A 57,671-nucleotide genomic window follows, 5' to 3' on the forward strand; every position below is an offset into this window, starting at 1 on the left:
GTCGCCACCCCTCGCCGGCGGTACGCCGGGTCGGTAGCGATGAAGTACAGGGCCGCCGTCTCGGTGGCAACGGACAACGTGCAAGTACCGACCGTACGGCCGTCGATGATCCCGGCGAGCCGAACGACACGGCCGACCCGGTTGGCCAGCTCCCGGTACCCCGATGAGCTGCGTGAGCGTGCGACCTTTTGGCGGTCGAGGCCCGCCGGGAGCCAGCCAGCGCGGTCGGCGCGATCCGGCGGATCGCCGATCAACTCGGAATCCACCCGGAGGCGTTGCGCGGCTGGGTGAAGAAGGCCGAGATCGATGCCGGTGACCGGCCGGGCACGACCAGCAGCGACGCGGAACGCTCGGCCTCCGAACGCCGGCCGAACGGCAAAGGTCCGAGCCACATGATGACTGAATCCTCCTACTTGGGCCGGCCGGCTCATAGTGCCTCCGGCAGATCGTCGACCAGTAGAGTCATCAAGTCATCGGTGCCCGCGTCGGCCATCGCGCCGACCCGCTGGGCCTGCCGCTCAGTCATCTCCTGGAACACCTGGCGGGCTGACCGCCCGTTTCCGAACCGCGGCATCACACGCCGCCGATCGAACTGCTCGGCCAGCGCCTCCTCCGTACCCGGGCCAAGCTGGTACTGGTGATCCACGGCCTGGGCGCGCACGATACCGACCAGTTCTCCGGCGAGATAGTCCTCGAATTGCAGCGTGCGCGTGAACCGCGACGCCAAACCCGGATTCGACTCGGTGAACCGTTGCATGTCAGACGGGTAACCAGCCACGATCACCACCACCTCGTCACGGTGGTCCTCCATCAGCTTGACCAGCGTGACAATCGCCTCCTGGCCGAAATCGCTACCCTGTCCCTCAGGTGCCAGCGCGTACGCCTCGTCGATGAAGAGCACACCGCCGACCGCACGCCGGAACACCGCCTGAGTACGCGGGGCGGTGTGGCCGACGTACTCACCGACCAGCGTGGATCGATCCGCCTCGACCAGATGCCCGGACTCAAGCAGCCCCAACGCGGCCAGGATGCGGCCGTAGAGCCGGGCGACGGTGGTCTTGCCGGTGCCCGGATTGCCGGCGAAGACCAGGTGTCGCCCCAGAGGAGGCGCCGACAGTCCGGCTGCCTGACGCTGCCGGACCATTCTCATGACGTTGACCATCCGGCTCACGTCCTGCTTGACGCTATCGAGGCCGACCAGCTCGTTCAGCTCGCCGAGCAGGTCCTCGAGCGATTCCGCCTCGCTGTCGCCGCGCACGTTCGTGCCCAGCGCCGCCGCCGCGCCACCGGGAGATGGGGTGGCCCTTCGCCGCGCCGCAGATGTTCCGGCCGGCAAGTAATCAGCGGCGACCGCCGCGGAAGTGCAGTCGATCCAGCTCGCGGCGGCGGCCGGGTCGAGCGTGGCCCCGCGGGCGGTGTCATGAACGTGCAGGCGGCGGAAGGCGGGATCGGCCCCAGCCCCGACGTAGATGGCCGGGTAGTCGGCCTCACCGACCGCGCAGTCGGTGAACTCGCCGTGCCCGCCGTCAAGCACGACCAGTCCGTTCTTCTTGGTCCTGAGCACGGTGGTCGACCGGACGCTGGGCGTCGCCCCGGCCGACACCACCAGGCCGATGCCGGGGAGGTCGGAAACCTCGCAGTCAGTCACGTACCCGCTGGACCGGTCGGCGAAGTGCAGCCCGGAATCGACCGCGCCTCGGATCGTGCAGCGCTGCAGGACGGCCGTGGTGTCCGTCTCGACCAGCACACCGATCCGGGCCGCGTCGGTGATCTCGCAGTCGCGCAGCAGCGGGCGGTGGCGGCCGCTGAGCGAGACGCCGATCACGCCGCCGGTGATCCGGCAGCCGGTGGCGGTGACGTCGCCGCGGTCCTCGACGCCGATACCGGCCGCGGCTGCCTTACTGATCTCAGCACCGTCCGCGACGGCGAGAGCCTGGTCGACGACGCGCAGGCCGTACTCGGAGGTGTCGTGCAGGTGTCCCCGCGTCACGGTGATCTCCGCGTGGCCGGCAGCGTGCACGGCGGTGTAGCTGGTGTGCCCGACGTCCGTGTCGGTCAGCTGAACGCTCGCGTTTCCCTCGATCAACACGCCGTTACCGTCGGCGTGGTCGATCGTGAGATGGTCGGCGATCACCGTCGCCGCGTCCCGGGCGACCAGGGCCGTGCGCCCGGTCCTGCGAATCGTGCAGCCCTCCATCCGGGCGCCGGCCTTGTCGGTGATCAGCACTCCGGCAGTCGCACAGTCGGTCATCGTGGTTTTTCGCAGCAGAATCTGGGCCGATCCGGTCACCACGGCGCCGCCGCCGGCGGGGCGGATTACCTCGCACTCCTCGACCACCACGCCGCCGCCGGTCCGAATCGAGTCCTTGTCGCTGCCCTGACCATCCACGCGGATGCCGTCTCCACCCGATTCGCGGACAATCAGACCGCGGATGGCCGGTGCGGCCGTGCCCAGCACAGCGACCCCGGTCTGGGCCGGGCGGCTGACCTCACCGCCGGTCAGCACGCCGCGGGCCGCTTCGGCGTAGACGATTCCGTCGCCACCCGACCCGGTCACCCGCAGCCTGGTGATGCTCGGTGCAGCGTCACCGCGGACGAACAGTGCCACCCGGGACGCGTCGGCCACCACGCAGTCTTCCAGCACGGCCCGGCTGGAGTCCTCAATCATCACCATGCCACCGGTTACCCGGCAGCGGCGCAGGGTCGGGGCCGCGTCGGCGGAGATGCGTACGTCGCCGTGGATCTCACAGTCTTCCAAGACGAGTGTGCCTCGTTCGACCAGTACGGCAGGCTGGCCACTGGTGGCTTCGATGCGCAGACCCTGGATTGTTCCGGCAGCCGCCGAGACGGTCAGAGCCGGACCGTTCACCCCGATAACCCGGACGTCGCCCGGTGCGCCCGCGGCGACCAGTTTGACCGGCCGGTCGACGACGAGCCGCTCGGTGTACGCGCCGGCCTGGACCATGACGCCCGGCACCCCTGTTCCGGCCGGGGCGGCCGCTCGGATGGCCGCGCCGATGCTGCGATGGGCACCCCAAGCCTTGGGCGCGACCCGCTGAACGCTCATCCGTAAACCTCGCCGCACTTGTGAATGGCCGCGACCGAGGCGGGCGGGCTATGCGTCTGCTGGTGCTGGCTGAGTTCGGTGACCTGGTACGTGCCGTCCAGGTGGCCCTCGATGACCCGGATCTGGCCGTCGCGTCCTTGGTGAACGAGATGAGCTACGGCTTGGCCATCGGTGGGCGCGAAGAGTGTCACCCCACCAGGTCCGACGATCCGCACCGCCGTTAAGACGTCATTCCAATCCGCGACCGGCCGCCAGCCTGTCCTCGTCCCGTCGAACAGCCATGTCTTGCCGGTCTCCGAGCCGGGCATCCCGTCGACGGCGCCCTTGAGTGTGACCCCGATGGGATACGAACTCTCGAACACCGCCTGGAGTAGGTCCGACCCGTCGGCCGGCTGGGCCCTGACAGCAGCCAGACCGGTCAGAGTGGCGATCTGCTGTGCGTCCGATGGAACATCCGCGCCCGGCCCGGAGCCTGATCGCGGCACCAGCACCACGCCGTCACCGTCGATGGCTACGACCGAGACCGGAGCTTCATGCGATGCCGAATAGGATTCGAAGTCGAATGTCGAGGTCTTCCCATCCCCATCCACCTCGACGACCTGCAACTCACCGTCACCGCTGAGCTGCACCAATCCCGACACGTCCCCATTCGGAGCGAACACCGCCACTCCGCCCGGGCCAACCCGGTCCGCCAGCCTCTGCACCTCCGACCAAGATTTCCCAGTCGGCCACCAGCCCAAGATCCCATCGTCGGAATACAGCCAATCGGCCCATCCAGGCGCCGCCCGCTCACCCAGAATCGCCCTCACCACGTCTCGCGCCCGCTCCGGCCCGAACGCATGCTCAACCCGCTCCGGCCCAGAAGCCTCGAACTCGCGAAGATCCTCGGCAGATCCGATCGAGCCCGACTCCGGACGGCGCTGTAGCGTAGCCTCGCCTTGACCAAGCCCGTACGGAATGGAGGCCGGGTGTTCGGCCGGCTTGGCGAAAGCCTCGGCCCGCTCGCCCTCTCCCGCCGCAGCCACGTCGGGCACCGATGACGGCTGCGCCTCCGTCGGCTTCGCCTTCGCTGTCGTCGATTCCCAAGTGTCACCGGCCATGTCTCCATCGCCGACGGGCGAACGGCCGTTTTCGTCGCGGACGACTGGCGCCGACTTCGGCGGCTCCGGCAATCTCACCTCGAGTTCGTCGGCAGTGGAATGTGTAGTGCCGCCCGATGGCGCGTCGCCGCCTGAGGACGGCTCATCGCCGCTACGGGGGGGCCGGTCGTCGAAGGCCCGGAGTTCGCCCAGCCGATCTTCGAAGTTGAGATTCTCGGAGGCGTTCTTGTCGCGCAGCTCCTTCGAGAGTCCACCGAGCGATTTGTCGAGGCGCTGAGTAAGCCGCGCCGACCGGTCCGGGGCGAACGAGCTGTTCGCGATCCGTGACTGCACCTCGGCGTCGTACTGTCCGACCCGTTCCTTGTAGTGGCGCATCACCTCACGTTCGCTGGGTGATTCGCGTCCGAACAGCTCGAGAAGGCGTTTTCGCGCACCCTGCTCCTTGTCAAGCCGCCATTGCCACTCCTTCGCCTCGGCCTCCGGCAGCGGGCTGACGCCGTTCCTCAGTTCCTCGACCTCGCCACGATGATCCCTGGCAGCAGCATCCCTCTGGTACCTGTCGACCTTGGCCATAGCGGTGCTCTCTGAGAACTTGTGGAACGCGGAGCGCATCACGGCGTCGACGTCGTCCGCTCGAACCGACAGTTTGCTGCGCGCGGAGTCCGACATCGAGATCTCCTGGACCCGCTCCGATCGCCGCGACTTGAGAACATCGGCGATGTCGCGAATTCCGTCAAACGGCGACGCTGACTCGCCGGTCTTAGGAACCTCCCCGATCTCACTGAGTTTCGCCTGAACCAGGTCAGGGTCTGTATCGACCGGCTTCGCGGTTTCGGCCGGCGGCTTGGTCCCGCGCAGGGCCTCATATCTGGCCTGCAGCGCGTCATCGACCGGGACGGCTTTAATCTCTGTCGGTGCATGCTGGTCCAGCATCTTCGCGATCCGCAGGTGATCGCCGATGGCCCGTTCGAACTCGCCGAGGCTGCGATGCAGATCGCCGTAACGGCCCTCGACGGCCGCCGACTCGATCGCCTCGCCGTGCTTGAGCCAGGTGACCCGGTCCATTCCGAACTCGGCCGCCCGGCGGTGACCGGCGTCCATCTGATCTCGGAAGTGATCCAGCCGGCGGCCGATCTGCGACCAGTCGATCTCGTCGCGCATCGTGCCGAGCTTCTTGGCGGCTTCGTCGAGGTGTCTCCCATCGATCGCGCTCCGAACGTCGGCGGACAGCCTTTGGATGTCATCGGGGGACATACCGGCCGATTTCGCGTCGGTCCGGGCGCGGCTGAGACCCCCTTCAAGATCTTTGATTCCGTACGATGTGATCCGGTGCGACGCCGCGTTGGGTAGCGTCCGCATGTCCTCCGGTCCCTCCGACCGGCGCAACGCTTCCAACCGGTTCTCCAGAACCTCATCGTCGTGCTGCCTCAGCACCGGGAGATCATTGTCGTTCTTGAATTCAGCCTCATCCTTGGCCGCCGCCAATTGCTCGCGAATCGCGGTGAGTCGCGCGTCCGCGTCAACCTTTCCGATCGATTCCACGTGCGGATAATGTTCAGCCCTGAACTCCGCCAGCCGCGCCGTCAACCGGTCAGATGCGGGCTCTCCAAAAGCCGGCGCTTCGAGCCGGTGCAGACGATCGGCGATCGCCTCGTGGTCCGTCTCGGCCCGGTGGCCCGGGTTACCGGCCGCCACTTCCGCATCTACCAGGGTTGACGAGTCCGAGTGAAGGGAGTCGTTCGACAGGCTCGTGCCATCCGCGCTATCCGCGCCCTCGGCTGGACGAGGGCCGCTGGATTCCTCGTCCATTCGGGCGCGCGGAGACCGGGGCCGTTCCGATGCGGAAGCGCTGTCTACGATCCCCTTCTGGGTTTCCGCCGCGTGACCGGCGAGGCGATCGCCGTGGGGCTGCGCATCGGCCGTTCCGGCACGCGCCCCGTTGTCGATCTCGGCGGACTTCGGGGACGCGCCCGGTAGTTTGACGCCCAGCGATGCTTCCGGCCCCCGCACCGCTGAAAGGTCATTGACTGCGGCGTTCGCTCGACCGTTGCCGGTGGCCATCACTTCGTTGTGCCCAGGAGACAGGTCGACCCCCGCACGGGCAAGGCCCGGTGAATCGTCGGCCGCCGCAGGTCCAACCCCGGGGGTTCCCGCTCCCGGCCGTTCGGTCGGCGTTTGGGCGAAAATCCTCTCTCCGCCGGCGGCCCCATTGCCGGCCAAAGGTTCATGCCCTGCGCCCACGCCGTTCCCGGTGCCGCTGCCATTTGGCGGGCGGACGCGCAGGCCGTCCAATCTAGCCTGCAGCATGTCGATATCGTCGGGCCGGTGGGTGCCACCGGCGTCGGCGCCGTCGGCTACGCGGCCAGGCGTGGGAAGGTCGGGCAGTTCGGGCAGCCGCAAAGTGCCGCTGTCCCGCGCCGGATCGACACGGGAACGTGCGCCAAGATCGGGAACCGTGTTGCCGCGGCTCATCCCGTCGACGGTTCCATCGACCGCGTGGGCCTGATGATCGAGCCGGAAGGCGCCCTTGGCCCCGTTGGCGTCGATCATGCCGGCCCGGCCTGGAGCCGGCAGCCTCAAATCGTTCGCGTCGGCCAGCGGGTTTGGCCGACCGATTCCCACAGCGGGTGAGCCACCGACGCCCTCCTTCGCAGGCGCCTGGCCAGGCTGCGCCCGCTGAGAGGTCTTGGGCAGCGCTTCCACCCCGAACTTGGTACCGCCTTGGGCCGAACCGCCTGCTCGCGCCGCGTCGGCGCCCCCCACTGCCTTGCGAAAGGCGCTACCGAACATCACTCCCCCGGCCGCGCCGAACGCCGAGCTGATGATGATTTCCTTCGGGGTCACGGAGAACTTCAGGTGCGCGGCCGCGTCGCCGATCGCGGTGCCGGCGAGCTGCGGTCCGACGCTGAGGGCGGCACCGACGATGGCGTCGCCGAAGCCGCGGCCGAGCGTGGCGGCCCACTCCGCGCCAGAATACAAAACGCGCAAACTAGCAACAATCGCGTCGCCCAGGAAGTTCAACAGCCGTAACATTCCCGCGGCAGTGGCGGGTAGAAATGCCAGGCCACCAAGAATAATCATGAAGAATAGGCCGACCAGGGTTGCGATCAGCTGGGCCAGCTCGTGCTTCTTCTCCTCCGCCCGTTGTTCCTCCAGGTTCTGGGCGAAGTAGTTGACGGTCTCGCCGATGTTCCACAGCAGCCGCGACGCGCTCGGCACGGTCGCATGTTGGTCGCTGTTGGCCAGCAGCGTCGTCAACGGCAGGACCGCCTCCCATGCGGCGAAGGCGGCCGACTCACGGTCACCGGTCCAGGTCACACCCTTGAAGCCCTCGCCCAGAACGTTATGGGCGTACTCATAGATCAGATCTCCGAGATCGATGAACAGCGCAGCATAGGCATAGATCGCGTCAAAGTCCGGACCGTTGCCATCGGTCGGATGATCGGGGTCCCCGACACTGCCGTGATCGACCTGTCCGCTGTTACCACCTGTCTGCGGCGGGTTCCCGGAGGACGATCCGTCACCCACGTTCTTGGGAATGCCGCTCCCGGCATCCGCCCCGGTGTTGGCCATGAAATGGTGCTCCTCGACTTCGCCTGCGGTCAGACCTCGGAGATTGGCGGCGTCAGGTTGCCGCTCGCGTCTCCCCCACTCGCGGGAGTACCACCAGCCAGGATGGTCTTGAATTCTCCGGCGAGCTGATTCCAGGACGTCTGCACGATCGCCTCGCTCTGGTTGTACGAGAACGCGGCGTTCTGCACTCCGCCGGCGATCCGGGCCAGCACGCCCTTTTCCGGATTCTCCTTGGTGCCGAAAATGCCGGAGGACACCTCGGACCAGCGATCCAACAGCTGCTGCGCCTCGTTCTTGGCGTCGCCGGCCCAGCTGATCTCCAGGCACTCCAGCGTCTTGGCGATCGTGTCGAGCGCTTGGACAAGCTCGTCGACCTTGTCCATGACACCGTGCTTCGCCAGCCTGTGCAGCTCACCGATGCTCATGGTCAGGTGGCCCTGCCCATGTCCGACGTAGGTCTGTCCGGTGGGGTTGGTCATGCGGCTGCCCCGCCTGAACCGCCGCCACCTTGGGGTGTGAGGTTCTGCTCAGCTTTCCGCTCAGTCTCCAGGTAGTTGTCGTACGTAATCCGCATGCGGTGCAGGATTCCGGCGAGCACGTCGTCCATGTCGTCGGAGCTGCGCTTGTACTCGCTACGCAGCGGTTCGAAGGTCAACGCGGCCGGTGAGTGCCAGAGGTCGGTGACAGTGCGAAAATCTTGGTCGATCCCAGCCAATGTCTCGTGCACAATCCTGCTCTGCGTGGCGATGACGCTGATCGCATCGTTGAACTCGCCCATCAGAATCTTGAACTTCTCCAGCGTCATGTCCTCGGCCACGTAACACCCCCAGCGAGCAAGGCTAGATTCGCGAGCGACGTCCCCTCCACGTCTCTGTTTTGGCGCCCTCTGATAGGGCTCCAAAAGACGGCCGCTGTTCGAGGATCATGATCCGATGCCAGCAAAGTGGTCCAAGTACGACGATCAGCGGTTGCCGAACCCGAAAGACACCAAGAGCAGCGATGACACCCCCGCCGACGATCACGGCCCGGCCAAGCGCCTGCAGATGAACTGGACGACTCCACACGTCCCGGCGCCGCCGCCGGCCAAGACATCCACCAACGGCGGCACCCGCGGATCCGGCAACGGCGACGCAGGCAGCGGCGAGGCAGGCAGGATCGACCCGGACAAGGTCGACCTCGACACGGCCTACTGGAATCCTGATATGGCCGGACACATCTCGGTCATCACACCACTCACGGAAACGCCGTACAAGGACACGCCGCCAGACTACGACCGTATCGAGGTCGAAACGGACGAGCTGTCGGCCTACGAGCAAAATCTTCTCACCGCCGCCAGCAATCTGGTCAACCAGTTCAACAGCCTGCGCGACCGGTCGCAGACCGTCCTTCAGGAACCGATGTGGGGTCGCGGTGAAGGACATTGGTACACACCTCGGGGCGGCAAGAACAATCTCGACAACATCGACATGACCCCGCGCTTCGTCCCGACCGACTCGGCGATCGCCGCCCGCGACTTCACCAAGTCGATCGGCCCCTCCCAGCAGGGCACACTTCAGGCCACCGCCGACATGATCACGCTCAGTGGCCTGCTCATCGAGGTTCTGGACGCAACGGTGAACAGTTACGCCCAGATGGACATGCTGGCGGTGTTCCCCGACCCGCAACAGTTGAAGACGACCGAAACACCGCCGCCCGCGCCGTCGGCGTAAGGCCCCAAAGTTAAGTCCGTGGGACGTCTCCCTCACTGAAAGAGGTGACCGAACTCCTGGACGGCGTCGGCGACGGGTGATGTCTGTGCACTGAGGAACTGCGCCGCCTGTTCCTCAGCCTCCCGCACCGCGGTCAGCACTTGGGCGGCCATGTAGAAGTTGTCGTGTTCCAGCGCGCTCGGGGCGATACTGAGCGAAATCAGCTTCCCCGCCCGGACCGTAGCCCGGACACTGCCATCGCCGGAGACACCTGTGACCTCTGCCTTGTCGTAGTCCTCGCGGATTCGCTGCGTCTCGGCCGTCAACTGTTGCATGCGCTCGGCTAATTGACGGTAGTCTTGAGAATTCATGCTTCCCATCACTACGCCATTTCCCTCGAAGCTGCCTGTCCCCGTTCTGGGACCGAAATACGGGGGGTGGCCCTCATGATCGCCGTGGCTCGGCATGGACCACAGCGCAGCTTGGCAGAGTCCTCGGCGTCTTGAACCTGGCCGTTGTCCGCTCGCCACAGCCGCAGATCTTCGCAAGTTGGCGACAGCGCCGTTCGAACGGCATTCGCGTTCGGGACAGATCGGTGCAGCTGTGGGGCCGACCGTTCAAGCCGGTCGGCCCCACAGGTTTCTCTCTGACTCGTACAATTTCAAGCCACCATCCCGAGGAGGATGTCGACGGGGCGTTCAGCGCTGACGCTGGCTGCGTGGTGGCCCAAAGAACCGTGGGAATGACAGAAGCGTCCACCACGCGCGGCCCGACCAAACCGTGAACGGCGCGGTCGGGGTCAACGACCGCTCTGGTAGCCTCAGCGTCCGAGGTTCCAGAGCGTGGCGTACAGGCCATAGACACCGAGCAGCAACGCCGGCAGCACGATCTGAGCGATGGTCAGCAGCGGCCCCAGCTTGGACGACCTGTCGTCAGCGGCCACCGGTGCACGGCCGGTGCCCCACAGCAACATCGGCAACCCGACGCCGACAGCGAGCATTCCCACGGCAATGAACAGGGGCATCACTACCGCGCCCGCCACGGTGCCCCGAGCCAGCGCGGTCAGCAGCCCGAAGACACCCGCCACGCCCGCGATCAACGGGGCTATCGCTTCGGAAGCCAGCTCGAACGTGGTGGTTCGCAGAAACAGCACGATCGTCGCGACGACCGCCACGGCCAACGCCAGCGGTCCGGAGGAGCCGGCCAGCACCACCAGCGCGACGCCCGTCGCCACCGAGTTCAGGCTGACCAGCAGGACCAGCACCCGGTGGGCCAGGAGGACCCGCGCGCCCAACTGATCAGGATCGGCGTCCGGCTCGAGCGTCGCGGAGGACATCGACAGCCAGGACACGGCGACCAGCATGCCAGCCGTGCGTGGGGCGACCGCCAGAAACAGCACACCAGCGACCACCACGGTAGCCGCAGTGGCCAGGGCTGGGGCATGCAGCGTTGCAAGAATCGCGATCAGGATGCCACCGATGCCGACCAGCAAGGTGACCGCACCGAGAAGCACGTCCGGCACCGCGACAAGCGCGACCATGAAGCCCAGCAGCAGACCGACCTCGAAATAGACGAGATGGGTCAGATCGAAGGCCGGCTCCCCCGGCGCCAGCACCGCCACCAGCACCATGCACGGGATCGCCGCACAGCCGAACCAGGTCCGCAATGAACCCGGCAGCACCCTTGGGTACTGGCCCAACAACCGGGCCAGGGCAGCCAAGCCAATACCGGCGAACCCGGCGATCACCGCCAGAGAATGGCTACGCTGACCGGCCAGACCCAGGTACCACAGGGAGGCGGCCAGCCAGTAGGCGCCCAGCAGGACGGCCACCCGACTGGCCGACTGGACATCCCAGCGGACCCGGCGAGACTTCTGGGCAAGCTCCGAGACCACCTCCCAAACGCTGCGGACAACTGGTTCGCGGTCCTCACCAGACAGCGTGTCCCTCAAATAAAGGACAGCCCCGTCCTCGATACCCTCACTCGCCAGCGATGACGTGAGCGGAAAGGCCGGGGCCCCGACCGGCGCAAGACTCCAGACCGGAGGCAGAGCGTCATCCTCCTGCTGCCCGCACATCCGGGCCAGCTGATCGTTGTATTCCGCGATCGGCGCCTCAGCCGGAATCGCGATGTCGACGCGGTTTTTTACACCGACCACGGTCACCCGGCAGCGGGTGTCGATCACGGAAGCGGCCTCCATGTGCGCACATTGAATTCCTCGGTCAGGTCGTAGTTTTGGGACACTGTCCGGACAGCTTCAGCGATCTGCTTCAGCGTGCCGCCTTCCGGGTCGAACAGCGCCTTGGCGTCGGCGTCCCACATGTCCTGCACGTCCGTATAACTCTCACCCGACTGACCGATCCAGTCGGCTTTCAAGTTCGCGAGTTTGCGGGCCAGCGACGTCAGTTGCTCCTGCAAGTCCTCAGCGGCCACCATCAGGAACCTCGGGGCATCTCCGAGGTCGGACGGGACGGCGATGCGGCTGGATTCGATATCAGGCATGAAACTTCCTTGGAGTCAGAAACGAGCCGGACTGAGGTTCGCACCTGAACCGGCGAATGGTGTCAGCAACTGCACGTTGGTGTGCTCGGTGTCCGAAACCGTGCGGTGCGTGGTGCCGAGGTCCGCGGAGATCGTCTCCAGCGTCGACTTCAACCCATCCGCATGCCGGTTGAAGTCGCCCATCAGCAGAAGGAAGGTGCCTCCCGCGACCCCCTGCCAGTGTTCGCAGAGCGTCTCGACGTAGCGCTTCAGGAGGTCAATCTGAGCCTCGATCGACTCGGCGGTCCGCTGGCTGTCTCCTTGCGCGATCAACAAGTTTTCCGGGTTGATACCCCATTGAGCTGTCATACGATCCCTCCTCAAGTTTCCTTTCCATCCTGCGTATCTCGGATCGCCCGCGCGACCTCCACGTTCAGATGTCCCTGCTTAGCTCATGAAATCTGCACACTTGTTGAACGGTAGAACCATCAAAGGCGGCTGCTCACCCTCGCTCTTCCAGTCCGGCGGTTCGGTCCACTTCTTAGCAACAGCTTCGCCCGAGTCAATGCTCACCCGCCAGATAGCATCGCCGGACTGGGTAAACAATGTGATATCCCAGGGGCCGGCCCGCGGAACGACGACCACGCCCTCCTTGCCCGCCCATTCGATCATCCTGCGGAGGTCCGACCAGTTCTCTGGCCGATGCACTCCGGTCAACTCTTGGTTGTCAAGACGCTCGCGAACCCACTGAGCCGCGCCCGTGGTCTCCGCACCGATATTCGGAGTAAGCCGCAGATCAAGCGGGAAACGAAGCCCGACCAAGTTCATCGCAACTTGCCGAGCGGACTGAGCGGTCTGAGCGGCCTCACCAAGCAGTCCGACCAGCGACCTTACGCTCTCCGGAATACTCGACGATTTCGGAACGACTTCTGCCGCAGCGAGAAAATCGGTGTAGCCGCCCTCGGCATCGGGTTGTCCGATCCGCTGCGCCAGCCGGCGAAGTTCCTCCGGCGGGAGGACACCACGACCCAGATCCGATTGAACGTCGATCGCTACGCCGTCGGCGTCGAGCACCGGGCCACCCATGATGTGACCTGGTATCGGCGCATCATAAAATCCGTGATTGTGCAGCAATTCATGGACATACGCCTCTGGAGGTGAATCCGGCAGCCAATGGGTCTGATCCATCGGCTGAGGCCACGAGACCACTTCCACTGACAAATGCACATCCGGACCTGGGTTTCGCACCAGTTCCACCCGGAATCGCAACCGGTCTCCGGTGCCCGGCAGCCGATTCTCCGGCGCGCCGTTCAGCCGTTCCAACCCCGCCTTAAGAGCATTGATCATTCCTTCGCCCTGGTCCCCGGTCAACCCACGTTCATCGTCGATGAACACACGCGTCGTCAATTCGGTGATCCACTCCTCGCCGGCCCGACGGTCTCGACCCGTGCGCGCCGTGTCTCGGTGCGACCGGAAACGCCGTACCTCGAAGCTGGACCGGACGAGATCCTCTCCCCGCCCGTTACGCGAGACATCGCCCCGATGCCCTGCAGAGGTCTGTTTCCGGTCCGTGAGAGAACCGGGATCCTCGGGCCGCTCGACATAGAACCAATCGTCGCGTGGCCACCTTTCGAAGTCGACCAGCCGGGGAATCGCCGACGAGACTCTCCGCACCGATGCCCGGCGCACGACAGCTTGGAGCTCGGATAGCCTTCTCAGGTGCTCACCCATCACCCGTTGCCCGGACCTGGGTAGACCTTGGCGGTAGGCCTCGGCGGTAGCCCGCACCCTCAGGATCGCGGTATCGGCTATCCGCGCGTCCGGGCTGCCTTCGATCACCACCGCCATCACTCGACGCAATACATCGCTGGCGTCAGCGACATCCGCAGCCACGGCTTCGCCATCCCGGGCCGGTAGCGAGAGTAGCCCATTCAACGTCTTGGCAGTGAACTCACCCACGGGATCGGAGATGAATTCCTGCAAATGGGCCAGCGGAGTGAGATGGTCCGCGAACTCATACACCTGCTCCGAGAATTCGGCAACCTCTTCGAAAAGGTCAAGCATTTCCGATCTGGAGTGCCTCGCAAAACCGATTCGACGGATTTCCAGCAAGGCGAGCGGGCGATCGAGGGCGCCGCCATTGATGTCCGGCTGACTGAACGCCGGATTCATGGCAAGCGCATCCTTTTGTGTCATGACCCGGTCCGGCCAATCACGAATTGCATTATCAAGATACAAGCCGGGAGACAATCCGTTGGATCGAAGCAGATCGAGCAGTCTCTCAGGCATACGAATGTCCACGCCCAACGCGCGAGCCACCTGCTCGTTTCGCCTGATAAAGAATCTGGCAAAGCGGTCCTTGATGGTGGCCTGATAACGATCGAGAAATTCCTGAACAACAAAAGGAAGTAGCCCCCTCAGGGCGCCAAGATCAGTCCGACTAGCGACCGGCGTGAGGTTCTTTTCTACCTCTTCCGCCGTCAACCCACCGCGGATGAACGCGCTGATCTGCGTATAGACCAGTGCTAGGTAACCCTTGAGCGCCACAGTCTCCGCGTTGACGAAGCGCGAAAGGTCGCGCAGGCCCTGCACCGCGATGGGCTGCGTATTCAGAAAAGTATCGGCCATGTACTCGCCGAAACTCAGCCCATGATCCAGCTGATTGCGATCTGACACGTCGATCGTCCGCTGCCCGTCATTGAGCCAGGTGAGGAACTTCTCCAAGCCGCCAACAGGGACGCCGACCGTAAACTGGGTGTAGAGACGTTCGCTTTCGATCCTCTCGACGGCTGTTGAGGCCGCAATCGACGAGATCCTTGCTTGCCGCCCCAACTCGGTTAGAGAAAGTCCGGAACTCGTCGGCAATAAGCGACTGAGAGGGATTCCAGCGTACAATTCCTCGGCCCATTGTGGTACATCGCGGAGGTGCCGAATCGTGGCGTCGAGCTTTGACGCCATATACGCCAACGGCATCCGGCCTTCATCGCCAGCCAAAGTCTGCACGGGATCTGAAATTATCTCCAAGATTTTGAACGATCTTTCGATCGCCGTACTCGATCCGGAGGATCGTGCGGCCTCCTCATCGAAATACGGTCGCCCATCATCCCCAACCCAGTACCGCGTACTGTCGACGGTGAGCTTCAAGCCTTCGCCGGTCGCTAGCACGTCACCGATCGCTACCGAAACCTGGCTAGGGAACGAGACTATTCGCCGCATTTCAATCTCGGTGCCGACCGCTCCGCCACGGAGGCGGCCGAGGTTCCCGGTCTTGATGAACTCCACAATGCGGGCGGTCAGCTGCACTGTGCCCGCGTTCCACCAGGAAACGAGCTCCTTGTCACGAGCGTCCAGGATTCGTTTGGCTGTGGTCGGCCGGTTGACGAGGCGTAACTGCTGCTGCACCGAGTCAATCAAAGCCCGGTCAGCTTCATTTGTTACGTCGAACACCGGCTGTGTGTCGATGTCAATGATCGCACGATTGGTCGGGGCGCCATCGCGCGACAGGCGCTGCACGTGCACCGCCAGTCGGTCACGGTCAATGCCTCTGTCATTCAACGCGGCAGCCAACGCCGGGACGATACCATCGAGCACTCTTTGCGCGTGTTGTGCTCCGTGTGCGCCACCATCTGTAATCATCAGCAGCTCGATCGGGCTGTCGGCCGCCTGGTCGACCACCTTCTTGACAACATCGTGAGGCAAGGGCAGCTTCACGACGTCATTGCCGAGGACAATCATCGGCATCAGAGATAGGCCGGGATTGCCGCCCTCGGCGCCGGACTCCCCGGCCGACTGGGCCAGCGCCTCAATCTTGGGCCTGGTCGGCGGGTCTACCGGATTCGCCGCTGGCGAAACGCCTTTCGCCAGCTTCTCGCGGCGGGAAACACCCGACGCGTCCTGCTCAGGCGGTCTGGGTAACGGCCGACGCCGAAGTCGAGATGCGAACTCCGCATCCGGTTCAGTGACCGGGTCCGCCGGCTCCCCGACCGCAGGCGCTGGCTCGAGCTTTGTGGCTGTCGTATTCGACAGCAGTCTAGCCCGCACGGCTGACTCGAAAATTTCCGCAATGGTGTCAGGACGCAGCAAAATACTCTCGCCCGTGGCCGGCAGAACTCTCCAGTGGAACCTGCCCTCCGGATCCGCCACGGTGACGTCCCAGCCGGATCGCGACGCCAGCTCCGAAGAGCTGAGCCGCTCCGCGACCGCATCCGCGGTTTCGTCGCCCGCCTCGTGCCCGCCGAGGGCCGCGGGCCGGATCAGTTGCAGCCCGTAGCCCGTAGCAATACTGTAGTAGAGTTCCTTGAGCCGAGTGCTGCTTTGGTCGAGGACTAGGAATCCTTTCAGAAAACCGGTCGCACTACGAGCGTGGAGATTATCCAGCACCTCTTCGACTTGTCGTATGTCGACGTGGGCAATGTTGACGACGACCACGTGAAGCTCTTGCCCAGTTTCGGTTTTTGTGGTGAACGTTGTGATCGCCGGGATCGAATCCGGCGCAGTCGTATCAGTCGGGGGCACCGACTGGACCACCTCTTCCGCCGGGAAAAGTGTCTGCTCCGTCTCTGGTACGGCTTCGAGTGATCTCGCCTCGTATTCGGTCGCCAGCGATACGAGCTCCAGAGCCACAACACCGACGATGTCGTCTGGAAGCGTCTCGGCACCCCACTCCGGTGGGTTCGCGCGGAGGTGCTCATCTAGCAGAAACTTGGTTTTGCCGGCTGGCCACACGAAGTTGGAGCGGGTCAGCTTCGGAGTGACCTGCTTCAACAGCTCGGCCCGGTGGACGCCCTCGTCGACGGGCATGTCTTGATCCTGCCGGACAACATCGTGGGCGAGGGCTTCGATAAGGCCGTCGACCGCGCTGGTCCGGGACAATTTGTGAGCCATCGTCACGCTAATCCGCCGGCTGACCCGGGCGGCAAGGTCGGACGGTACGTCACGACCCTGCTGCATCAAATGGCTCCGCACGCGTTCTACGACGGGGGGAGCGGCCGCCTCGCCCGTGGTGTCGTTCGGCCGGTAACGGATGCTGGCGAAACGCACGCCAGGTACGCTGAGGTCGACTTGGGCCAGCCCGCCGCTGGAATCGAGCAGCAGAAAAATCTTCGGGCTCTCAAGCAGTCGCGCGGCGAAACGCTCTCCGTCCATGCGGATGAAGGTGGGATTGCCCTGGTTCTCGGTGCCGACGGCTAAAGTCACTGTCGTGCCGAACCAGACCAGCGTCACCGCGCCGACGCCCAGCGAGTCCAATATCTTCAGGTCGCTTTGCTGATACCGGGCGTCCATCCGCGCGGCCCAGGCCATCGCTGGTGGCAGCTCTTCCTGCTCCGATGGCCTATCGAGCTCTGCGCGGCTTTCGGTGAGCAACATCTCGAAAAACATCCCGGCACGCCGCAGTGGTATGCCCTGGGTGGGTACCCCCTTCCAGGTTCGGGTGGATGCCGCTGTCATGAAGTTACGGACAAGGTTGACAGCGCGATCGGCTGCGGCCGGGGTCGGCAGAACCACCGTTCTAACTTCGCGGCCGTGCTCATCGTAAGCTGGATTCAGGTGTGCATCGTTCTCCGCGAGCGCGCTCAGGTCAACGATCCATTGACTTGACTCGGTAGCGTCGAGGCGTCGGACGAAGCGGGCCGGCACGGTGACCTCGATGGCGGCTGTTCCGCTTATCTGAGCGGTGGCCAGCGGGATCAAGCCGACGGGGTGATAATTCAGCAGCTCGGCGAACCGGTCCAAAGTTGTGACGCCGGACGGCAGGGCGATCCAGCCCCGGACGGCATCGCTGCGGTTCGGCGGGGCTGCGGCCAGCGCACGCCGAATCGTCAAGGCGTCATAACTGGCTCGGTCGGTGAGTTCGCCATCAAGCAGCGCGTCGACGGACCGCTTTTCATCGGCGACCCGGCCACCGATAAACCGCCCCAGCACAACCTCTAGCGGGTTTTTGCGGGTGTCAATCTGATACCCGCGGTCACCTGATCTTAATACCCATAACCGTGGCCTTTCCTCACTTAGCACATGAGCCTTGGCTGAGAGCTTAACGACGAAACGGTTGTCAACCTCTCCGCGAATCGGTTCCGTGAAGACCACGATCGGACGGCGCGCGCCGGTGTCCGCGAGCCGCTCCGCATAGGTGGCTGCGGAGACTCTTACACCGTCGATCGTCAGTACACCGTTTTTCACCTGGGTGGGCTCGATGGTCAGAAGTTCGAGCACATCGGGCGGCAGGGTGTCGAGGATGGACCAATCCAAGCGCGGCGTGAGTGGCACGGCGGTCAACATGACCGGTTCTCCCTGCCCTGCCGCGGCCCGATGCCGATTGACCCACACTCGGGTTCTGCCGTCGCCTCGCCAGTTTGGTGCGCGTACCACCGATACTGACAGCTTTGGCGCGTCCTCCGTGGCAGGAAGCCGCACGACAGCGGGTTCCAGGCCCCCACGGAAACGGACTAGAGCGGTCGGACGGTTGTGGTCGCGGGACACCAGTTCTCGGACAGCTTCAGTGTTTAGCCACAGTCGGGCGGCGTCCATGATCTCGACCGGAGTCGCACCAGTCCGGACCGGCACTCGCCGGGTGGTCTCACTGTGAGACTCCACCGCGGTGCCGGTTCCCTCGGCGTAAGCCGGTAGCTCACCAACTAACTGCTGTTCGATGGCTAGGCGAGCTAAGTCGGCCGTGGTCACTTCCGGATGAGCGGTGTGCCCTGCGACCCGCGACCGCAGCTCGGCGAGGAGCGGGTCAAACGCGGCTGTACGGACTTTGCTGAGGGCTTGGTCCAGCCCCCCGGGCATAGGCTGAACCTCTATTGTGCCCGGGATGACCGCCGCCCACTCCTGAGTGCCTGAGTCTTTGGTGATCTCCAGCAATACGCGGTGGGGGCTCATCCCGCCCTGGAGCCGATTGACGAAGAGTAGGCGCGCGATCTCGCGTACATACCGGATTACAAAAGCCCTCGGTCCCCCCAGGCGCAGAACCAGAACTGTTTGATCGCCCCATAAATCGCCTGCGTGGGCGGGGATGTGCTCCATGACAAACCGTCGAGGGCTGACGGGGCTACCGCCGGCGACGATGGCGGCGGGGAATTCCTGCTCCCTAGCCCCAGGCGGGACTCCAATGGCGACGGCGTCGACCAATGCGACAACCACAATGGTATTCGGCCGGACCAGCGACTCATCTGCGGTGCGCATCGGCGCATGGATGCTGGACCGGTAGATGAGTGTGCCGTTGGATGACTTGTAGAGGAAGTCGGCCGGTGCCGAATCCATGCGCGCTGTGAGTACTGCCCGGACGCGGTCAAGGCGCTCTCTGATGAGCTGTGGGCCCTCATCGGTCCGGGCCCTGGAGTACATGGCCGTCGCGTCGGGCGAGTCTGGCCCGTACGAGTCGGCGATTTCGAATGCTAGAGATGACTCTTGCACGTCCAGCGGTGTGTACCTGGGCTGGCCCGTGAGGAGCTCAAGCTCGATGGCGGCCGGCTTCGCCGGATCGATCGTGCTTCCTGCGCTCAAGTCTGCCGGGACTGGGCTGTCCAGCCGCAGGTCCTCGACGGTCCGATCGAGGAATCTGGTGAGTCCCTCTGCGAGGTCAGCGCGGATCCGGTCGTTGTTCGCCTGAAGAAACGCCCGAGCGCCCCTGGCGGTGTAGTACTCGGGAGCCCTCCAATCCCGGGTGTCAAAATCATCGGCCGTCGGGTCAAGCCCATCGATAACGCTGGACATGGGAAGCAGCGACCGCAACGGAAGCTGCTGGAGGGTGCCTTCTGCCGTCGCAGCGGCCTGCATGAAAATTAGTTGGACAATGCCGCGGACGATCGCCACCGACTCGATGTCCGTGAGATCGGGCATGTCGCGGGAGGCGACCTGCACACCGGCCAGCCGTCGGGAGAACCTGGCCGCCTCGCGTTGTCCAAACCGCCCGGCGGCCGCGCGCAGTCGCTCGCCCGCATCGTCCACACCCCACTCGGGAACCCACAATGGCCGCTGGTCAAGGAGGATGTAGAGGCGGCTCAGCGCGATCGTCACCGGCGTCGGCTCGATCCCGGTGACCCCGGCCGCAGTCGCAGCTGGGTCGTCCGCAGGGATGGTGGGCAAAGGCTGCGAGCCGGAAGCGGTCGGGTCGGTTGGCCGCCGCGATGGGACTGCTCTCGGGCCGCCTGGATGACGCTCGTGGGACTGCGCTGTGGCACGGCCTGGTCCGGACCCGCCGAGTAGCCGGCCGGTCTTGCCGCCGTTGCGGATGTGGTCGGCAGTGCGGGTGGCGAGCTGGCTCAAGTTGTCGCCGGGCATGGCTGCCACGAGCGTGTCGCGAGCCTGGAGAATCTTCGCCGATGGCTCCGGACGGTCACGGCCGAGCCGATGATTCACTTCGGCGATCAGGCCGGCGTCCTCGCTCGTGAGCGGTTTTGGCACGGTCCTCTCTGGTCGGGGGGCGACCAGATCGGCGGCCGACAGGGCCCCGCGGTGATCGGTCGGCGCAGTGCCGTCCGCACTTTCGATCCGCCAGCCGGTTGGCGAGATCACGTAGTCACCGGTCCGGGTTACCGTGATCGGCTCGTCGAAAAGCGATGGGGCGGGTTCGAGGGTGTGCAGCCCGAAGTCATGGGCCAGCGTCCGGTAGTCGTCCGCTGGTGACGCGACCCGCCCGTGCCACACGAATAGTCCCTGCACCGGGCGGAGGTCCGACAGATACCTCTCGACGGCCTCGACCCCAGGCACCTGATCACCCACGGTAACCACGACGTTGTCGCTGGCGCCGAAATGGCTCAAGCCGCGACCGACGGCGGATGCGGCCGCCACCTCCGGGCCACCGAAGTTGGGGGCGGGAATGCCACCGGGCGGGGCCGCGAGGGTCTCCGCCGGACGCTTGATGACACCGCCTGACCCGGTGTTGGGGTCGAGGGCGATGATCCGGTCGACATTGTCGACCACGACTCGGACTGATCGGCCCAGGGATGCCGTGACGCCCTGCTCCGTGAGTTGGGAGATCTGGGCGCCGGCCGAGGTCAGGGTCTCGACCAGGATCAGGCCGCTATCGTTGCGCTGAACCAGAATCAGGTGCTCGGGGTCCTCGTCGCGCTGGTCCCAGAGCACGGTGACCGTGCCGGGCGCAAGACTCCAGAGAACGTCGGCTGCGCCGTCACGCCACTCGCCGTCGAGCGCTTCGGCCAGGGCCGGGGCTGACCAGTCGAGACGAGGTGCCTCGACCACGCGGGCCATGCTGAGAACCTCGCCGACACGCTGGGCGCTGTCGACGGTGTGACCGTCCCAGGGCGACAGCGCGGCCAGAGCGGGCGCCAGCCATGGGGCCACGTCGCGTCGGTAGATGCCCGCGAGGCTGGCCCTGGCGGAACTGGTCAGCTTGGGGCGCCGGTCGGTGATGCCGTCGAGGAGGTCACGCAACCGGCGGGCCGTTGCCGAGCGGGTCGCCGCGCTGCTCAGGGACTCGACCAGTGCCGGCCCCTCCGACATCATGTCGATCTCGGTGAGTAGTGCGGCGGCGCCCCACCCGGCCGTCTCCGCCTGCGGTAGATCACGTGGCGCGGCGCTGGACAGGCGCAGCGTGATTTGCGGCAGGTGCAACCGGTCATCGACGTCGGCCCGGACGGGGCCGGTGCGGCCGGAAAGCCGTTGGCCGGCCGATGTCGTCTCCGGGTCGAGTTGCTCACGAAGCAATTCGCCGAGCGAGCTGGACTGGACCGCCGTCTCCCAGATCGAGCTGTCGCCCACCTGGGCAAGGGTCCGCTCGAAAATCTTTCGGATGACATTCTCGTGCGTGGCCAGGAAGCTGCGAACCTCCGGACCCGCCATGGCCGCTACCACGGTCATCGGCTCGCGGGCGACTACCGGCGGGGCCTGCTCCGGGTCCATGGCCGCCTGTAGTGCCAGGTAACTCAGCGCGGCGATCTCCACCAGGGTGGCCAGCGGCGACGAGACGGTGACCTCCTGGTCGGGAATGTCCGCGGCGGTCACCGTGACGCCAGGTTTGTCGTTGAGGTAGTGCGCGCCGACCGCGTACGCAGCATCAAGAGCGGCCGGCTGCTCGGCGAGCACCGTTTTGAGTACCGGCAGTACCCCGCCTCCGAGCGGGACGCGAACCTCCGCCGCCGCCTCGCCGGCCTCGCCGGCCTCGCCGGCCTCGCCGGCCTCGCCGGCCTCGTGGACGGCAAGGTCACTGTCCTCGACCACGGTGATCTGGGCGGTCAGTGACTCGTCGCGGGTTCCGTTGACGATCTTGTCGGCGACCTCACGTGCGTCCGCTGGACTATAACCGAGCGCCCTGAGCCGCTCGATCAGGTCGCGATGCAATACTGTGACCTTCTCGCCGACGACGTTCGCGGCGGGCATCACACGGCCGTCCCTTGCCGTCTCGGCCAACCAGACCGCCAGCGCGTCGGAGGTCGCTGGACGCTCAGTGGCGGCATCGAACAGCAACGACCCCGGCTGGTCGAAGGTGACGGCTCGGCGGCCCAGCCCGCCCTCGAGGGTGTGCTGGCTCGTCGCGGTGAACATCTTGCGGACCTCGTACGGGAGGTCGACCATGCTCCACCGGTCGGTGCCAGAGTCGTGGAGCATGTCGGTGACTTCGCGGATTCCGCCGAGCTGATCGCGCAGCAGGCGCATCAACGCGGGCCAGAGCAGGTCCGGCCGCTCGCTTTTCGACAGCGCGCGACCGGCAACGGTGAGGTCGAGGCTGGCGTTGTCTTGCGCGCGGATTCCGGCCAGGGCGACATCGAGCAGCTCGAGCTGGCCCGCCCGGTCGTCGAGCGGGACCGGCAACTCGCCCGTCGAATCGGCATAGCGATGTCCCTCCATCCGCGCGCGGACAAGTTCGTACGTTGTCGCCAGCTCGTGGGTCTTTGTCAGTTCGCCATGGATCAGCCAGTGCCCGCCGTCGGCGACGGCGAACCCGGCGTCGGACTTCAGGTCCAGCCGCGCGGACGGCTCATAGACGCGCAACTGATGGAGTGGACGACCGAGTGTGTCCGAACGTGCGGCCAGCTCCCGTCGCAGACTCGCGCCGATCCCTGTGCTCGAGATCAGCGTGATTGAGCTGAGCACGTCGCCCTCGCGCGCGAACGCGGGGTCGGCCAGGATCCGCATCGCCACGGCCGCCGCGGTTTCACCTTCGGCCGCCTTCACGCCAAGGGTGTGCTTGTCGCCGGCCCAAGGCGCGGTGACATCAATGTGGCCGGTGCGGCCGAACAGCCGGGTGTGCGCCTCGGCGCAATCGCGCAAGCGCTCGGCGAGATCCGGCAGCAGCGGCTCGCCAGCCGTTGCGGTGGCGCCGCCGCCGGTTCGGCCCCCAAAGTTGGCTTCCCTCAGCATGGTCGTCCTCTCAGCGTTCCGCGAGTTCGTCGTCTGGCTCGATCGCCATCTGGACCAGCAAGGGCGGGTGGCCGCGGCGCACCAGGGTGCCGCGGCCGGGCGGCTGCAAAGCCGCCCGCAGTCCGCCGAGGAGCGTTCCCTCGCGGGGATCGCCGGACAGCAGCAGGCCGTCGGCACCGATCTCGATCGCCTTGCCGAGCACGCTGGCCCCGGTCAGTGCCCGGGCCACGCCGGCCGTGCGGTGCGCGGCGACCACATGAAACCCGAGCTCGCGGGCCCGGGCCAGATACGGCAGCACTGGTGCCAGCGGCGAGACGCCGCCGGGCCCCACCATGTCCAGGTCGTCGACGACCAGATACAGCTCGGGTCCGGACCACCAGGAACGTTCGCGTAATTCGCGGGCCGATACGTTCTGCGGCGGCCGGCGCGACTCCAGCGTCTCGGCCAGCGCTTTGGCGTAGACCTCGGCGGCCTGTTCGTCGCCGGCGTAGGCGCCGATGTAGCCCTCCGGCACCACGTCGACAAGGCCGCGCCGGTAGTCAACGATCATGAACCTGGCGTCGTCGTCGGGCACCGAAGCGGCAACGGCTCGCATGAACGTACGCAGGGCATGAGTCTTTCCCGAACCGCTCTCCCCGATCACCGCGAAGTGCGGCTGGTCCTTGGTCAGGTCCACGACTACCGGGGCCAGGTCGGCCTCGTCCAGCGCGACCGCTTTCGGGTCGACCGTGGCCAGATCCCGGGCCAGGATTCGCTCGGGCAGCATTCTGACCTGTGGGGCGCGGGCGCCCCGCCAGGTCATCGCGATCCGGGCCAGCAGTTTGGCCTGGGCCTCGGACAGCCCCCTCACCAGTTCCGTCTCACCGCTCGTGCGCGGCAGCGCTACCTGGAAGAAGGCACCGGGCGCGACCACGCCGCGGCCGGCCGGCGCGGTGCTGAGCTGCCGGGCCAGGGCGCGGCCGACCTCCGACTCGTACGGATCGTTGAGCCGCAGTTCGAGCCGGCCACCGATACTGTCGCGCAGGTTGGCCCGGACCTCGACCCAGCGGTTGGCGGTCACGATCACGTGTACGCCCACGCCCAGCCCGCGCGAGGCCAGCTCGACCACCTGCGCGTCGAACTCCTCCGACTCGCCGCGCAGTGCCGGCCAGCCATCGATGATCACGAAAAGGTCGGCGGCGCGGGTGCCGGGCGGCAACATGCCGGTCTCACGGCGCTGCCGGAACTCGGTGATCGAGCCGATACTTTCGTCCCGGAACAGCTGCTCGCGATCGCGCATGAGCCGGCCTGCCTCGGCCAGCATCCTGCGCGCCCTCGTCGGCTCGAGCCGAGACGCTACACCGGTGACGTGCGGGACGTCGGCGAACGGCAGCAGCGTGCCACCACCGAAGTCGATCACCGCAAGCTGGGCCTCGTCCGGTGTGGCCGTCAGCATGATCGACAGCATCAGGGTGCGCAGGAACATGCTCTTGCCGGACTGCGGCGCGCCGACCAGCGCAACGTTGCCGGCCTTGCCGCCCAGATCCAGGATCATCGGCTCCTGCCGCTGGTTGAGCGGCAGATCCGCCACCGCCACCGGCACCTGCAGCCCACCCAGAACCGGCCACAGCTCGGCGTTGAGCCCGCGCTCGGGCGAGTCGGCGATCGGGCCGAGCAGGTCGTCCAGCGGCACCGCCGGTGGAAGCGGCGGCAGCCACACCTGGTGCACCGGCTGGTCGTGGCCTTGGAGCCGGTCGACGACCACGGCCAATTCCGTACGCGCGTCCAGGTCCACCGGCGCCGCCGGCTTGGCCGGCGACTCGGCCGTCACTGCCTCCGCACGCAGCGTCAACGGCACCAGCGTCACCTCGCTGTGGCTGTCGGCAGCCGCGATCTCGGCCGGCACGTACGGCCCGGACACGTGGGCCACCCGGAACCGGCGGTATTCGGTCTCGCCGACCTTGAGGAACGCCGATCCCGGCACCGGCGGCAGGTGGTAAGCGTCCGGGGTGCCGATCACCGCCCGGCTCTCCGCCGCCGAGAACGTCCGCAGGCACAGCCGGTAGGACAGGTGCGATTGGAGCCCGCGTAGCCGGCTCTCCTCCAAGCGCTGCGTGGCCAGCAACAGGTGCATGCCGAGCGACCGGCCGACCCGGCCGATCTGCACGAACAGGTCGATGAAGTCCGGGCGTCCGGACAACAGCTCACCGAACTCGTCAACGATGATCAGCAGATAGGGCATCGGCTCCAGCGGCCGCCCGTCGGCGTCGGTGCCGCCGGCCGCCTGCCGGATCTGGTAGTCGCGGACCGAGTCGACGTTGCCTGCGTCGCGCAGCATCTGCTGGCGGCGTTGCTGCTCGCCCTCCAGCGCGGCCCGGACCCGGTCCACCATGGCCAAGTCGTCGGCCAGGTTGGTGATCAGGCCGGAGACATGCGGCAGCTCGGTGACGCCGGCGAACGTGGCGCCGCCTTTGAAGTCGATGAGCACGAAGCTGAGCAGTTCCGGGCTGTGCTTGGCAGCCAGGCCGGCGACGAGCGTACGCAGGAGCTCACTCTTGCCGGAGCCGGTCGCACCGACCACCAAACCGTGCGGGCCCATACCCCGCTGCGCCGACTCCTTGAGATCCAGCAGGACGGCTTCGCCTTCACCGTCCACACCGATCGGCACCCGCAGCATGGCGTCGTCGGCGGGCTCGACGCGACCCTGGCGGGGATCCAGCCGGCCGACGTCGGCCACGCCCAGCATCTCCGGCAAGGTGGTGATCCGCGACAGCACCGGCTCCCGGTCAAGCGAGAGCCGCAAGGGTGTCAACCGGCGGGCGATCGACTCGGCCAGCTCCGGGCCGATCCGGTCCGCTCGCCCCGCCTCCACCGTGCCGAACCGGTCGGCCTGGCCAGTGAGCACGAGTGTCCCGTCCGGCTCGACGGTCGCCCGGGCGTCCACCCGGCTCGGTTCGACCGCCCGGCGCTCGCTCAGGCTGACCAGCGTGATGCCGAGATCCGGACCCGCCTCGGCCCACAACGATTCCAGAACCGGCGAGCGTGCCCACGAGACGTCCGGGCGGTAGCCGTCCAGCACCACGATCAGCCTCCGGGCAGCGGACGTGGTGGGTCCGAACCCGATCCGGCGGTTGCGGTTCTCGTCGCGGGCTCGGTCTCGCTCGCGTTCCAGGAAGTCGGACAGCAGCTCGAAGTCATCGGCGACCAGCGACGTCACACCGGCTTCGGACACCGCCCCGGGCTCGAAGGTGTGTGGAAGCCAGGTCGCCCAGCCCCAGTCGGTGGCGCCGCCGGTGGCAACCGCGATCAGCACATCCTCGGGGGCGTGCAGCACCGCGACCTGGCAGAGCATGGCTCGGGCCAAAGCACGGGTGTCGCCGGGCGTGCCGACCAGGCTGACCACGCCACTGCCGCGCAAGTCTAGCCAGGCAGCCTGCCCTCCGACCGTACGGTTAGCGGCCACCACCGCCTCCGCTTCGGCGACGAGACCCTGGTCGTTCTCGGCCATCGGATCGACCCGGCCGGCCAGGGCGATGCCGCCGCCCAGCGATCCGCGCCCGGCACCGACTCGGACCCGCAGGAAGTCAGGGTCGGCCATCCGCCGCTCCCAGGTGCGGCGGCGCCCGGCGGCCAGCGGTAACAACCGTGCCGGGCTGGGATGACGGATCACCGCGGCCAACCGGGTGGCGGCGGCGAGCGCGCGGGCTTCGTCGCGCACCTCGTCGAGCACCTCGAGGTAGCGTTCACGCTGGCGGCGGGTGGCCGAGTCCTGCGAATGCGTCATCTGCCAGCGAATGGCCACCGTGGACAGCACCGAGAGCACGACGAACCCGACGCCCAGCACGATCAGCAGCGGCTTCTGATACGAAATCAGATATCCGGCCATCGCCACCGTGGAGAACAGCGGCAGCATCAAGGTGAGCCACAAGTTGTTGTTGGTACCGCGCTGCCGCGGCGGCGGAACCGGCACACCGATGCGATCCTCCGGTGGATCCGGGAACGCGACTCTGGCGGGCCGGTGAAAGGCGGTGCGGCTCATGGCGTCTCCGGCAGATCGTCAATCGGCAAAGTCATCAAGTCATCGGTGCTCGCGCTTACCCACGGCCGGGCCTGCCGGCTGTCTGGCCGTCGGCACTCCAGGCCGCGGCCGCAACCCAGTGAGCGGTCATCCATGAACCTCGCCGCAATGGTCGACGGCCGCGACGAAGTCGGGCGGGGCGTGCGTCTGCTCGTACCGGTCGATCTCGGTGACGTGGTACGTGCCGTTCAGGTGGGCCTCGACGACCCGAAGCACGCCGTCGCGTCCGTTATGGATGAAGGCCGCCATGGTCTGACCGGCGGATGACGCGAAGAGCGTCAGCCCGCCCGCGCGGGCGAGCCGGGCCGCAATCTTGACGTCGCGCCACCGCCCAACCGGCCGCCACCCTGGTGCCCGCCTCTCGAACAGCCATGTCGATCCGGTTTCGAATCCGGGCGTCCCGGGGTTTGCGCCCTTGAGTTTGACGCCGATCCCGAATCGTTGTTTGAACACGGCCGTAAGCAGTTCCAACCCATTGGCCGGCTGGTCCTTCACAGCCCGGGCGGTCAGATTGGCGACCCGCTGGACGTCCGGTGGAAGTTCGGCGCCCGTCGACCCGGAGGCTGATGGTTCCGGGCGGCGGTTCAGCGTTGCCTCGGCGGTACTGCCACGGTCGACCGGCTGATTGCTGTCGGCCGGCTGCGAACCTCCGGTGAACGATCCGTCACTGCTGTTCTCGTGAACGCCGCTCCTTGCATCCACACCGGTGTTGGTCATGAATCGGGTACTCCTTGACTTTCTGCCTGTGGTCGGACCCGGAGGTCGGCGTGGTCCGGTTGCCGCCTCCGGCACCGTCATTCGCCGAAAGCCATGGCACCCCCGGCCATTGAGGCTAAAACCGTTGGAGATGTTCCTGCGTGTCTCTGTTCTGACGTTCCTCTACGAGACCTGTCACCTCACCCCGCGCCCACGCGAGGCCTTGAACCCCTTTACGAGACCGGTGAACGGGGACGTTTCGGGGCATGCCTCCGGCCGACAAGAATCGTTCGGTGCCCGAGATTTCAGATGAAACGCTGACGGAGAAACACATGCCGGAACCGTCGCAGGGCGGGGTACGGAGCTCCCGCGGAGGATTCGTCCACGCGTTCACACGTAGCGTTCGCAGGGACCAGAAACGCTCCCCGGTCGGGGCAATCGCGGTCAGCACTCTAGTCGCGGTCATCGTCGCCGCCGTAGTGGTCGGAATGAGTTTTCTACTGAAGGGCCCGGAAACGACTCCAGCCGCAGCCGCGTCGCGCGAACCGGCACCTTCCTCGTCCGCCGGCAGTCCGTCGGGCGCCCCGGCGAAGGGGACAACGGTCCGCACTCAGGGCGACGACACAGATCACACGCAGCGTCTGGCTCAGGTGCCGACGGGCCGTGGCGGGGTTGCGCCGCCGCCCATCCGCGTCGTCGCCCCGCCGGCCGCGACCACCGCCAACACGATCAAGGCTAAGGCGGCCGCCACTGGCTCAACCACAGCCACCAAACCCCCGACCCAGCCCAAGGCCAACACGGTGCAAGCCGCCCGGGCCATTACCGGGGCCGGCCCGATCATCTCGTATGTCAGCAACAAGTGCATCGACGTCACCGACGGCGCGTTCTCGTCCAACCCACAGGTTCAGGTCTGGCAATGTACGGTCGGCCCGAACCAGAACTGGACCTTCTACAGCGACGGCACGGTCCGAGCAGGCGGCCGATGCCTGGCCGTCGCCGGCGGCTCCAGCGCCAACGGTGCGAAGATCGTACTCAACTCCTGCACCGGCAGCACCGCGCAGCAATTCACCCTGAACAGCTCGTTGGACCTGGTCAACAAGCACGCCGACAAGTGCGTCGATGTGACCGATCAGAACACCGCTGACGGCGCCAAGTTGCAGCTCTGGAGCTGCGGGGGCACTTCCAACCAGAAGTGGCACCGATGAGCTGGCTTCCTGCCACATGGATGTAGCACCAACCTGAGGCCGCGGCCCAAGAGCCGCGGCCTCTCGCGGAAGACCTCGGATCAGGCGGAAACGTATAGATCGTTTCCGCCTGTGGTTTCGCCTGGTTCAGAGACCCGATATTGCGTCTCATTGTGGAGACCTTGACGTTTTCTGAGGCGAACCGGAGTCATCACCATGACCGACCTCGAGACGTGGCCCCTGGCGGCCGGCGCCGAGTTCTCTCGAGTGACCGATGTGGCAGTGGTCGCCGCCAACCCTTTGATGCTTGGTGGCCTCGTGCACGCCCTCGATGGCGTTGCCGGGCTGAGGGTGACCCATCGAGCCGAACGGATCGCGGCGTTGCGGGCCGCCGAGGCACCCGCCCTGATCGTGGTTGATCTGTACCTCGAGATGGCCGGCCAGGGGGCGGTGCCGGCGGGCTCGCGGGTAGTCGCGCTGTGCGCTCCGGGCAACTCGCCGAACCTGCTCACCACGATCCACCACGGCGTCCATGCCTTCGTCTCGCGGGAATGCGACATCGCCGAGTTGCTAGCGGCGCTCTCCGTCGCCAACCGCGGCGGGCTGCACGTGTCGCCCGAGTTGCTCCCCGAGATCGTCGAGGCCGCCTCCACGTCGCAAGAGAGCAGGCCGCAGGATCTCAGCCCACGCGAGATCGAGGCGCTGCAGTTCATCGCGGGTGGGTTCACGCATGGTCAGGTCAGTCGTCGGATGGGTCTGACCGAGGCGACCGTCAGCACCTACGTCAGCCGGATCCGGCACAAGCTGCGGGTCGGCAACAAAGCCGATCTGACCCGGAGGGCGATCGAATTGGGCTACGTGTCGGCCCGAAAAGGTGTTTGAGCGGGTCGCTTGCGCCCCTGCCCCGTCGGCGCTGCGAGCGGTCCTGGCTCGGACGTCCTGCGCGCAGCTTCGGAGGTGGCCAGCTCGGACAGGGTCGACGCGCCGCCACGAGAGCGGCGATCCACTCTGTCCGAGCTGACGTCAGTCCGCACCGAACGACGACACCACTGGGGCGAGGGCTGAGAAACGGGTCAAGCGACAGCGATAGTGACGGATAGTGCGCCCACCGCTACCATGACCGCAGCCCACAGACGGTCGACATTGAACCAGGCACGGCGCAGGATGCCGAGACCGACGAACTGGTAGACGATCAGCGCGCAAAGACCCTGCACGGCGACCATCGCGAGCGTATGCACGCCAGCCGCGGCCAACCCCGTCAGCGCACCGGTGGCCGGAGCGCTAGCGCCCATCATGTGCTCGTGGTGGCCGGCCGGCATCGACGTCGGCGTCGTGGCCAGCACGGGTAACAGCATCAGACCCGCGCCGTGCGCGCTCGACACCAGAAAAGACCAGCCCGTCAGCTGAACCGCGGACAACCTCATCCCTGCCCATCGGAAATGCCGCTCGGACAGCAGCCTGTACAAGCCGTAGCCGACCAACAGCCCCCCGCCGACGATGCCGACGACGTTAGCGGCTGTCACCGAACTGGTCGCCGACACCACCGCCGCCACGATCGCGACTGAGGCCAGATGTCCGACGGCGATCGGCGGCAGGGCCCGCAGCACCATGCGTATGCTCCGCTCCTGCATCCCTCTCGCCACCGCGAACAGCCAACCCATCGCTGGGTTGACACCGTGGAACGCTCCCAGCGCGACGAGCGCCAGGTATTGTCCGCCGCTCACCCGGGGAAGCAGTACGAGTCGGACGACGCGTCGCCGCCCTGCAGCCGGGTCTGGTGCACCCGTAGTCCGCGGAGCTCGTCACCATGCGGGAAGAACCTCGGGTCGAGGGTCATTCCGCCCTTCTCGGTGTCGATATCAATCTTGGCGAGCCAGCCCTTCACCCCGTCCGGGTAGAACTGGTCGTCCCACGAGCCGTAGAGCGAGTTCGACACATACACCCGCTTGCCGTCCCGGGACACCTCGACCATCTGCGGTCCTCCGTTCAGCGGCTCGTCCGGGAACGACGGATGGGGCACCCGCCCGGTAATCCCGCCGAGCCGGATCGAGCCGGTCTTCACCGGGTTGAACGGGTCGGTGACGTCGAACTGCAGCAACTCACCGGTGCCCCACGCGGAGACGTACAGCCACTTGTCGTCCACGGACAGGTCGATATCAGTGACCAGGGGGGCCACCGCGCCGAACGGCTGCAACACCGGCGGCAGGTCTTCGGCGTCGGCCGGCTCGGCGTCGATGGTGATCACCTTCTTGACCGCGAACTTATCGCCCTCCCGATACCACAGCCACACCGAAGCGGACAGATTCTCGACGTTGGTGACGACACCGACGAAGCCATACTCCTTGGCCGGGTCGTGAGCCGGGCGGAGCTCCAGTGTCATCTGGTTCTCATCGCCAAGGTCGACGGTCTGCGTCAGCGTTCGCTTGGCCAAGTCCCAGAAATGCAGCCGGTGGCCGTACTTTCGGCCCAGCAGCAACTCCGCGTTCACCCCTTCCTCAACCATCGACGGGGTGCCCCACTCCGAGGTCACGAGCACGTCACGGGTGAAGTGCCACCAGAAGTCGTAGGCCAGGACCTGATCTCCCCGGTCCTTCTCCCAGGCGCCGCGCACCTCGAACGTCGTGTGATCCAGGACCGCGATGCCACCCGGCCCTTCCGTGTGGCCACCGCCCAGGGCGTTGACGTAGATTCCGTCCGGTCCGCAGTGAACGGTATGCGGGCGCGAGTAGCCGGCCTTGTCCGCGAGCTCGCTCGCTGGGATCTCCTTGACCAGGCGAGGGTTACGCGGGTCGTCGTGAGTATCGAGGATGTACAAGTTCGACGAGCGCAGGCCCGGCAGAACCAGATAGCGGCGCTCGACATGCGGATGCGGCGCGGTCGGGCAGAGTGCGCTGCTGCATGCGTTCCACCCGAAGTGGTGCAGCTCATCGCCGAGGTTAGGCATGTCGGTCCAGCCGACGACCCGGCCGTAGGACTCAGAGGCCGGGTCAGTGTCCAGCACGACGATCGCGTCGGGCTTCTCGGCCGAACGGTCGAAGGCCGACACATATGCGAGTTTCTCGGCGGGCGCCGACGCGGCAGCCTGCGGGGACGCATAAAACGTCGGGTCAGGAGTCCATCTAGTCATGACAGTTATGTTGGCACGGTTCATAACGGAGAGACAGGGTCTTCTGAATCACGCAGAATTGTAAGATCCGCATTGAATTCCGGAGAGCGGCCGACGGATCATTTAATCAACATACGCCTATTTGTGAAAGTGACGTCCGACGGCGCCGGCTGACGCCACTGCCATGTCTGACTCGCCAGTCAAGGAACTAGTCGTCCGACCTGCTGGACCTTGATACCGGTCGGCACTCGACGTGACCTCGCCGGTACCGACCGGTGTCGAGGTGCTCGGCTACCGCCCTGCGACCCCGCTCACCAAGCAGAGCACCAAACCGATCGTAATGGCAGCTACGCCACCGCGAAGCAGTCGTCTCTTGCGGCCGATCGTCCGGCAGACCCGCAATAACCGTGAAGCCGGCTCCTGCCCCGGATGCGTGATCAACTCATGCAGCCAGTCTCGGATCGCCGTCGAGTCGTGGCTCGTGGACGACGCGGGCAAAGACTTAGCCAGACGTTCGCCATACAGCGCGGAGCTTGCGACAAGAGCCAGCGCGGCGAAGACACATCCCGCGCCCAACCACCACACCACCCGACAAGTCTGAGCAAGACTCTCCGGCGACCATCGCCCCGCGATCAGCCCGGTGATCAAGGCACCAACCACAGCGGTGAACGCCGCCAGAACCCGGGTCGACTTGTTTTCCTCATTCGTGAGCTCAGCAATCGATTCCTCGAGCAGCCGCAGTGCCGCCTGCTCCAGCCTCCTCCCCCGTACGGAGACATCAGAAGAGACACTCCCGTTGATCGGCCACACATCAGCACGCGGCATCGTCTTGTCGCGACCCTCACCCAGCGGTGACAACTCATTCGCATTCATGACGCACCCACCGGCAAGCCGGGGAACCTACCGGCGCTCAGCCCAGCACCCTCCCAGAAGTCGAACAGTTTGATATCACTCATCACGTCCCCCTCTCCACGGCCGATCTCCGCTAACCCCGAAGCAGGAGTAAAACGTGCGACCGGTCGCAAGGATTCACCTTTCGAACGGGAACAGATGCGGTATCCATCACCTCGTGGCCTGTCTTTCGACGTGGCAGCCCCGTCAGACAAGTGGGCTCACCTGCGGAGTCGTGCCGGTCAACGCGCGCCCGTACATCTCGCGGCCCATACGCGGGGAAATCTGCACATGGCTGCCAGCCACTTTCATGTTGCGCCAGATTCGCTGTACATCTTGCTCGAGGCCGAAGGCACTGCTGCTGTTGACCCCGACCAGCCTGCGCACCGCGCGTCGAGCGCACGTCACCGCGACACCGCAATCCATCCGGATTCGGGCCCGTACGGTGTCGCTGAGCACGCTGCCGGAGCTCAACGATGTCTCGACGTCTTCAACAGCACGCCGCAGGTGCAACTTCGCCGTGTCCACGTCTGAGGCGCTGTCGGCGAGGTCAAATTGCACGCTCGGCGATCGGATCGCGTCGGCGTAGATGGTCCCGTCGATCGGCTCGGTCCTCTCCAACCGCCGCAGCGTCAGCTCCGTAGCCGCCTCCGCCATCCCGATCAATGGGGCAACCGTCGTCGGGGTCAGGACCGACATCGGGGGCGTAGCGAATACCGACGACGCGGCCCACCGCGAACCGGCTTCCCGCAGCGCATGGATCGGCAGCACGCGGTGGTGCGGCACGAATGTCTCCGGTATGACCAGTGTGTGGCCATCGATGCCGGCCGTCTGCCATGATTCGACAATCGTGGCACGGTCTGTGGGAAGCAGCACCAAACCCGGGGCGGCCCCATCGGGTAACAACGTTTCGACGACTGCCCACTGCGCCTGGTGTAGTCCGGCCACAGCACGCCACTGACCTCGGACCCGAATGCCGCCATGCGCCGCTTGGCTGACGCCGGACATCCCAAAACCGCCGCAGACCGCCGCACGAGGGTTGCATTGCCACATTTCGGCGCGGGCCACATCGCCGAACAGAGTCGCGAGAAACGCAGCCGAAGACATGATCATGGACACCCAAGCGCTGCTGCCGCAGCCATGAGCCAGCCGCGCCAGCACCTCGGTGACGGTAGTCAACGACGGCGGGGAGACACTGCGGCAGGGCGCGAAGAGGGTGAAAAAGTCGACGTTCCGCAACGCCTCCGCGACCGGCGGCGCCAGCCTGCTGATCCGTTCAGTTTCGGCGGCGTGCTCGGCCAGCAGCGGAACTACCTGGTCGGCCCGGTCAAGGAGTTCATCACCGGTGTTCTGTCCTGGGGGAGGAATCTTCACGAAATAAGAACGCCGACGAGGTCGTGGCATTCATGGCCGAGGCTGGCGTCTCACCACGCCCGGACACCAAGGCCAGTCCTCACCACCGCTTCCCAACGTTGAAGCCCATGCGCCGGCCCTGCCTCCACCCATCCCCTACGAAAAGACGCATCCCGGCATCGATCGTTCATACCGGCCCGCAGGACGATCACAGCCTCGAAGGTTCGTACATCGCGGGTGAATCAGATGGACTCCGCTGCGTCTTAACCATCGACCTGATCAACCGGCGAAAAACCCGGACGCAGCCGGTGCGGCAGTACGAGAAGAGGCTCTGATGCCATGCCGCCGCGAATCCCGAGGCGCGAGTGAGTCTCCATCGCGTCGGCGGCTGCCGGGCGGAACGCTGCTCTTCATCGAAAGGACGCACATGGCCGAAAAGGGATTGGGGATCGTGATCGGGGCTTCGGTCACTGGTGTGCTGGCCGCAGCCGCACTACGGAACTCCTACGCGACTGTACGAGTTGTCGACCGGGACACCATCCCTTCCCTGGCGGCGTCCCGCCGAAACGTGCCACAGGCGAACCACGCACACGGCCTTTTGGCCGGCGGCCTCTTGGCGATGGAGGACCTCCTCCCCGGCATCACGAAGGAACTGATCGCCGCGGGCGCCTTGACGGCCGACCTTCAGAACGACTTGCACTGGTACCTCAACGGTCAACGGCTCGCACCGGCACGCGAGCCCTCCGGCATCGACGGACTCGCCGTCAGCCGGGTCCTTCTGGAGCACCTGATCCGGGTACACGTCGGCGGAATCGACGGCATCAGCGTCGTCGACCGGCAGGCCGTCAGCGGCCTGATCACCCACGATCGCCGGGTCGTCGGAGTGTCCGTCGTCTCACCTGAGGGCGCCGAGACCCGGCTCGAGGGCGCCGACCTGGTGATCGACGCGACCGGTCGCGGCTCGCGCAGTGGAGCCTGGCTGCAGTCGATGGGGTGCCCACCGGTTGAGACCGAACGACTCGACGTCGGCATTGCCTACGTATCCCAACGTTTTCGTAGGGAGTCCCGCTTCCTGAACGGCCGGATCGGGACGCTCTGCGCCGCTTACCCGGGACACCTGTATGGCGGCTTCGTCACCGCCGAGGAAGACGACCGGTTCATCGTCTCGCTGACCGGCCGGTTCGGCACCACACCGCCAACCGACCGGGCCGGCATGATTGCCTGGGCGCAGAGGCTCGCCACCGACGACATCGCCGAGATCATCAGGGACGCCCAACCGCTCGGTAGCCCCACGCTCACGCGGTTCCCGTACAGCGTGCGCCGTCACTATGAGGACCTGCCGGGCTTCCCTTCCGGATACGCCGTTCTGGGCGACGCCTTGTGTTCCTTCAATCCCGTTTACGCTCAAGGCATGAGTGTCGCCGCGCTCCAGGCACAGCTGCTGGGAAATCTGGTCGCCGCCGGCCTGCCGAACGATATTCAGGCCGGTGCGGCCGCCCTGACCGACGTCGCATGGGAAATCGCCACCGGCCCCGACAAAACGATGATCACCAAGCGCAGCCGGAGCGCCCAAAACGACGAACCGACCGATCAGCTACTCGCGGCTGCTGTCCGCGATCCGGCACTGGCCACCGCCTTTCTCCGGGTGACGAACCTGATCGATCCCCCGGAAAGCCTGGGCGATCCTGAGCTGACTCGGCGGGTTGTCGCGGCCTACGGTTCGTCCTCGGTGAAGGTTCGATTCGGTGGTCGCGAGGAACGTGTCTCAACGCTCAGATCCCGAGCCTAAGTTTTTTACCGTATGTTCGGTAACCTTGTGGTATGGGCCGCGCACCTAGCATTAACGACGAGGCACTGCTGAGGCAGCTTACCGAGGTCTTCCGCTATTCGGGCTACGAGGGAGCCTCCCTGACGGCACTGTCGTCGGCATCGGGACTGCACCGCGCAAGCCTCTATCACCGGTTCCCCAACGGTAAACCCGCCATGGCCGCAGCGGTCATGGAGTCCGTGGAACGGACATTCAACGATATTCTCCACCCACTGACCTCCGAGGACGACCCGTCGACCGCCGTCGCGGAGATGGCTCGACGCGTCGGCGCGTTCTACAACGACGGTCGCCTCGCCTGCGTTCTGGACACGATGACGCTCCGCGGCGCCCCGGATGACATTCGAACCCGGGCCACCCATCTGGCGACGACCTGGCTGGCGGCGATGGCCGACATCGCTCGGCGCGCCGGGGCCTCCGAGCAGGATGCCGTGCGCCGGGCGAGAACCGCGCTGGTCCTCATCGAAGGGTCACTGGTCGTAGCACGAGTGCTGGACGATCCGGCCGAGTTTCAGTTGGCGCTGGCCGAGCTTCCGAAAACGCTGATCGCCGGGCCCGGCAACGCCGGATAGTCGGCAGTCTTCACGCTCGCCTCAAGTCCGCCGCGAGGACTTAAGGCGAGCGACAAAGGATGATGCCCCTGGCGGGGTCAGACCGGCAGGGGTGGGTTGAATCGCGACAGGGTTGGCGCCGACCAGTTCGCCAGGAGTGACTCTGGCCGATAGCGGGCTTCATCGAGCTCGAACTCCACCGAGCGCTGGCCGGTCACGGTCGGGCCGGAACCCTCAGGCCAATTCACCTTGGCTCGCCCGGTCAGTTGGAGCGTCGTCCCGGTCGCCCAGTCGACGAAAAGCAGCGCAGCGTACGGATTCTCGGTGAGGTTGCCCAGCGTCATCAGCATGCTGTTGCCGACGTAGTCGGGCCATCGCAACCGTGTCGGCGACAACAGCTCGACGAATCCTGGGTTGCCACCGCGATGCGAGACATCAGGGTCACCGGTTTCGGAAGCCGAGGCCACGAAGAAGGTGTCGGCGTGGGCGACCAACTCACTCATCTCGTCGGTCAGTGTGGCAACCCGCTTACCTTCGGCCGACCCTGCCTCTCGGCCCCGCACGTCGGCCAGCCTGACCACGTGGCGCTTCTGAATGTACTTCGGGCAGTTGGGGAAGCTCTGCTCGATGGCGAGCCGGAGCCCGCCCGGCAGAGGCGTCGCTTCGCCGTTGATCCGCAGTCTGATGCGCGTTTCGAGATCGATGGCCAGCAGACCCAGCTTGCTCTGGCGCCGGGTCATCGGCTCGACCGGATCGTCGGCCGCGAGCCGAGCCAGCACCTGCACCGATTCATCGTCGGGGGCACTGATGAACCCCCGGGGCCCGACGAACAACGACGCCCAGAGCCTGCCATCGTCGCCCTGAGCCCCGACCGCCAGCAGATTCTGGTACGACAGGAAGTCGTCGGCACCGTCAGGCAATAGCGGCTGCACCAGTTGCCAGATGGCCGAGGCCCTCTCGGTGAGGCCGGCTTTGGCCTGAGCCTCCAGTTCCCCCCAATGATAAACCGAAGAGTTCGACATGGCGATTCTCCCTGCGCTTCCCTGCAGGCGCCCCGGGCGGAGCCGTTCCGCCCGGGGCGCGAAGATCTAAAACGTCAGGACCCGGTAACCCTGTTCCGTGAGCTCTCGCAGGCTCGCCACTCCCGGCGTGCCCGGTGCCTTGTTGTTACTGATGGTCTCGATGCCGGCGTCGGCCACCGAATCCTTCGCACCGAACGCGATCGAGCATCCGCCGGAGGCCACGACCGCGATCTTGTCGCGGACCGCCTGGTAGAGAGCGTGCACCGGGTGACCGGCCTCCTGCAGCTTCTCCGGCCAGCGGGTACCCGTCCCTTGAAAAATGACCAGAGCCTCGCCGACCTGACCGTAATCCCACGCGGCGGCCAGACCGTTGAGCACCCGGCCGACCGACTCATCCGTACCCGTGCTCGGGTCGGACAGGATGACCACCGCGGTCTTCAATTCTGACAACGCAGACTCCCTCTCGTTGATGTGCCTCACACATTACCGAACGTTTGGTAAAATACGAAGTGGCAGTGCCCTGCTTCACATGCCGGACAGGTCCCCGTGTCCGCTTCGGCGTCTTCACCGAGGCGCAGTCTCACCGACCGTGACACCTCATGGGCCAGGAAACGAATGGGACAGGCGGTGAACGATGCTCAGGAACCGGTCTGGGCCCGGGTGATCAGGTCGTGGACCGGCTTGGTGCCGCTGCCCACAACCACACCGGTGACCAGCGCATCGACCCAGACGGGAATCCCGTCCCACTTCGGGCCCGCGATGCCGTGCAGCAAATAGAAGCCGCACAGGGACGAGATCAGCGTGGCGACCGCAGTGGCCACACCCCAAAGCAGGACGGCTCGGGCCGCACGGGAGCGGGCCGCGAGCGCTTCAGCCTCGGCCACTGCGACCAGGTCTCGATGGGTGAGCCGGTCGCCACGATTGGCGGCGTACGCTCGGGTCTGCTCGAGGGCCGCGCCGGCGGACCGTCCCCGCGTCGACCCGGCGAACGGCTCGAGCAGCCGCTCGACGGCGGCGGCGAACACAAGCAGCCCGGCGAACACTGCTCCGGTGTCGTCCGGCCGGATCAGGGCCTTGTTGCCGTTCGCCGACCAGAGCAGCCAGGAGCCGGCCAGGCCGGCCGCGACGATCGCGAAAGCGCCAACGACGACGCGGCCGCCGACCGGCGGGGTGGGTACCGCAGCGGCCTGCGGCGGCGTCTCAGCGGCGGGCTCGTCGGGTGAGGCCGCTACGACGCTGTCCATGGTCGCGGTCGTTGCCTGGCCGGCAAGAGATTCGAGGGTGGCGCGCGATACCAGTGCCACATTCACTCCTTTGAAGAAGAACCGTCTTTAAACAGTCCAACGTGGAGTGAGGATCGGGCTTCACGGCGAACGCCTCGCGGCGACGGAACCTGGCGGGTTTCGGCCGGGCCGCGAACATAGCCAAGCCCGGGACGCTTCGGTCTCGGGCGTCTCGACCGGCTCAGCCGATGACGTCGGCAGCCCCTCGGCACGAGACGTCTGGGGTCACCTGTCCAGACGTCCCGCCAAATGGGCGGCGGCGGCCACCGTGGCCGCGTATTGTACGCCGACGAGTCGACTGATCTCGATCGGCTCCAGTTCGGCCACCTGGTCGTCCTCCGCCAGCCACTGTGCGTAGCGCTGCTCCACCTCCGCCAGTGCCATCCGGGCCGTCTCCCGCACGTTGCCCACAGCGGCCTCGCCGCGCAGCGCGCGCCGCAGGATACCCCCATAGCGCAGCCGGTATTCGTGCACATTGAGGGCCAGCGAATTCGCCTCGGCCACGGTGGCCGGCCGATCGGAGACCGCCTCCTTGCTCCGGGCCAGCCAGGCCTCGCCGGTACGTTCGAGCATCGTCGAGTAGAAGCGGGCCGCCCGCCAGAACGGCGAAGCGGGCGCCAGCAAGTGGCTTTCGACCTGGGCCAGCGTACCGATGAGAAGCTCAGCCAGGTCGGTGAGCGCCACCGCGTTGGCGGCCAGCGCTTCGCGATAGCTCATCGCGGTGGGCGTGGTGTCAGCGGCGCGTGGGTCAAACCAGTAGGGCAGCTCGCTGACCAGGATGAACGAACCCCACTGGCCGGAGTACCACGTCGGGCTGCCACCCTCGAAGATCCACGGCTCGTTGCGGGCCATCGTGCTCTCGTAGACGGTCGCCAGCGGCGTCGCCTCGTAGATCGCGTCGTCGAGCAGCACCAGGTCGGGCGCCTCGGGCTCACCGCGGTCGAGCGGAATGCCGAGGTGCTCGGGCACCAGCTGCAGAACCGGATGCAGCGCGGGCTCGGCCCGGCTGAGCCAGTAGTACGCACCGCCCAGCTCGCTGTTGTGCAGCGAGGCGATCAGCGCCGGCCGATACACGTCGATCAGCCGCATCAGCGCCTGTGTCTCCGGGATCGGCAGGTCGAAGTAGGCGCTCTCGTGGTTGATCGGGAATGTCCACTCGACCTGATCTCGCCCGGCCGGGCGGTAGAAGTGCTCGGCGTAGTGAGCCCGGGTGAACGGGCCTTCCAGCCAGCCCTCGTTGAGCCGCAGCCCGTCCGGGTCGGCACAAACCACGATTCGCCACCTGTGTCCCAACCGTCGGCGCAGCACGGAATCGGCGCAGAGTCGCTCGGCCAGATGCAGCGCGGTCAGGCCACCGATCGGCTCGTTGGGGTGCGGCAACCCGAACACGAGCGCCTCGGGAGCGTCCTCGTCATCCTCAGAAAGTGAGACCGTCAGGCACCACAGCGGATTGCCCTGACGCGAACTCCCGCACCGGCGCAACGATGCGACGCTGGGGTGACTTTCCGCGATTCTCCTGAGCTCGGCGTGAAGGTCGTCGACCCCGGCGAAAGCGTCGTAGGCCGGCACGGTCTCGATCTCGGCCAGAAGCCACGCGGGAAGGCTGTCCACCCGGCGGCCGTCCCCGGCACCCAGCCCACCAAAATTAGCCGCCATAATCTCAGCCATCACGTCCAATCCCCATCACAGCAGACATCAGAAGGACACACCGTCGACCGAACCACCGAACAGTCCTCCTTCAAGGACAACCGAATCCGGCGGAAGGAAGGGTCGTCCGGCGGAGGGGTGAAACTTGGGAAGCGGCGTGCGTTAGTTCTGACATGCAGCTTTGACTGGCTTCTGCGCGAGCAGAGCACAACACGGCGGGCCGCCCCCGCGCGGCTCGCTGCTGGCCCACTACTGGTGGGGAGGAGCTCGAACGCCTGGCCGCGCAGCGTCTGCCCAAACAGGGCAGAAGTCATTGCGCAGGGCTGTGCGCTCTCGCGGAGCGGTGGGATGAACGGCGGTTGTATCCCCTGGCCGCACTGCTGAATGTCGCGGTCTGCGCGGTCCTGGCCGGTGCTTCATCGTTCGCAGCGATCGCCGGCTGGCCGTCCGATTACGGTCCTCTGGGCTCAATCGCCACGCGTCGAGCCACGCCGCTACCGGACGGAGTTTCTCCCCTGCGAGAACTTCCGGCCCTCGCACCAAGCACCTGCGTGGACGCCGGAATCTCGCTCAGGCTTACCCGGCGCCGGATTCAGACGGATCACGGCCAGGATCGACGGCTGCGGGGCCGGGTTGTCTCATCCCAGCAGCTCAGTGTTGCCCGAGCGGGTAGCCGGGGCTGCGGTCGGGAGATCGACGGAGGCGAGAAGGGATAGCTTCTCGGCGTCGGCGGAGCCGATGACGGGGTGGTAGACGACGAGAGCAAGGCTGTCGGTTCCGGCGATGACGAGGCGTTCGCAGTTAGGCGTGAGCTCGCCGACCCGGGGATGGTTGAGGCGCACCGGAAAGTTGGCCCGTTTGTGCACCTCGTGTCGTTATCGCCGCGGTGAGGTGCGACCGAGCCTGCTCCCCGGCCAGGTGTACCGCGGCATACAGGGCAGCATCAGGACCCAGGACGCTGTTCGACACCGGAGGCGGACTCGACAAGTGGGCAGCGAGTCCGCCTCGGATGTGCCCGGCCATGGTCGTACTCGCGGCTAAGACCGCATCTCATTAGGGGTTGTTGCTGGTCAGCAGGTTGAGGCGGGCGGCTCGCCGGTAGCAGATCAAAGCGCAAGCCAGGCGCAGGAATCCGAGGTAGTGGGAAGCCTTGCGGTCGTAGCGGCGGGCCAGGCGCCGGAACCGGCTGACCCATTCCAGGCAGCGTTCGATGACGTAGCGGTACCGGCCGAGGTGAGTGGCCGATTCAACGCCCTTGCGGGCGATCCGGGCGATGATGCCGCGTAGGCGGACGACTTCGCGGCAGGACCGGTAGTCGTAACCCTTGTCGCCGTGCAGCTTGGCCGGCCACCGCCGCGGCCGTCCGAGTGGTTGCCGGATCGCGCGCAGATTGTCGAGCACGTCCTCGAGCACAGTGCTGTCGTTGACGTTGGCAGCGGTGACCAGCACCGTCAGCGGCAGGCCGTTACGGTCACTGACCGCGTGGATCTTGGAGCCGGGCTTGCCCCGGTCTACCGGGCTGCGTCCGGTCAGGTCCCCCCTTTGACCGCCCGCACGTGCATCGCATCCACGCTCGCCCGCGACCAGTCGATCTGTCCGGCCGCGCCCAGGACATCCAGCGTCGCCTGGTGAAATGCCTGCATGACGCCCTGTTCCACCCACTCGGCGAACCGGCGGTGCGCGGTCGCCCGGGAGATCGGGAACGATGCCGGCAACGCGTCCCATGCACAGCCGGTCTGCAACACGTACGCGATCGCCGCTACCGCGACCCGATCATCGATACGCCGACGCCCGCCGCCCTGATGCCTTTCCGGATGCGCGGGCAGCAACGGCTGCACGAGATGCCACAACGACTCCGGGCAGTACTTCTCCACATCACTCACACCGGTACAACGAATGATGTTGGTACACAACAACCCCTATGAGATGCGGTCTAAGGCACCAGCGAGCACGACACGCTGCGTTCCGTTGGTCAGACATGCCGCGGCCAAGGCCAACACTACGCGATCGGCGTATGCGCGATCGACCGTGCTGTCGTGACACACCCGCGATCCGAGCCGCGGTCGCTGCCCGGTCCTGGCTTCGCGTCTACCAGCTCCCTGCCCACGCACCCGAGCTCAACCCGGTCGAGAAGGTCTGGGCGACGATGAAAGGCAGCCTCGCTAACCTCGCCGTCCACACGGCAACCGGCCTCGCCGCGACGGTGAAGAACCGTCTCAAACGCATGCAATAGCGCACCCGTCTGATCGACGGCTACCTCACCGGAACAGGTCTATCCCCACCGTCACCGGCCCAGGGGCATTGCGCTCTCGAGCGCCGGGTGCCTGAGCTGGGGTTCCCAGAGGTGAGGGGCCTTTGTGGAGGCGGATGAAGCGGGTGAAGCCCTCAAGGTGATCATGGAGTTTCTCTAGGACTTCACGACACCGAGGACTCCACCCGCCGATGGCATCATCCCTGATCTCCGTACTGACCGTGACAACCCCCGGTCCCGACACGCCACCATCACCAGTGACCGACGGTGAACACGGTGGACTCCTGGCCGCGGTGGCGCAGGTCCCGGACCCGCGTAATCCGCGCGGTGTGCGATACCCCTTGGCCCGCTCGCCGTCGCGGTATGCGCTGTTCTCGGCGGTGCCTCATCGTTCGCCGCGATCAGCGACTGGCTCTACGACCTCGACGAACCTTCGCCGGTCAGACTCGGGTTCACCGCGGCGTCCCGGCCGGCACGACCCTCTGGCGGCTGCTGATCCGCCTCGACGCCACCCTGGTCAGCACCGTACTGGCCGGCTGGCTGCACGCCCGGACGCCACCGGCCGTGACCCGCTCGCGCCGCTACCGGACGGTGATCGCCATCGACGGCAAAACGCTGCGAGGCGCTCGCCTGCCCGGCGGCCGCCAAACGCACCTACTTTCCGCGCTGGACACCAGCACCGGCATCATCCTCGCCCAGGTCACCGTCAACACGAAAGCAACGAGATCACCGCCTTCACACCGCTGCTCGACGCCGTCGAAAAGTATTGGGCAGCCTGACCGGGATCGTGTTCGTCGCCGACGCCCTGCACACCCAGACCGATCACGCCCAGCAGATCACCGCCCGCGGAGCACATCTGCTCCTGCAAGCAAAGGGCAACCCAGCCCACCCTGTTCAAGCAGCTCAAGTCCCTGCCCTGGGCACAGATCCCGGTCGGCGGCCGCACCCGCGACACCGGTCACGCCCGTAAAGAGACCCGGACCGTCAAGGCCGTCACCCTGCACACGGCTTCCGGCACGATCGGATCACGCCGGCCGGGGCGCCGTTCGTCTTCATCGAGGCAACTTTCGACAAGGCCGCCGCGGAGGAATCCGAGCACAGTCGTCAGATGTCGTGCCTCGGCTGGTGACTCCCCCGCGGCAGGATCGGCGGACTGCTTCCGCCCTCTCCTGAAGCAGAACAGTGGCCTTCTCCACCGCGGTGGAGAAGGCCACTGTTCTACCCGAGCGCGCTCCGTCCGGCGAGAGCCGTCGGCCGAACGCGGTAGCGATCAGACACTCACGTGCCGGATCAGTGCCGCCTGGCCCTTCAGCGCCCGGTCGGCGCCGAGAAGATTCCAGACGGTGGCATCCTCGATCCAGAACGACCGCCCTTCCTTGGTCACCCGCTGACCTCGATAGCCGTCCGAGTAGCCCGTCCGCCGTACGGAATCCATGAAGACGCTGCGAGAGTCGCGGTCCTGCGGTCCCGCCGACAGCCGGGAGGGAAGGCCGATGAGCTCCTCCCATCCATAACCGAAAAGCTCCTGCGCCCTTCGGTTGGCGTAGATGAACCGCGGGTCGGCAGACGTATCGTGTGCAAGCAGCCCGAACGGTGCCTCATACAGCCACGCGTACGCCTCGGCACCTCGCCGATCGCCCGGGAGGAGCGGCTCGCCGACCAGTTCGAGGTAGCTGTCGGCGAGAAGGTCGGCGAACCCGGCGTCGCCCCCCGTCACTGGACGAAGATGTCGACCGAGGGCCGCATCTGCGCACAGATCCTCAACACGTCGTGGATAGGGTGCTCCTCGAATGCCTTCACCAGCGTCGTGTCCAGCACACTGGTCTGGTGGTCGACCGCCGGATAAGCGGTCTGGGTGAGCAGGTAGTCGAATCGTGGTCCCCATTTGCGTGTGCCCAGCCGCGCGGTCGTCGAGCAGTTGTCCACCATGTACGACACCCCTCGCGCGTGCATGTAAGGGTTCAGCGAGTCGGTCGCCTCGATCACTGATTCGTTCGCGATTTCCGAGTACGGGTGGCCCTTCTCGATGAAGGTGTCGATCTGACCCATCATCACGCCGCAGAACGTGCCCGCGGTGAAGGCGTCCATCGGCAGCTGCGCATCGTCACGGTCCTGCCGGGCCACCTCCCCGGCGCGCCACATGTCGGCCTGGTCGATCCTTCCCATCGGGAACCGGGCGAGGCGTTCGCCGGCCAGGATCACGCTGCGGATCTCATTGCCGGAGGCGACCTCGTCGTAGATCTCGTGAGTGAGTTCCAGGCCGACCGGATAGGCCGCCGCGTACGCCGCCGCGAAGGTCGCGTGGTCGGCGGGGTCGAGCCGCCGGTAGAGGCCGAGCAGGCCTTCCTTGGAGACCGTCCGCGAGATCGGGCCGGTCACACAGTCCACGGAATACCGGTACGCCTCCGTCTCGGCCATGCCCTGCTCGCGGAACCGGCGATAGAGGCTCTCCACGATGCCGTGCACGCCGCCGAGCAGGATCGACCGCTCGCCCGTCAGGTCCGACAGATACTCCGAACGCAATGTCGTCTGGAAGGTGTACGGCGCGCCGAGCCCGACCGACCAGCCCAGAGCCCGATCCGTAGCCCGGCCGCTGACGTCCTGCTCTACGGCGAAGCTGGCGTTGATGCCCGCGCCGTTGGTCTGCGCCCCCTGCAGATACAGAGCACGCACCGAGGCGCCCATCCCCTTCGGGCACACCGCGATCACATCGATGTTGGCCGGAAAACCGATACCCTGCTGGTCGAGGAACCCGAGCAGAAATCCGTGGGACAAGCCCAGCGTCGCGCCCGGCCGCAGCGCGGCGAAGATGGCTTTGTGCTGTGCGGCCTGAGCCGCGTCGGAGATCAGCAGCAGCACCATGTCGGACGCGGCAATGACCTCGTACATCTCGCCGAGCGTCCCGTCGTCCTCGGAGAAGCCGGCCGAACGAGCAGCTTCGCGGGACGACGATCCCGCCCGCAACCCGACAACGACCGGCACCCGCCCGGCAAGGGAGTCGCGCAGGTTCTGCGACTGAGCCGCCGCTTGCGGTCCCCACCCGATCACGCCGATCTGATTGATGCCCTCGAACGCCTGCGGCAGCTGGTCGAACAAGTGCCGCCCGCCTCGGACGATGCCCTCGCGCGTGTCCGCCAGGGTGATGAATTCCTTGTCGAACACCGTTGTCTCGAAATCCAGTTTCTGTGTGGTCACGCCCTAAAGACCGCACCGAACGCCCCGTAATTCAACCAGTCCGGCGATTGTGAGATGACGCACCCGTCCGGCTTGGGCCGGCACCTAGCCTCGGTCTTTCGCTTAAGCGTCAGGCCATAGCCGTGCTTCGATGAATGCTATTCGCGCGTTTGTCGCGGTTTTTTCGGTATGCCGAATACCCGGCGCGGGGCCGGGTTCCTCCGTGTTGCTGGTCAGGGCGTGAGTCGCGGGGTCAGCCGGCGGGTCGGGGTAGTGCCGCGAGGTTGCTGAATGCTCTGGTTACGGCATCGGTCCAAGGCCAGTCGGCGGCGATGGCGAGGCGGGTCTCCCGAGCGGTGCGGGTGATCCGGGCCGCGACGTGCAGCAGCCGGTAACGGAGTCTCTTGGGTTCGACTTTGGCGAGGTCGCCGTCCAGGAGCAGGGTCTGGGTTCAGGCGAGCAGGTCGATGCCGGTCAAAACAAGTTGGAGCCAGGCCTGATTGATCGCGAATACGCGGGAGGGGAACCGGCCGAAGCCGGTGGTCTTGGCGGTTCGGATCTTGCCCTCCACCCTGGCGTCAGCCCGATGTCGGGCTTCCAGGAACTGGATGCTGCCATTGCCGGGCGGTGTCGGTGGCCACGACCTGGTGCCGCCAGCCTTCGATGGTGTCGAACAAGCTCAGTTGGGCGGCGGGGTGCGGGCGTTCCCGGCGGACCAGGAACCGGGTGCCCTCCGGCCATCCAGGCGCCTCGAACAGGCCGGTGATCTCGCAGACCTCGGCATGTTCACGTAGATCACCATCGGCGTCGACGGCGGGGACCCAGCCGGTCGTAGCGCGGATCGCTTCCCCGTACCGGCTCGGTGATCGCGGCGCCGACACTGAATCGGATGTCGAGGTGCCTGTCGCGCCAGGACCGGATGCGGGCGAGGAAACCGTGACTGGATCCGGCCGAATCCGAGCGTCTTCTTCCAGGTGCGGGTCACCGGCTCCTTCTCGGAACGGCAGATCACGATGGTCGCGTCGATGTCCAGGACCAGGCCGTCCACCTGCTGACCGGCCACCATCGGTTGCGGCAGATCACCGCGGACCTCGGCGCGCTGGGCCCAGGCGACCTCGCGGGCGTGTGCCCGGTCGGCCCGCAGTTCAGCCAGCATCGTGGCGTCGAGCTGCAACAACAGTCGCCACGCGGTCGGGTCAGACGCGACCGTCCCGAACAGGGTCTGCTGGTTTTGAGTAGCCGGACACCGGCGTGACCGAGCACGCCCTGCCCGCCTCCGGTCACCAGGATCTTCTGACGTGTTCGGGTAGTCTTCAGCCAGCAAGTGCCTTCCATGGCGGGTTAACAGGACTCTCGACAAGCCCTATCTTCCCTGATCAGAAGGCACTTCTTCGTTTCCGGTCCACTCCATGGGCAGCCCTTAACGAAGGGCCGAGGCTAGTGTGGATTTGGCAACGTTACTAACCACCGCAACGAACGTCGCGGGAGAAAACAAAGAGAGGTTTCGTCGGTGAGGATCACTAATTCGTGCGATTCGTAGTCACTGGTTTGATACGAGCGGGGAATGCGCGCGTCGCCATGCGGCCTTGAACGGGTAATCCGGGTGGTGGATTTTGGACTTGGTGGTGTATCCGGTCTTCGGTCGGGCGCGCTGATTGTGCCGGCGGATGTAGTCGCCGATCGCCGCGCCCTGTCCAGAGTGGGTCCGGTGGTCGGTGCCGCTGAGCACGAAGTAGCGCAGGGCGGCGAACTCGGCTTCGATCCAGTTCAGCCAGGAGCTGTAGGTCGACTGGAACGCCAGCTCAACGTCATTGGCCTGACACCAGGCCCGGACGGTGGGGTGTTTGTGCGGGGGAGAAGTTGTCCAGGATCGGATGCGGCCGCTGGCCCGGCCAGCGGCGGCGCCGGTCGGTGGATGGTCGTAGAGGTCGAGGATCGCTCGCATCTTCGACGTGAAGTCGGGGGTCGTTGCTGGCTTTCCACGTTTTTGCTGCCTGCCGGGTGACGCCGCGTTCATGCAGGATCCGGCGGACAGTCTCGATGCTGATCGCCTCGATGTGGCCCGTGTCGATCAGGTAATCACGCAGCTTCGACAGCGACCAGCCCGGGAACGGCCGGCCCAGGAATCGGGGGTCACACCGGGCGATCACGCAGCTGATCCCTTCTTTGCCCTGCGCATCGCTCTGAGCGTGCCCGAACCGCCATGTCCCGCCCACAGCGCTCACCGAGCTTCCTGACGCTCGGGCCCCGACGAGGTGTCCGGCAGCCGGCCGCCAAGGCGCTAACTGCAGCGGCCTGCGCCTTGGCGGTTGGCTACCGCTCGTACACAACGATCGCCGAATGGTTCGTCGACACTCCAGACACGGCCGTCTTGGGCCTGGGCATCGTCCGGGATCAGCGCCCGTCTGATCGCGGATGCCTGACGCGCAGCCGATTGTCGGCACGCTCACCGGTGGGCGGGCAAGCTTGTCGGATTCGACGCGGATTGCGCTGAACCGGCTGGCCACTGGTCCGCCCAGCCGGGTGATTCAGCGGCACATCCAAGATCTTCATGCATCGACGCATCCAACGCCTACAACGCCCGGCAGCGCTGATACAACGCCGTTCATATCAATGTCGCATTTGCGATGGCCGAGATGCGACGGACCGAGCCTGCACGACGACCCGAGCTGTGGGTGCCATCACCGATAGCGAGACCGAGTGTTGTCTCCACGAGAGAGATCCGCTTTGATGGGGCATGCGCGCAACTCCCGATGTCCGGTTTGCCGTGCTAGGGCCTGTGCGGGCGTGGCGTGGATCGACCGAGCTCAACGTGCGGCCACGACAACTACGTCATTTGCTGGGCATCCTGATCATCCGCGCAGGCTCTCAGGTCACGGAGAGTGAGATCTCAGATCTCCTCTGGGGCGATGAGGCGCCTGCCCGTGCCACCGACATCGTGCATCGACACATCAGTACTATTCGACGTTTGCTGGAACCGGACCTGCCGTTTCGCCGTCCGGGACGATGGTTGCTTCGTACCGGGAACGGCTATCGGCTAGCGACCGAGTCGGAAGAATCGGACCTGCTCGAGTTCCGTGGTCTGGTCCGGGCAGGCCGGGCTGCCGCCGACGAGGGCGATCGGGAGGCAGCATGGTTACACCGGACGACGGCTTTTCGGTTGTGGCGGGGCCGGTGCGGAGTTGATCTGGATCTGCCGGCCGACCTGGATGCCGAGTTTCGGGCCGTCGAGCGGGAACGCGTCGCGGTCATGTGCGAGGTTGTGGACAACTGCACCGATGCGCAGGCCCGGGAACTCCTGCCGCTCGTCGAGGAGATCGCCGAACAGGAGCCCGTCGACGAGGCGGTGCAAGCCAGGCTGATGCTGCTGCTCGCCGCGACCGGCCGGCAGGTGGCCGCCGTCGAGGTCTTCGCCGCGGTGCGATCACGTCTGGCCGAGGAGGCCGGTATCGACCCCGGTCCGGAACTGCGCGCCGCCTATGAAAAGGTGACAATCGGGACAGAGCGGGACGTCCCCCAACCCGCCCCGGCTGTGCCGCGGCAGGTCCCGGCGGGCAGCAGATTCTTCGCCGGCCGCGAGACGGAGCTGTCGTGGCTGTCCGCACTGATGGACAGCGCAGGTGCCGGGGCATCGGTGGCAGTGATACATGGCCTGCCCGGGGTGGGCAAGACCAGCCTGGTGATTCATTGGGCACGACGATCAGCCGGTGATTTTCCCGACGGGCAGTTGTTCGTCGATCTCCAGGGCTTCGACCCTGGCCAATCGGCTATGGACAGCGCTCAAGCACTGGCGTTGTTGCTGACCGGTCTCGGGACACCCGACGCGCAGGTGCCGACCGGTGTGGAGGCGGCGGCCGCTCTGTTTCGGACCCTGACGGCCGGGCGACGGCTGCTGATCATTCTGGACAACGCCCGCGACGAAGAGCAGGTTCGTCCGTTGCTGCCCGGGTCGCCGGGCGTACTGGTGGTGGTCACGAGCCGGAATCGGCTGTCGGGGCTGATCGCTCATGAAGGAGCTCAGTCGTTCAGCCTGCCGCTGCCGTCGCCCGCCGAGGCCCGGGCGGCCATGCGGGAACGACTGGGCGTGAGCCGAGCCGAGGATGCCGCCGCCCTGGACGAGATCATCGAGATCTGCGGGAGGCTGCCCTTGGCGTTGGCCGTGGTAGCCGCGCGGGCGTCGGGTTATCCGGACTGGCCGCTGCGTGCTGTCGCGGACGAGCTGCGGGCCGGTGCCCCGCTGGACTTCCTGGAGGGCGACGAGCCCCGTACGGACGTACGAAATGTCTTCTTCTGGTCGTATCGCATGCTCAGCCAGCGGGCCGCGCAACTTTTCCGGTCCCTGCCCGCGCATCCCGGCGTGGATTTCGGGACGTCAGGGGCGGCCAACGTGGCCGGAATGCCGGAGCACCTGGTGCGCCAGCTACTCCGAGAGCTGGCCCGCACCATGTTGATCAGTCAGTTCAAGCCCGATCGGTACACGTTCCACAACCTGATCAAGTCCTATGCGCTCGAGTTGAGCGCGGCGACCGATCCTCCGGGGGAGCGCCGGGCCGCGACCGAACGCATCACGCGTCACCTGTTGCAGGTCGGAACCACCGCGAGGATCGCATTGCATCCGTCGCTGACTCGTGAGACCCATGATGACCCGACCGCGCCGCGGATCCCGATCCGGGATGTCACCTCGGCGATGTCCTGGTTCACCGCCGAGCTCTCGGCGCTCGAGTCCGCCGCCGAGACCGGCCTGCCCGAGGGAAGGGGATGGCGGCTCGCCGAACTGCTCATGCCCTACTACCAGCGACGCGCGATGTATCAGCGCTGGGAGGCCACCGCCCAACACGCGTTACTGTCCGCGATCGCCGACGGCGACACCCAAGGGCAGGCGGCGATGCATCGCATGATCGCCGGCGCTCTCACTCTCGGTGGTAGAAGCGATCAGGAAGCGGGCATAGCGAACGCGCAGCAGAAAATGCTGGCGGCCATCCCGCACCTGGAACGAGCACTCGAGCTCCTGGACGGAGCTGACCGGCCGCTCGACCGGGCCCATGTCCTGCGCAACCTCGGCCAGGTGTACTCGAATCTGGATCGACACGCGGAGTCGCGGACCTGCTTCGAGCAGGCATTATCCTTTTTCGAGTCGGTCGACGATCGGCGCGGCATGTCGCTCACTCTCACCGGACTCGGGTGGGTTCTCGCTGAGGAGGGTGAGTGGGAGAGCGGACTGGACGCCCTCGGCCGAGCCGAGCTTTTCGCCGCGGAGCTGGACGACGTCAACACCGCCGGCTCGCTGGCCGGGCTGATCGCGGAGGTCCAGCGCCGGCACGGCCGCATCGATCCGTCCTTGGCAGCTCATCATCGGGCCCGTGAGCTCTTCCAGCGGGCGGGCAATATCGCCGAGCTGGCTGCCAGCGAACGCCTGCTCGGCGACGCGTTGTCCGAAGTCGGCCGTCCCGAAGAGGCGGTGGCGCCGTGGCGCCGGGCCCAAGCCCTCTACGCCGAGATAGGGCAGGCCGAGATGAGCACAGACCTGGAAGCGCGGATCCGGAAGGTTTCCCCCGGCAAGTCGCCGCAAGACTCCTAGCAGCGTTGCGACCGATCGGGTCGAAGCTGCGTCCTCCGACGTGTACCGCTTTCCGGGGTGACTGCGGGTCATTCCTGGCGCTCGCGGCGTACAGCGCGTTCCACAGCGTCAGCCCCGTGAAGGGCTGTTCGTACATCGGAATGAACGTTGGGCCTCAGGCTGCGTCTGCACCCGTAACCGGACGAGCAGACCGCACATCAGGCAGGAGAGTCAGCATGAAGCGCAGAAACGTCCTTGCCGGCGGGGCAGCCGCCCTGACCGGCGCAGCCCTCGGCGGCGTCACCGCCGGCGCGGCCGAGGCATCCCCCGGCACCTCAGCAATGAACCCCACGGACGACCCCCTGAACCCGCCCGGCATCAGAGTCGCGGGCATTCGCATGGTCCCGGTCGTCGGCGGCAAGTACAAGGTCTGGACCAAGCGAATCGGGCACGGACCGGTCAAGGTACTGCTCCTGCACGGGGGCTCCGGCTTCGACTCCAGTTACCTCGAGGTGATGGAGTCCTTCCTCCCGCAAGCCGGGATCGAGATGTATTACTACGACCAGCTCGGCTGTGGCAACTCCGACAAACCCGACGACAAATCGCTGTGGACCGTCGAGCGCTACACCAACGAGGTCGAGGAGGTCCGCAAGGGCCTCGGGCTCGACAATGTCGTTGTCTTCGGCCACTCCTGGGGCGGAATGCTCGCCCTGGAGTACGCCCTCAAGTACCAGAAACACCTCAGTGGCCTGGTCGTGTCCAACATGTCGGCCAGCATGCAGTCGTTCGTCAAGTACGCCGCCGCGGCACGCGCAAAGATCCTCTCCCCCGAGGAATTGGAATACGTCCAGAAGGTGGAAGCGGCGCAGGACTTCACCGACGAGCGCTACCAGCACCTCATCAACGACGTCCTCTACACCCAGATCATCTGCCGCACCAGCCCCTGGCCCGAGCCGCTGACCCGAACCTTCAACACCATCAATGTGACCATTTACAACCAGATCTTCGGCGAGAACGAATTCGTCAACACCGGTAACGCCAAGAACTGGGATGTCTGGGATCGGCTGCACGAGATCCGGGTCCCTACCCTGAGCGTGGGCGCCCGCTTCGACGAGATGGACCCGGCCGACATGCGCCGCATCGCCGCCCTGGTTCAGAACGGCGAATCGGTTACCTGCAACCGCGGCAGCCACCTCGCCATGTACGACGAGCAGGAGTTCTACTTCAAACACCTCATCCGATTCCTGCGCGCCCGCGCCTGATCTATCGACGTGGGTGGCACGACGGCGCGTCGCCCAGCCGTTTCGGCCGGGCGACGCATGCCGGGTGATCTCAACTATGTACATTTTCTGAGGGAGTAACCGAATGGCAATCGAACATGGTGAGTACGTTCGCGATAACGCTTGGCAGGGCGCCCGGCGAAGACTGCATTTGCTGGAGGAGACCTACGACGTAGGTACCCGAGCGCGGCTGAACGCCCGCTCCCCTCTGATCTTGGCCGGCCGACCTGCTGAGCACATGGCGTCGCGCGGGGGCGGCAGCATCGTCCCGCTGGAGGGCGCAACCCGCCGTCGACTGCGATGTGCACGCCGGTCACGCAGGATGCGTCGTCGCTGGCCAGAAAGGCGATGACACCCGCGACGTCCGCGGGCTGCGCGGGGTGGCGCATCGCCATCCGTTCCAGGAAGTTTGTTGAGGACGTCCGTCCGTCCCAGGTGCGGAGCCGCCATGTCGGTAACAGCCAGCGACGGGTGTACGGCGTTGACCCGTAGCCCCTCGACCGCGTGGTCGAGGGCCATCACGTTCGTCAGATTGGTGACCGCACCCATCGATGTGTTGCAGGGCGACCAGAACCCAGTCCCCGCCGAGTCCTGACACCGACCCTACGTTCACGATCCAGCCGCCCACGGCGGGTGCGGTAGCGCGGCGCGGGAGCAGAAGAAGACACCGTCGACATTGGTCGCCAGGACCTGGCGCCACGTTGCGGCGTCGAGCTGCTCGACGGTCCCTAGTGTCCTGAGTCGTTAATTCGTATGCAGTGGCGAGCGACGGATTCAAGGATCTGGTCGGCGGTTTTGGTCCAGATGTAGGGTCGTGGTTGTCGTTCCAGGACTCGATCCAGGTGCGGATGTCGGTGTTGAGGGCGTGGACGCTGCGGTGGGTGCCTCGCTGGAGTTTCTTGATGGTCAGTTCACCGAACCAGCGCTCTACGAGGTTGAGCCAGGAGCTGCTGGTCAGGGTGAAGTGCAGCACGAAGCGTGGGTGGGCCAGCAGCCATCGCCGGACCGCCGGGGTCTTGTGGATTGAGGCGTTGTCGAGCACCACGTGCACGTCGAGGACGGCGGGGACTTCGCCGTCGAGTTTGACGAGGAACTTCTTGAACTCGATGGCTCGGTGCCGCGCGTGCAGCGAGCCGATCACTTCGCCGGTGGCCAAATCCATCGTGGCGTACAAGCTCGACGTGCCGGGCCGTACGTAGTCGTGGGTGGCGCGGGCCGGGGTGCCGGGCCGCATCGGTAGCACCGGGGCGGTGCGGTCGAGGGCCTGGATCTGAGACTTCTCGTCCACGCACAGCACGACGGCACGTTCCGGCGGGTTCAGGTACAGGCCGACGACGTCGCGGACCTTGTCGATGAACAAGGGATCTTTCGACAGTTTCCAGGTGTCCTAGCGGTGCGGCTGCAATCCGAATGCCCGCCAGATCCGCGACACCGCTGTCTGGCTCAGCCCGACCTGGGCGGCAAGCGAACGGGTCGACCAGTGCGTGGCATCTTTTGGCGTCGTTTCCAGAGTTGTGGTGATCACCCGTTCCACGTCGGCGTCCGCGATCGTGCGTGGCCGGCCCGGCCGCGGCTTGTCGATCAGGCCATCCAGCCGATCGGCCACGAACCTATTACGCCATTTACGGACGGTGTCGACCCCGATACCCAGCTCCGCCGCAATCTGCGTGTTGTTAAGCCCTGCGGCGGCCGACAGCACGATCCGGCATCTCACGGCCAGCCCGCTGGCCGTCTTCCTTCGCCTTGCCCAGGCCAGTAACTGCGACCGCTCGGCATCGGACAACAAGACAACAGAAGCGACCCGACCTGGCATCACCGCAGCCTCCAAACTACCAACGAATTAATGACTCAGGACACTAGCGCCGCGATGCCGGTGTTGAGGACGATCACGTCAAGCCGCCCGTGCTGTGCCGCCACCCCGTCGGTGATCGCGGTGATGGCCTCTTGGTCCGAGACGTCGCCGACCTCGACCATGCCTCGGCATTCGCAGCCGCCTGTTTCAGCGTCTCCATAGTCAGCCCGACAACAACCATCGTCGCGGCCTCGGCCACGAAACGCTGCGCTCCTTCGGTCACATCTGACGTCTGTTAAACGGATGAGCTGGCTGGAGCTTCACTCGCGTTTGCTTCCGATCGGCGCGGGCGAGGCGGACGGGCATCGACACGCTGCTGGTTGATTGCCGCGTACGCAGCCGGTCGGATCCTTCGCGGGCTCCGGCCGGGACACCGGCGCGATCGCCTGATCAGGCATACGCCGTTGTTGTTCTGTTGCCTGCCAGAAGCCGAGCTCAGCGGCAGCGAACTCTCGCATTCTCGGGTTTCTGTTGGGGCTTGCCCGATCCGAGACTAAAGACCCGGTGCCGGGGCGGGCACCGGGTCTATGTCGCCGTGGGTCGCGTTGTTCCGCTGCGGCGCGGCTCAGTCGTGTGGCGTGGGGGCGGTTTGGTATCGGATTGCGGGCGCGACCGGGGCTGGGTCAGGGGGCTGCAACCACCAGGGTCAGGCGTTGACCGGCTGCTTAGGCGGGAATGCGTGGCCTCGGGCGAGGATGACTAGGAGTACGGTCGGGACCATGAGTGCGATCGCTGCGATGCTGAGTGAGCTCGAGCCGTAGCCTGCCAGAAGTGCACCGCCGACCAGTCCGCCGAGACCGATTCCGAGGTTCCAGGTTGTGACCTGTAGCGACTGGGCCACGTCGGCGTGTTCTCCAGCTGCCCTCATCAGAGCTGTCTGCAGGACGGTGGCTGCTCCTCCGAACGAGAGTCCCCAGGCCGCGACGGTGGCGTAGTCGGCCACAAGGCTGGAGCTGGCGAAGGACAGCACGATCGCGGCTGCCGTGAACATCGCGGTGCCGATGATGGCCAGTCGGCGGTGGTGCCGGTCGATGAACAGGCCTGTGAGCCAGATGCTGACGATTGAGGCGATGCCGAAGGCGAGCAGGATCCACTGAACATGATTTTGCAGACCGGAGTCGGCGAGAATGGGGGCGATGTAGGTGTACAGGATGGTGTGGGCGAGCACGAAGGCTCCCGTTACCACCAGGACCAAGCGGATGCCCCGCAGCGTCAGGATCTTGTGCAGCGGAATCCGGTCCTCAGCTTTCTTGCCCGGGAAGTTGGGGAGCTTCCAGAGGGTCCAGAGCATCAGGACCGCGGTCAGCGCCGAGGCGAGGCCGAAGGTGAGCTGCCACCCGACCGCCTTGCCGAGATACGCTCCGACAGGCACGCCGAGGGACAGGGCGACTGGTGTGCCGGCGAAGGCGAACGACATCGCGCGGCCCTTGAGCGGGGGGCCGACCAGCTTTGCCGCGTACCCGCCGAGCAGGCTCCAGACGACGCCGGACGCTGCGCCGGCGATGAATCGGGCGGCCATCGTCACGGGGAAGTTGAGGGAGATGGCGGTGACGAGGTTTGCGATCACGAATCCGGCCAGCGCCACCAGGAGCAGGTGACGTCGTGGCCACGTCGCGGTGGCCAGCGCGACCGGGATCGCCGTCGCCATTGTTCCGATCGCGTAGATGGTTACTGTCTGACCGGCTACAGATTCCGAAACACCCAGCGCGTGACTCATCTGCGGCAGCACACCAGCCGGCAGTGCCTCGGTCAGGGTGGTGATCAATCCGGCGGTGAAAAGCGCGATCAGGGCCGGAAGCGGCAGACGTTCCGCAGACGATTTCTGCGGAACCTCCAGGTGCGTGGTGGACACGGTCATTCCCCATCTAGTTGCTGGTGTCGAGCCGCTACTGGCGCGGCGGCTCGGACATCGTCTAACCTTCACATTGATGTGAGGGGCAAACGTTTGTGAGGGAGGTCTCGTTGCGGATCAAAGAGTTGTCCGAGCGGGCGGACGTGTCGCCTCGACTCTTGCGTTACTACGAGGAGCAAGGCCTGCTCAGTCCCAGGCGCGAGGAGAACGGGTATCGCTACTACGACGAGGCCTTGGTCGAAAGGGTCGAGCAGATCCGCAGTCTGCTCCACGCAGGCCTGACCACGGAGATCATCAGGGAAGTGCTGCCCTGCTTGGCCGAAGCTGCGACCTGCAAGTATCCGGCCCCGGACTTCCTGAGCCGGGTTCGGCAGGAGCGCGACCGGATGGCCGAACGTCTCGAGTGCCTGACCAAGAATCTGAAGGCCATCGACGCCTACCTGAACGCCGTCACCGAGAAATAGCCCACAGCGGCGAAGCGTGTGCGGTCGCCCGGCACTCGTGGCTAGAGCCGGCCGGGTGACCGCACGGCCGGGTCAGCGCACGTTCTCGAAGAACCGTGCGCCGGGTGTGCCGAGACCGGTCACATCGTCGTACCCGGGCCGCGTGTGGATGGTCTGGGTCTGACTGGACGTTTTAGTAGTGTTAGGTGAGTTATCGGCGGGTTGAGAAAACGCGATCATGACCCTGGCTGGCCGATACGCCCGAATCAACCCTTTAGAGCCGACTCTGATATGAGTAGATCTGCGGGCTTCAATCCCTCGATCGTGTTTGATTAGCTTTCCGCCAGGAATCGACGGACCCGGCGTCCCCGCCGCCTGCCGGTACCACCGTATCCCCAGGTCATGACCGAACGACGTGC

At 66.0% G+C, this 57,671-nt stretch carries 40 protein-coding genes and 3 pseudogenes (1 of these 43 running past the window's edge); 10 read left to right on the top strand and 33 right to left on the bottom strand.

What is annotated here, in order from left to right:
* The 6 genes from EER30_RS47980 to EER30_RS21180 all read right to left on the bottom strand — a co-directional run.
* Positions 1 to 266: GNAT family N-acetyltransferase (locus EER30_RS47980; protein WP_205650337.1), on the bottom strand; the 266-nt coding region annotated here is incomplete at its 3' end.
* The gene (locus EER30_RS47195) at positions 251 to 394 is read right to left on the bottom strand and encodes a hypothetical protein (RefSeq protein ID WP_164842423.1); all 144 of its coding nucleotides are present in this window, start codon (positions 392 to 394) and stop codon (positions 251 to 253) included. The genes EER30_RS47980 and EER30_RS47195, both read right to left, overlap by 16 nt.
* Before the next feature lie 33 nt (positions 395 to 427).
* Entirely contained in the window at positions 428 to 3,067 is a 2,640-nt protein-coding gene (locus EER30_RS21165) for a right-handed parallel beta-helix repeat-containing protein (RefSeq protein WP_127502256.1), read from the bottom strand.
* Positions 3,064 to 7,740 carry a hypothetical protein gene (locus tag EER30_RS21170; RefSeq protein ID WP_127502257.1) on the bottom strand — a complete coding sequence of 1,559 codons (4,677 nt, stop codon included), beginning with the start codon at positions 7,738 to 7,740 and terminating at the stop codon, positions 3,064 to 3,066. The genes EER30_RS21165 and EER30_RS21170 overlap by 4 nt, the downstream gene beginning before the upstream one ends.
* A gap of 29 nt (positions 7,741 to 7,769) precedes the next feature.
* Complete coding sequence (locus EER30_RS21175) at positions 7,770 to 8,219, bottom strand: WXG100 family type VII secretion target (RefSeq protein ID WP_127502258.1); 450 nt, start codon at positions 8,217 to 8,219, stop codon at positions 7,770 to 7,772.
* Positions 8,216 to 8,557, bottom strand: coding sequence for a hypothetical protein (locus EER30_RS21180; RefSeq protein WP_127502259.1), 342 nt, complete (start codon positions 8,555 to 8,557; stop codon positions 8,216 to 8,218). The genes EER30_RS21175 and EER30_RS21180 overlap by 4 nt, the downstream gene beginning before the upstream one ends.
* A gap of 151 nt (positions 8,558 to 8,708) precedes the next feature.
* Here EER30_RS21180 and EER30_RS21185 point away from each other — a divergent pair, with 151 nt between their 5' ends.
* Entirely contained in the window at positions 8,709 to 9,449 is a 741-nt protein-coding gene (locus tag EER30_RS21185; RefSeq protein ID WP_127502260.1) for a hypothetical protein, read from the top strand.
* A 32-nt stretch (positions 9,450 to 9,481) separates the two neighbouring features.
* On the opposite strand, the gene EER30_RS21190 is transcribed toward EER30_RS21185, so the two are convergent.
* The 8 genes from EER30_RS21190 to EER30_RS21225 form a co-directional block, all read right to left on the bottom strand.
* Positions 9,482 to 9,799 (bottom strand): YbaB/EbfC family nucleoid-associated protein, encoded by a 318-nt coding sequence (locus EER30_RS21190; RefSeq protein WP_164842424.1) that lies wholly within the window; start codon positions 9,797 to 9,799, stop codon positions 9,482 to 9,484.
* A 73-nt stretch (positions 9,800 to 9,872) separates the two neighbouring features.
* Positions 9,873 to 10,286: a GMC oxidoreductase gene (locus EER30_RS49970; protein WP_127502262.1), complete on the bottom strand. Its 414-nt coding sequence runs from the start codon at positions 10,284 to 10,286 to the stop codon at positions 9,873 to 9,875.
* Positions 10,249 to 11,628 carry an EsaB/YukD family protein gene (locus EER30_RS21200; RefSeq protein WP_127502263.1) on the bottom strand — a complete coding sequence of 460 codons (1,380 nt, stop codon included), beginning with the start codon at positions 11,626 to 11,628 and terminating at the stop codon, positions 10,249 to 10,251. Before EER30_RS21200 ends, EER30_RS49970 begins: the two co-directional genes overlap by 38 nt.
* Positions 11,610 to 11,930 (bottom strand): WXG100 family type VII secretion target, encoded by a 321-nt coding sequence (locus EER30_RS21205; RefSeq protein WP_127502264.1) that lies wholly within the window; start codon positions 11,928 to 11,930, stop codon positions 11,610 to 11,612. Before EER30_RS21205 ends, EER30_RS21200 begins: the two co-directional genes overlap by 19 nt.
* A gap of 15 nt (positions 11,931 to 11,945) precedes the next feature.
* Positions 11,946 to 12,278, bottom strand: a complete 333-nt coding sequence (locus tag EER30_RS21210; protein ID WP_127502265.1) for a WXG100 family type VII secretion target — start codon at positions 12,276 to 12,278, stop codon at positions 11,946 to 11,948.
* A gap of 78 nt (positions 12,279 to 12,356) precedes the next feature.
* Complete coding sequence (locus tag EER30_RS21215) at positions 12,357 to 23,228, bottom strand: hypothetical protein (RefSeq protein ID WP_127502266.1); 10,872 nt, start codon at positions 23,226 to 23,228, stop codon at positions 12,357 to 12,359.
* Between the two features lie 10 nt (positions 23,229 to 23,238).
* Entirely contained in the window at positions 23,239 to 27,246 is a 4,008-nt protein-coding gene (gene eccCa, locus EER30_RS21220) for a type VII secretion protein EccCa (protein WP_127502267.1), read from the bottom strand.
* Between the two features lie 126 nt (positions 27,247 to 27,372).
* Positions 27,373 to 28,002 (bottom strand): hypothetical protein, encoded by a 630-nt coding sequence (locus EER30_RS21225; RefSeq protein WP_127502268.1) that lies wholly within the window; start codon positions 28,000 to 28,002, stop codon positions 27,373 to 27,375.
* 245 nt (positions 28,003 to 28,247) lie between these two features.
* Between EER30_RS21225 and EER30_RS21230 the strand changes: the two genes are divergently transcribed.
* Both EER30_RS21230 and EER30_RS21235 read left to right on the top strand, forming a co-directional pair.
* Positions 28,248 to 29,186: an RICIN domain-containing protein gene (locus EER30_RS21230; RefSeq protein WP_127502269.1), complete on the top strand. Its 939-nt coding sequence runs from the start codon at positions 28,248 to 28,250 to the stop codon at positions 29,184 to 29,186.
* Positions 29,187 to 29,381: 195 nt separating this feature from the next.
* A complete protein-coding gene (locus EER30_RS21235; RefSeq protein ID WP_127502270.1) occupies positions 29,382 to 30,047 on the top strand; it encodes a response regulator transcription factor in 666 nt (221 codons plus the stop codon).
* A gap of 191 nt (positions 30,048 to 30,238) precedes the next feature.
* On the opposite strand, the gene EER30_RS21240 is transcribed toward EER30_RS21235, so the two are convergent.
* From EER30_RS21240 to EER30_RS21255, 4 genes are all read right to left on the bottom strand, one after another.
* The gene (locus EER30_RS21240; protein WP_127502271.1) at positions 30,239 to 30,889 is read right to left on the bottom strand and encodes a hypothetical protein; all 651 of its coding nucleotides are present in this window, start codon (positions 30,887 to 30,889) and stop codon (positions 30,239 to 30,241) included.
* Positions 30,886 to 32,316 (bottom strand): selenium-binding family protein, encoded by a 1,431-nt coding sequence (locus EER30_RS21245; protein ID WP_240670205.1) that lies wholly within the window; start codon positions 32,314 to 32,316, stop codon positions 30,886 to 30,888. The genes EER30_RS21240 and EER30_RS21245 overlap by 4 nt, the downstream gene beginning before the upstream one ends.
* A 246-nt stretch (positions 32,317 to 32,562) precedes the next feature.
* Positions 32,563 to 33,144 (bottom strand): Pycsar system effector family protein, encoded by a 582-nt coding sequence (locus EER30_RS21250; RefSeq protein WP_127502273.1) that lies wholly within the window; start codon positions 33,142 to 33,144, stop codon positions 32,563 to 32,565.
* A gap of 225 nt (positions 33,145 to 33,369) precedes the next feature.
* On the bottom strand, positions 33,370 to 34,536 hold the full coding sequence (locus tag EER30_RS21255; RefSeq protein ID WP_164842425.1) for an acyl-CoA dehydrogenase family protein: 1,167 nt from the start codon (positions 34,534 to 34,536) through the stop codon (positions 33,370 to 33,372).
* Between the two features lie 406 nt (positions 34,537 to 34,942).
* Between EER30_RS21255 and EER30_RS21260 the strand changes: the two genes are divergently transcribed.
* Together EER30_RS21260 and EER30_RS21265 are read left to right on the top strand one after the other, a co-directional pair.
* Positions 34,943 to 36,304, top strand: a complete 1,362-nt coding sequence (locus tag EER30_RS21260; RefSeq protein WP_127502275.1) for an FAD-dependent oxidoreductase — start codon at positions 34,943 to 34,945, stop codon at positions 36,302 to 36,304.
* A gap of 32 nt (positions 36,305 to 36,336) precedes the next feature.
* The gene (locus tag EER30_RS21265) at positions 36,337 to 36,912 is read left to right on the top strand and encodes a TetR/AcrR family transcriptional regulator (protein ID WP_127502276.1); all 576 of its coding nucleotides are present in this window, start codon (positions 36,337 to 36,339) and stop codon (positions 36,910 to 36,912) included.
* Positions 36,913 to 36,989: 77 nt separating this feature from the next.
* Here the strand turns inward: EER30_RS21265 and EER30_RS21270 are convergent, their stop codons facing one another.
* The 6 genes from EER30_RS21270 to EER30_RS21295 all read right to left on the bottom strand — a co-directional run bounded on the left by EER30_RS21270 (position 36,990) and on the right by EER30_RS21295 (position 42,717).
* A complete protein-coding gene (locus EER30_RS21270; RefSeq protein WP_127502277.1) occupies positions 36,990 to 37,913 on the bottom strand; it encodes a pyridoxamine 5'-phosphate oxidase family protein in 924 nt (307 codons plus the stop codon).
* 66 nt (positions 37,914 to 37,979) lie between these two features.
* On the bottom strand, positions 37,980 to 38,363 hold the full coding sequence (locus EER30_RS21275) for a DsrE family protein (protein ID WP_164842426.1): 384 nt from the start codon (positions 38,361 to 38,363) through the stop codon (positions 37,980 to 37,982).
* A 188-nt stretch (positions 38,364 to 38,551) separates the two neighbouring features.
* Entirely contained in the window at positions 38,552 to 39,217 is a 666-nt protein-coding gene (locus EER30_RS21280) for a hypothetical protein (protein WP_127502279.1), read from the bottom strand.
* 204 nt (positions 39,218 to 39,421) lie between these two features.
* Positions 39,422 to 40,864: a M14 family zinc carboxypeptidase gene (locus tag EER30_RS21285; RefSeq protein ID WP_240670206.1), complete on the bottom strand. Its 1,443-nt coding sequence runs from the start codon at positions 40,862 to 40,864 to the stop codon at positions 39,422 to 39,424.
* Positions 40,865 to 41,481: 617 nt separating this feature from the next.
* Positions 41,482 to 41,709: an MmyB family transcriptional regulator gene (locus tag EER30_RS21290; protein ID WP_127502280.1), complete on the bottom strand. Its 228-nt coding sequence runs from the start codon at positions 41,707 to 41,709 to the stop codon at positions 41,482 to 41,484.
* Between the two features lie 187 nt (positions 41,710 to 41,896).
* Positions 41,897 to 42,717 (bottom strand): IS5 family transposase gene (locus tag EER30_RS21295; RefSeq protein ID WP_432417561.1). Its coding sequence is split into 2 segments (ribosomal slippage): positions 41,897 to 42,382 and positions 42,385 to 42,717, totalling 819 coding nucleotides; the frame shifts between segments, so codons are not numbered across the junction.
* A 140-nt stretch (positions 42,718 to 42,857) separates the two neighbouring features.
* Here EER30_RS21295 and EER30_RS49730 point away from each other — a divergent pair.
* Positions 42,858 to 43,076 (top strand): transposase, encoded by a 219-nt coding sequence (locus EER30_RS49730; protein ID WP_349290883.1) that lies wholly within the window; start codon positions 42,858 to 42,860, stop codon positions 43,074 to 43,076.
* Between the two features lie 724 nt (positions 43,077 to 43,800).
* On the opposite strand, the gene EER30_RS47200 is transcribed toward EER30_RS49730, so the two are convergent.
* From EER30_RS47200 to EER30_RS48765, 5 genes and pseudogenes are all read right to left on the bottom strand, one after another.
* Complete coding sequence (locus tag EER30_RS47200) at positions 43,801 to 43,962, bottom strand: hypothetical protein (RefSeq protein WP_164842427.1); 162 nt, start codon at positions 43,960 to 43,962, stop codon at positions 43,801 to 43,803.
* Between the two features lie 402 nt (positions 43,963 to 44,364).
* Positions 44,365 to 44,811 (bottom strand): MEKHLA domain-containing protein, encoded by a 447-nt coding sequence (locus EER30_RS21315; RefSeq protein WP_205650339.1) that lies wholly within the window; start codon positions 44,809 to 44,811, stop codon positions 44,365 to 44,367.
* Positions 44,808 to 46,289 (bottom strand): hypothetical protein, encoded by a 1,482-nt coding sequence (locus tag EER30_RS21320; RefSeq protein ID WP_205650340.1) that lies wholly within the window; start codon positions 46,287 to 46,289, stop codon positions 44,808 to 44,810. Before EER30_RS21320 ends, EER30_RS21315 begins: the two co-directional genes overlap by 4 nt.
* Positions 46,290 to 46,521: 232 nt before the next feature.
* Positions 46,522 to 47,603, bottom strand: a pseudogene (locus EER30_RS21325) (transposase).
* A 205-nt stretch (positions 47,604 to 47,808) separates the two neighbouring features.
* The gene (locus tag EER30_RS48765) at positions 47,809 to 48,285 is read right to left on the bottom strand and encodes a hypothetical protein (RefSeq protein WP_240670207.1); all 477 of its coding nucleotides are present in this window, start codon (positions 48,283 to 48,285) and stop codon (positions 47,809 to 47,811) included.
* Between the two features lie 819 nt (positions 48,286 to 49,104).
* On the opposite strand from EER30_RS48765, the gene EER30_RS21340 reads away from it, so the two are divergent.
* Together EER30_RS21340 and EER30_RS21345 are read left to right on the top strand one after the other, a co-directional pair.
* Entirely contained in the window at positions 49,105 to 51,846 is a 2,742-nt protein-coding gene (locus EER30_RS21340; protein WP_164842428.1) for an AfsR/SARP family transcriptional regulator, read from the top strand.
* Between the two features lie 215 nt (positions 51,847 to 52,061).
* The gene (locus tag EER30_RS21345; RefSeq protein ID WP_127502283.1) at positions 52,062 to 53,087 is read left to right on the top strand and encodes a proline iminopeptidase-family hydrolase; all 1,026 of its coding nucleotides are present in this window, start codon (positions 52,062 to 52,064) and stop codon (positions 53,085 to 53,087) included.
* Positions 53,088 to 53,161: 74 nt separating this feature from the next.
* On the opposite strand, the gene EER30_RS49975 is transcribed toward EER30_RS21345, so the two are convergent.
* The 4 genes and pseudogenes from EER30_RS49975 to EER30_RS21360 all read right to left on the bottom strand — a co-directional run bounded on the left by EER30_RS49975 (position 53,162) and on the right by EER30_RS21360 (position 56,809).
* Positions 53,162 to 53,500, bottom strand: coding sequence for an SDR family oxidoreductase (locus tag EER30_RS49975; protein WP_127502284.1), 339 nt, complete (start codon positions 53,498 to 53,500; stop codon positions 53,162 to 53,164).
* A gap of 333 nt (positions 53,501 to 53,833) precedes the next feature.
* Positions 53,834 to 54,918 (bottom strand): annotated as a pseudogene (locus EER30_RS21355) (IS630 family transposase).
* 35 nt (positions 54,919 to 54,953) lie between these two features.
* Positions 54,954 to 55,079 carry a hypothetical protein gene (locus tag EER30_RS49420; protein ID WP_255436757.1) on the bottom strand — a complete coding sequence of 42 codons (126 nt, stop codon included), beginning with the start codon at positions 55,077 to 55,079 and terminating at the stop codon, positions 54,954 to 54,956.
* A gap of 524 nt (positions 55,080 to 55,603) precedes the next feature.
* Positions 55,604 to 56,809 carry an MFS transporter gene (locus tag EER30_RS21360; protein WP_205650341.1) on the bottom strand — a complete coding sequence of 402 codons (1,206 nt, stop codon included), beginning with the start codon at positions 56,807 to 56,809 and terminating at the stop codon, positions 55,604 to 55,606.
* A 110-nt stretch (positions 56,810 to 56,919) separates the two neighbouring features.
* On the opposite strand from EER30_RS21360, the gene EER30_RS21365 reads away from it, so the two are divergent.
* A complete protein-coding gene (locus EER30_RS21365; protein WP_127502286.1) occupies positions 56,920 to 57,273 on the top strand; it encodes a MerR family transcriptional regulator in 354 nt (117 codons plus the stop codon).
* A 381-nt stretch (positions 57,274 to 57,654) separates the two neighbouring features.
* A pseudogene (locus EER30_RS21370) lies at positions 57,655 to 57,671 on the top strand (transposase); its annotated part runs 473 nt beyond the window's last position; the annotation flags it as partial.

Source organism: Actinoplanes solisilvae, from assembly GCF_003999975.1.
GTDB classification, from domain to species: Bacteria; Actinomycetota; Actinomycetes; order Mycobacteriales; family Micromonosporaceae; genus Actinoplanes; species Actinoplanes solisilvae.

Excerpts from the sequence above, each read along its gene's own strand:
- EER30_RS47195 (WP_164842423.1), bottom strand. The coding sequence starts at position 394 with ATGTGGCTCGGACCTTTGCCGTTCGGCCGGCGTTCGGAGGCCGAGCGT.
- EER30_RS21165 (WP_127502256.1), bottom strand. The coding sequence starts at position 3,067 with ATGAGCGTTCAGCGGGTCGCGCCCAAGGCTTGGGGTGCCCATCGCAGC.
- EER30_RS21170 (WP_127502257.1), bottom strand. The coding sequence starts at position 7,740 with ATGGCCAACACCGGGGCGGATGCCGGGAGCGGCATTCCCAAGAACGTG.
- EER30_RS21175 (WP_127502258.1), bottom strand. The coding sequence starts at position 8,219 with ATGACCAACCCCACCGGACAGACCTACGTCGGACATGGGCAGGGCCAC.
- EER30_RS21190 (WP_164842424.1), bottom strand. The coding sequence starts at position 9,799 with ATGAATTCTCAAGACTACCGTCAATTAGCCGAGCGCATGCAACAGTTG.
- EER30_RS49970 (WP_127502262.1), bottom strand. The coding sequence starts at position 10,286 with ATGGCCTGTACGCCACGCTCTGGAACCTCGGACGCTGAGGCTACCAGA.
- EER30_RS21200 (WP_127502263.1), bottom strand. The coding sequence starts at position 11,628 with ATGGAGGCCGCTTCCGTGATCGACACCCGCTGCCGGGTGACCGTGGTC.
- EER30_RS21205 (WP_127502264.1), bottom strand. The coding sequence starts at position 11,930 with ATGCCTGATATCGAATCCAGCCGCATCGCCGTCCCGTCCGACCTCGGA.
- EER30_RS21210 (WP_127502265.1), bottom strand. The coding sequence starts at position 12,278 with ATGACAGCTCAATGGGGTATCAACCCGGAAAACTTGTTGATCGCGCAA.
- EER30_RS21215 (WP_127502266.1), bottom strand. The coding sequence starts at position 23,228 with ATGCTGAGGGAAGCCAACTTTGGGGGCCGAACCGGCGGCGGCGCCACC.
- eccCa (WP_127502267.1), bottom strand. The coding sequence starts at position 27,246 with ATGAGCCGCACCGCCTTTCACCGGCCCGCCAGAGTCGCGTTCCCGGAT.
- EER30_RS21225 (WP_127502268.1), bottom strand. The coding sequence starts at position 28,002 with ATGACCAACACCGGTGTGGATGCAAGGAGCGGCGTTCACGAGAACAGC.
- EER30_RS21230 (WP_127502269.1), top strand. The coding sequence starts at position 28,248 with ATGCCTCCGGCCGACAAGAATCGTTCGGTGCCCGAGATTTCAGATGAA.
- EER30_RS21235 (WP_127502270.1), top strand. The coding sequence starts at position 29,382 with ATGACCGACCTCGAGACGTGGCCCCTGGCGGCCGGCGCCGAGTTCTCT.
- EER30_RS21245 (WP_240670205.1), bottom strand. The coding sequence starts at position 32,316 with ATGAACCGTGCCAACATAACTGTCATGACTAGATGGACTCCTGACCCG.
- EER30_RS21250 (WP_127502273.1), bottom strand. The coding sequence starts at position 33,144 with ATGAATGCGAATGAGTTGTCACCGCTGGGTGAGGGTCGCGACAAGACG.
- EER30_RS21260 (WP_127502275.1), top strand. The coding sequence starts at position 34,943 with ATGGCCGAAAAGGGATTGGGGATCGTGATCGGGGCTTCGGTCACTGGT.
- EER30_RS21265 (WP_127502276.1), top strand. The coding sequence starts at position 36,337 with ATGGGCCGCGCACCTAGCATTAACGACGAGGCACTGCTGAGGCAGCTT.
- EER30_RS21270 (WP_127502277.1), bottom strand. The coding sequence starts at position 37,913 with ATGTCGAACTCTTCGGTTTATCATTGGGGGGAACTGGAGGCTCAGGCC.
- EER30_RS21285 (WP_240670206.1), bottom strand. The coding sequence starts at position 40,864 with ATGGCTGAGATTATGGCGGCTAATTTTGGTGGGCTGGGTGCCGGGGAC.
- EER30_RS49730 (WP_349290883.1), top strand. The coding sequence starts at position 42,858 with ATGCGCGATCGACCGTGCTGTCGTGACACACCCGCGATCCGAGCCGCG.
- EER30_RS48765 (WP_240670207.1), bottom strand. The coding sequence starts at position 48,285 with ATGAACGCGGCGTCACCCGGCAGGCAGCAAAAACGTGGAAAGCCAGCA.
- EER30_RS21345 (WP_127502283.1), top strand. The coding sequence starts at position 52,062 with ATGAAGCGCAGAAACGTCCTTGCCGGCGGGGCAGCCGCCCTGACCGGC.
- EER30_RS49975 (WP_127502284.1), bottom strand. The coding sequence starts at position 53,500 with ATGGCGATGCGCCACCCCGCGCAGCCCGCGGACGTCGCGGGTGTCATC.
- EER30_RS49420 (WP_255436757.1), bottom strand. The coding sequence starts at position 55,079 with ATGGTCGAGGTCGGCGACGTCTCGGACCAAGAGGCCATCACCGCGATC.